Consider the following 56,289-nt stretch of genomic DNA (forward strand, 5'->3'; position numbering starts at 1 on the left):
GACTGCAACCCTGCTTCGCCCTGCTCTTCACGCTCGACCGCCAGCCCAAGGTTTTCACCCCAGGCACGGCGCTCAAGTTCGGCCAGCTCAGCAGCGGGAAGCACTTTGTCCTTACGCAGCTCAGGCAACAAGCGAATCACCGACGGCCAATCGCCCCGCTGCTGATGCAGACGCTGCAATTGGCGCAACACCTGCGCGTTATGCGGGTGACGCTCGTACATGGCCTGCAACGTCACCAGCGCACCTTCAGTGTCGCCACGGTCCATTTGCAGTTGCGCATGACTCAGGGCCACAGCCAGTTCCGCCTGTGGCTGGCGTTCCAAAGCACGCTCCAGCAAACCGTCGGACTCTGCATACCGGCCCTGTTCGTTCGCAGCCCGTGCAGCGCCGAGGTAGTACAACAATGGCTGACGCTCGGCTTCAGCCGCGCGGTGCAGGTGGCGTTCGGCGCTGGCCCAGCGGCCCTCGGCGAGGTCCATCTGGCCTTGCTCAATGGCTATCTGCACACGGCGGCTGCGGTTACGCCGCGACCACGGGTTGACCACGCCACCAGAAGTGGTGAGCAAACTGAGCAGCACACGCAGCAGGTAGATCACCAGGACAACGGCAAACACCGCCACCAGCGTGGCCCACAGGCTCGACTCGTAATGCAGCAGATGGGGATAGGTAATCAGCACGTAGCCGGTGTGTTTCGAAATACCCACGCCCAGTGCCAGAGCGATCGCAACCGCCAGCACCAGGATCACATAGAAACGCTTCATCGGCTCTACTCCTTGGTCGCCGGCGTGCCCGCCGACGCCTTGGCTTCATCGGCAGACAGATGACGGCGCTCAAGGTAGGCCTGCACTGCGGCCAGGCTGGTGGCCAGGTCAGGCGTCACCACCGAGACAGCCTTGGGCTCGAGCTCGGCAATGCGCGCCAGCATCGCCTTGCTCTGCGGGTTGTCTTGATTGAAGTTGTCCTGCAGCACGCTGCGCGCCTCACCCAGCGAGCGGCTGTACACCGCCGTTTCGCCGTTAAGCGCGGCCCACTGCGCTTGCTCCAGCGCCAGACTCAACGCCAGGCGCACTTGATTCAGGCCTTGGCCGGCGAGCAACGGACGAATGTTGTCATCGGGGTTGAAGTCGATGCGGAAGTAGCGAGAAATCTGCTCCCACCACTGGCTCAGGCGGTTTTCCGTATCAGTGCTCGCGCGCCCTGCGGACGCAGGTTCGGTGAGCTGATACTCCGGTGCGATAGCCGCAAGCGCTACGACCTGATCACGCAGTGCGGCCAGCTGCAAGTACAAACCGGTGCGGTCGGGCTGCTCGGTACTGCGCAGCGCGGCAAGGCTCTTGGCCAACTGCTCACGTGCGGCATAGGCGCCTGGGTCACTCTGTTCGCGCAAAATTTCGTCAGCACCCTGGACCAATGACTGGGCGCTGTTGATGTCCTGCAAGGCAGAGAGACGCAAGCTGGCCAGGCGAATCAGGTGTTCGGCTTCGGCCAGGCGCCAGTCCTGGCGACTGGCGCCCAACACGGTTTCAAGGCGTTGGCTCAGGCGCTGCTGGTCACCCTGCAATTGGGCGACCAGGCGGCGGCGCTCCTCAAGCTCGTCCGCCGCAGGCAACTGCGCCAGACGCGCCGCCAGTTGTTGCTGGCTTTGCTTGAGGGATTGGGATTGATCATCAAGGGTCTGCACCTGGCCCAGCTGTTGCTGGCTGCTGGCTTGCAGGGCACGGACCTGCCAGATCCCCCAACCGCCAGCGGCGACGCCTGCGGCACCGAGCAACAGGGCCACAACCGCCAGGCCGTTGCCACGGCGTGGCGCGGCGACCTGTGACTCAACCGGCGCATCAAGTGCGGGTTGGGTTTCATCTTTAGGCAAGGCTGTTTCGCTCACGTATCCGTCCTTTGCGTATCAGAGAGTGGGCGCCGCATGCCTTATGAGGCAGCGCTGCGCAACGCCACTAACAAAGCCGCGGCACTCGCGCCGCGACAATCCACAACTTTTTCTGCTCCAGCGGCCCGCGCCATTTCAGACACGCGAGGGCTGGGCACGAACAACGGCAGCTGCGCCACCTTCGGCCAATCGGGGCCGGCCAGGGCTTGCAGGTGTAAAAAACCCTGCCCACTGCTGACCACCAGGCCGTTCAAGCGTTCCAACTGGATGCGTTGCATCAACGCCCCGGCAGCGTAGGCCGGGAGGAAACGTCGATACAACTCCAGATAATCGACACTAGCACCTTGCTCACGCAAACGCTCAGCCAGCAACTCCCGGCCGCCCTCGCCACGCAGAATCAACACCCGGGCACCGGGCACTGCGACAGCCTCGCGAAAGGCGGGCAATGCAAGCAAGGCCTCGCTGTCGTCGCCGGTTTGCGGATAGTGAACGTTGAGGCCGTGATCGGCCAGTACCTGCGCAGTGGCAGCGCCCACGCTGAACCACGGCAACGCTGGCCAGGGCTGCTGCAATTGCTGCACAGCCAGGCGTGCAGCCGGTTTGCTCACCACAATTACCGCGCTGTAGCGGCCCAGGTCAGCAAACACAGCCTGCTGCTCGGGCGTGACAGGCAAGGCTTCGGTATCCAGCAACGGCAAGCTGCAGCTGAAAATTCCGGCTTCGGCCAACAACGCAGCCACGGCCGCCGATTCTTCGGCGGGCCGCGTCAGCAGCACGCGCCAATCGGTCACTGCGGGCCGGCCTCGCCATAGACTTTTTCCAGGATGGCGCCGGCGCCCTTGCCCAGCAGCTCTTCTGCGACCTGGATGCCCAAGGCGGTCGCGTCACGCTGCGGCCCACGCACCTCGGCGGTGAGCAGCGTGCCGCCGTCCGGATCACCGACCAAGCCACGCAGCCAGAGGTTTTCACCTTCAAGCACCGCGTAGCAGGCAATCGGCACCTGGCAGCCACCGTTGAGGTGCTTGTTGAGGGCACGCTCAGCAGTGACACGCACTTCGGTGTCGTGGTGATCGAGAGGTTTGAGCAGGGCATGGATTTCGCTGTCAGCGGTGCGGCACTCAATGCCGACTGCGCCCTGCCCGCCGGCTGGCAAGCTGTCTTCGACGCTGATGGCCGACGTAATGCGATCTTCAAAGCCCAGGCGGATCAAGCCGGCAGCCGCCAGGATGATCGCGTCATATTCGCCGGCATCCAGCTTGGCCAGGCGGGTGTTGACGTTGCCGCGCAAAAAGCGAATCTGCAGGTCCGGGCGACGGGTCAGCAATTGCGCCTGACGACGCAAGCTGGAGGTGCCGACGATGCTGCCCAACGGCAGCTCATCCAGGGACGCGTAGGTGTTGGACACAAAGGCATCACGCGGGTCTTCGCGCTCGCAGATGCAAAAAAGGCCCAGGCCTTCGGGGAAGTCCATGGGCACGTCTTTCATCGAATGCACGGCGATGTCGGCTTGGTTTTCCAGCAGCGCGGTTTCCAGCTCTTTGACGAACAAGCCCTTGCCGCCGATCTTCGACAGCGGCGAGTCGAGCAGCTTGTCGCCGCGACTGACCATGGGCACCAGGGATACTTTGAGGCCTGGATGAGCCTGTTCAAGGCGTGCTTTGACGTATTCGGCCTGCCACAAGGCCAGGGCGCTTTTACGGGTGGCGATGCGGATTTCGCGAGAGGACATGGATCAATCCGTACTGAATAGATACGGCAGATAATAACAGCTCAGGCAAACACGCTTTGATTTGAATCAGCAAGTGCGGGGCCTCCCTGGCCGCGTCGCACCGGGATAAGGGAATGCAGACCTCGCTACAGCCCTTGGGCTAAAGCTGCTGCATCATCTTGCGCACGCCGGCGACATGACGTCGGCTGACGATCAAGGCATCGCCGTTAAGCCCTTTCAGGAACAGCTGAAAGTGCCCCAAAGGCGTACGCTGCAGGCGTTCTATTCGCTCGCGGGCCACCAGTGCATTGCGGTGGATGCGCACGAAGCGGTCGCCAAACTCATCCTCAAGGGCTTTGAGCGGCTCATCGAGCAACACTTCACCGGTCTCGTGACGCAGGGTCACGTACTTGTGGTCGGCAATAAAGTAGACCACCTGGCCCAACGGGATCAGTTCGATGCCCTTGCGGGTCCGCGCGCTGATATGGCTGCGCGGCCCGTTGCCACTTTGGGCGGCCGGCTGGGTCAGCGCAGCGAGTTGCACGCGGTTTGGCCGTTCGGCCTTCTTAAGCGCCTTGAGCAATGCTTCACCCGTCACCGGCTTGACGATAAAGCTGACACCGCTGGCGTCCAGGGTCTCGGTGGAAAACTCTTCTTGTGCGGCGCACAGCACCACGGCAGGTGGCGATTCTCGCTCACTCAAACGGGCGGCGACTTGCAGGCCATCAAGGCCCGGCAAGCGGATATCGAGCAACACCACGTCCGGCTTGAGGCTGTCGATCAGCGTCAATGCCTCTTCGCCGTTGGTGGCGCTCGGTTCAAGGACTGTATAACCCTCGAGTTCACTGACCAGACGGCTCAGTCGCTCGCGGGCTTGGGGTTCGTCATCAACGATCAGGACATTCATATTGCGCTGGATTCCTGCGTGAGTCTCGCACAAGGATAGCGTAGACAGGTGCGGTGACTTGCGTCACAGCGATCCACGCTAAGACTAGCGCGAGCGGCAAAAAGTGCCCCGGCAGCGGCACCCAAATTTACCCGGACCTGTTCAATTGCGCCCAAGACCTGCTGCCTTTGGGCATCGTCGTAGGGTTTGCTGATACACAATCCGAATACCCCCCTTTTTTAATGGATAGTCTGGGCTATGACCGCATCACCCGACTTTGGTGCATTCACGCTCTATCAGTGCAACTGTAGACGCTCGCTGAGACGATATTGCTCAATCGTCAAATATCGTTTCAATTAACGCCTGCCTCCAGTCTCGTCCCGGATGCGTTCGACGGCAAGGCACTTAGCCATCCTTGGCGCAAATAAAAATGCCGATCACCCGCAGCATCGCCTCCACGGGCAACCCTGTTATTATCGGCGGCACACCTCCACGCCTCTTTTAAGCAGATCACGAGCGAATCCATGAGCACCGACAAGACCAACCAGTCCTGGGGCGGCCGCTTCAGTGAACCCGTCGACGCCTTCGTCGCGCGCTTCACCGCCTCCGTCACCTTCGACCAGCGCCTGTACCGCCACGACATCATGGGCTCGATCGCCCACGCCACGATGCTGGCCAAGGTCGGCGTGCTGACCGACGCCGAGCGCGACAGCATCATCGACGGCCTGACCACCATTCGCGGTGAGATCGAAGCCGGCACGTTCGACTGGCGCGTCGACCTGGAAGACGTGCACATGAATATCGAGGCCCGCCTCACCGATCGCATCGGTGTGACCGGCAAGAAACTGCACACCGGTCGCAGCCGTAACGACCAGGTTGCCACCGATATCCGCCTGTGGCTGCGTGACGAGATCGACCTGATCCTGGCCGAAATCACCCGCCTGCAAAAAGGCCTGCTGGAGCAGGCCGAGCGTGAGTCCGGCACCATCATGCCCGGCTTCACCCACTTGCAAACCGCGCAGCCCGTGACCTTCGGCCACCACTTGCTGGCCTGGTTCGAAATGCTCAGCCGCGACTACGAGCGCCTAGTGGACTGCCGCAAGCGCGCCAACCGCATGCCGTTGGGCAGCGCTGCCCTGGCCGGCACCACTTACCCGATCGACCGCGAATACACCGCGCAGCTGTTGGGCTTCGACGCCGTGGGCGGCAACTCCCTGGACGGCGTGTCGGACCGCGACTTCGCCATCGAATTCTGCGCCGCCGCCAGCATTGCGATGATGCACCTGTCGCGCTTCTCCGAAGAGCTGGTGCTGTGGACCAGCGCGCAATTCCAGTTCATCGACCTGCCAGACCGCTTCTGCACCGGCAGTTCGATCATGCCGCAAAAGAAAAACCCCGATGTACCGGAGTTGGTGCGTGGCAAGAGCGGCCGTGTGTTCGGCGCGCTGATGGGCCTGCTGACCTTGATGAAAGGCCAACCTCTGGCCTACAACAAGGACAACCAGGAAGACAAAGAGCCGCTGTTCGACGCTGCCGACACCCTGCGCGACTCGTTACGTGCGTTTGCCGACATGATCCCGGCGATCAAGCCCAAGCACGCGATCATGCGTGAAGCGGCGTTGCGTGGTTTCTCCACTGCCACCGACCTGGCGGACTACCTGGTACGCCGTGGCCTGCCGTTCCGTGACTGCCACGAAATCGTCGGCCATGCCGTGAAATACGGCGTGGACACCGGCAAGGACCTGGCGGAAATGAGCCTGGAAGAACTGCGCCAGTTCAGCGACCAGATCGAACAGGACGTGTTCGCCGTGCTGACCCTGGAAGGCTCGGTGAATGCCCGTAACCACGTGGGCGGCACTGCGCCGGCGCAGGTCAAGGCAGCCGTTGTGCGCGGCCAGGCACTGCTCGCCAGCCGCTAAAAGCATCGCAGGCAAGCCAGCTCCCACACTTGAAGGGGTTCACCATTCAGAATGTGGGAGCGGGCTTGCCCGCGATGGCTTCATGCCAGCCGCCAAATATCTACTTCTTGGCCGCAATCATCGCCATAAACGCCGGCATCGCCGCCTCCCTGTCCGCCGCAACCCTCTTGGCGTTGGGCATCTCGTGCAGGCGTTCCAGCAAGGCCTTGGCTTTGGGCAACTGCGCCAGCAAATCCAGGCCAAACAGCTTCTCGCCCACCGCGCAGGCGAGGTTCACGCTGTACATGAAATACAGATCGGCAATCGTGAAGCTTTCTCCCGCCACATACGGCGCGAACTTGCCGTGCCGACCCAAAGAAGCAACCCCCAGCAACAACTCCGCCTTGGCTTTGCCCTTGATCGCGTCCGGCACCGGCATACCAAAGAACGCTTCGGCAAAACACGCGCGGGCGGGCAACTCGATGTACAGCTCGATCTCCCGGCACAACGCCAGCACCTGGGCGCGCTGATATGGGTCGGCGGGCAGCAACGACGGGCCTTCCTGGGTTTGCTCGATGTATTCGAGGATCACGCTGGTTTCGTTGATAAAGCCTTGTTTGACGCCCAACACCGGGATCTTGCCGCGCGGGCTGACGGCCAGGGCTTCAGGGGTTTGGCCTGCGTAAAACGGTACGTCTTCAAACGGCAGGCCTTTCTCCAGCAGCGCCAGTTTGACCATGTTGTAGTAGTTGCTGACCGAAAATCCGTAAAGCTTGAGCATTGCGAATGCCTCCAGGCCGGGTGTGGGGTTGGCTGCATGAGTTATAGATCCACGGCGCCCGCCTGACCAGCAGCATCAACTGCCTGAATGGCGGTAGACTGGCGCCCTTTCCTTGAGGAGCCTGCCATGAGCGAGCCGACCGATATCGACAACGACGAAGAAGAGTTCACCGAAAATACACTGATCGAAGCGATCGAAAACCAGATCGAAAGCGACAACCCGCCTGCCGCCAAGGCTACGTTCAACAAGCTGACCCTGGTGGGCTACGAACGTGAAGAGATCCTGCAACTGATGGCCCACGTGCTTGCGGTGGAGATCGACGCGCTGCTGGAAGAGGACCGTGCTTTCAATACCGAATGGTATGAAACTGCACTGCGTGCTCTGCCGGAATTGCCGCCCGAAAAGCAATAAATCCAACAAGCGGTAACACACTGGACAGTTCGGCAAAGTGCGTTCACCTTATGGCCTGCTAGCCTCTAATAAATTTTAGAAAGTCTGGAGTCCTTATGTCGTATACCCCTGAGTTGGTTGCCGAACTGGAAATCCTTGTACTCTTCCCCTTGGACAGCACCAAGGAAGGTCTGAAAGTCCACCAGACCGCCGCGCCTACTGCCATCGCCGCTGCCAAACGCCTGCATGCCAAAGGTCTTATCGACCAGCCGGATGGAGGCTACCTGACCAGCCTCGGCCGCGACGCTGCAGAACAAGCGCAAACCCTGCTGACTATCTTGACTACCGCCACTACCAAAGAAGCTGCCTGACACCTTACTTTCGCCCATGGAGTCCGCCTGCTGCGGATTCCGAGGGCGTTGCTGTGGGCGGCACATAATTCTGACGCCAAAAAGCCGCACACCCTCTAAACCTCCTACGCTTGAGGCTGTAAACTCCTACACGGCCGCCCACGTCGGGCTCTGCGAGCCAACGACTCAGACATGACCCGCACCCATGAAATCCGCCCCGACCTGGACGAAGGCATCGACCGCAAGGTGCTGGCCCAGTTGCGTGCGCGCTTCATGGCCCTCAACGCAGGCCGCATGGCCCGAGCCGTCGAAGGGCTGACGCCGCGCCAACAGAGCGTGCTGACCCTGCTGCCGTTGTTTTTCCACGTCAACCACCCACTGTTGCCCGGCTATGTCTCCGGCAGCACACCGGCAGGGTTGTCGAATTTCGAACCCGACGCTCAGGCTCTGACGGAAGCCCAGCGCCTGACCCGCTCGTTCTCCTACAAACCGCGCCATGGCAACCCGCCGCAGCCGATCCACGGCCTGTTCCTGATGGGCAGCCTTGGCACCCTGGCCCAGGCGGACCAGAGCGACATGGACGTGTGGGTCTGCCACGCTGCGGACCTTGGCGAGAACGAACTGGCCGAGCTGCGCAAAAAGTGCCAGTTGCTGGAAGCCTGGGCGCTGACCATGGGCGCCGAGGCGCATTTCTTCCTGATCGAACCGACGCGCTTTGTGTTAGGCGAGCGCGACACTCAACTGAGCTCCGACGACTGCGGCACTACCCAGCATTACCTGTTGCTGGATGAGTTCTACCGCACCGCCATCTGGCTTGCCGGGCGCACGCCCATCTGGTGGCTGGTGCCGGTCTATGAAGAAACCCGCTACGCCGAATTCACCCACGCGCTGATCTCCAAGCGTTTTATCCGCGCCGATGAAACCCTCGACCTCGGCCACCTGGCGCACATCCCGCCGGGCGAATTCATCGGCGCTGGGCTGTGGCAACTGTTCAAGGGCATCGAGTCGCCGTACAAATCGGTGCTCAAGCTGCTGCTGACCGAGGTCTACGCCAGCGAACACCCGAACGTGCACTGCCTGAGCCTGCGCTTCAAACGTGCGGTGTTTGCCAACCAGATGGACCTGGATGAGCTGGACCCGTACATCGTGGTTTACCGCCGCATCGAGGAATACCTCAAGGCGCGCAATGAGCCCGAACGCCTGGAGCTGGTACGCCGTGCGCTGTACCTGAAGGTTAATCGCAAGCTCAGCGCCGGCCAGCGCAGCACCAGCTGGCAGCGGCTGTTGCTGGAGCGCCTGGCCCTTGAATGGGGTTGGGACCAGCGCCAACTGGCCTTGCTGGACAGCCGCAGCCAGTGGAAAGTACGCCAGGTGGCTTCCGAGCGCCGCGCACTGGTCAACGAGCTCAATTACAGCTATCGCTTTCTCACCCAGTTCGCCCGCACCGAGCAGACCGTCAGCCTGATCAACAAGCGCGACCTCAATGTGCTGGGTCGGCGCCTGTATGCCGCATTTGAGCGCAAGGCCGGCAAGGTTGAGTTCATCAACCCCGGCATTGCCCCGGACCTGGCCGAAGACACCCTCACCCTGGTGCAATCGCCCAACCGCAAAGAGCCCGGCCAGCATCATTGGGGCTTGTACAACGGTAACCTCACGGCGCTGGAATGGGAGCACTTCGCGCCGATCAAGCGCAGCCGCGACCTGTTGGAAATGCTCACCTGGTGCCATCGCAACGGCGTGATCGACAGCAGCACGCGGCTGGCCCTGCATCCAGGCGTCAGCGACATGACTGAATTCGAGCTGTTCAACCTGCTGGGCAGCCTGCAACAGACCATCGCCCTGCCCCTGGCCAGTGTCGATGAGGACCGCCTGTTGCGCTCTGCGGTGCCGGAAGAGGTGCTGTTGCTGATCAACGTCGGCGTCGATCCGCTCAAGCATCACCGCGACTTGAATATCCTCATGACCACCGAGCGCACTGACTCCCTGAGTTATGCCGGTGTGCGTGACAACCTGGTGCTGACCCTGGATCAGGTCACGCTCAATAGTTGGAACGAGGTACTGGTCAGCCGCTACGACGGCCCCCATGCACTGCTCGACTGCCTGCGCGACTACCTCAACCAACTGCCGCCGAACCACCTGCCACGCCTGCGAGTGCGCTGCTTCTGCCACAACCGTGCGCAATTCATTGCCCAGCGGGTGGAAGAAATCTTCGATACCGTGCAGAACCTGCTGCTTGGCCAGTCCAATCACCGCTATCTGTTGCAGGTGCAGCAGCACTATCACGTGATGGAACTGACGCCGGGCCAGGCCACTCACGTGCCACTGCCCACCCAGGACGCACTGATCGCCTACCTCAGCGAAGAGCTGGCCAGCTACAGCCCGCTGCACCTGGACGCCATGGCGCTGGAAGACCACGACCTGGCCCTGCTGCTGCCCATGGGCCTGGCCGATTGCGTGCAGGTGTTCTACCGGGTCAATGAAGGCTTCGCCGAGCTGTATGTGTTGGATGAGTTCAACGCGCTGTGGCAGCAACGCTTGCCGTTTCATGATGAACAGAGCCTGTTGGTGCCGCTGCAGCGCTTCCTGCAGTCGATCATCTACCGTCGCGAAGCCCTGGCACCGCTGGATACCCAGCAACCGCTGGGTGAAGTGCAGACTTTGTATTACCAACTGTTGCCGTCAGGCAGTCATCGCGCCCGCGGCATCGAGCCTCGGCCGGTGCCGCAGAACCCGGCCAACAAGCCGTTTTATGACGTGCAGGCGATTATCGGCAAAGCCGCACCCGGCCAGGTCGGCATCACGCTGTACTGCAATCAACGGGAGTTTTCCGAGCTGGAGTTCGGCGACCAACTGTTTGCCGTGGTCGCCCAGGAAATCGTCGGGCAACGCCAGGAGACCGAGCGTTACCGCTGCTACATCACCGACCTGGACCTGTCCGGCCTGCTCGGTGATGTGCAAAGCCCGAGCAACTTGTATTTGCGTTACAAGGCCGAGCTGGAGTTGTCGCTGAATGCGGCGCTGAGCCAGATTTAAAGCAGCTCTTGTTAGATGGAAAATGCGCCGCCATCTTTGGGCTGGCCTTCGACGCTGAGCAATTCAAGCTTGAGGGTTTTGCCGCCCGGGGCCGGCCAGTCGATGTGCTGACCCACTTGCAGGCCCAACAAGGCGCTGCCTACCGGTGCCAGGATCGAAATTTTACCTTCGTCGGCGTTGGCATCCTTGGGATAAACCAGGGTCAGGTGGTAGTCCTTGCCGCTGCCTTGCTCACGGCAATGTACGCTGGAGTTCATGGTCACGACACTTGCAGGCACTTCATCGTGGCCAACCACTTCTTCGGCACGGTCGAGCTCGGCTTGCAGCGCGACAACACCCGGTTGAGTCTCGTCCATACGGTCGATCAGTTGCTCAAGACGCTGCACGTCAAGACGGGTAAGAATGATGGAAGGTGCGGTCATGATTCAGGCAGACTCCTTTTTTCTGCACAAAAAAGCAAAACCCCGCCAGAAAAAGGCGGGGTTCTCACGGGCCTCGATGAGTTGAGGCGTACCCGGACACTACCACAGCGTCACAAATAAACAAGACGGCCTCAGGCGCGCGCCCTGCGCTGTTCGGCCTCGGCGCAGATCACGCGGCGCCGGGCATCGTCGGCGGAGCGCCATTCACGGATGTCTTCCACGTGCCGGTAGCAGCCGAGGCAGACTTTGTGCTCGTCCAGACGACACAAACTGATACAAGGTGACGGCACCGCCGGGCTGACATTGCTGAACAGCGGCTTGGGCGGTCGTACAGGTGCAGGCTGGGTCACGATCAGATCTCGTCGAAGTCCAGCTCAACGCCGGCTTGTTCCTGGACGAGGCGTGCGAGCATTTCGCTTAACAGCTCATCGCTGGTATCGCACTGCCAGTTGTTGTCTTCTTCGTTGTAGTCGAAGTGAAAACCACCCGAACGCGCCGCCAGCCACAGCTGACGCAACGGTTCCTGACGGCTGAAGATCAGTTGGGTGCCGTTTTCAAACTTCACGGTCAGCACGCCAGCCGAGTTTTCCAGGTCCACGTCCAGGCCGCTGTCGTCGAAAATATCTTCCAGCGCCTGCTGGGTCGAATCCACCAGGTCGTGAAAACGGGCTTCGGTCAAACTCATTGTGGGAACCTCGAAAAGTGTCTGGTCACGCTCAAGCGGCGCACGATACGGACGCGCCATGATGATTGCAAAGGATACCGATTTCATTACCCGCAGCCGCGTGAAATATCCTCATTTAGCGTAGGCCGAATCGCGGCATGCTCGGCAAACCCCCGCCGGACGGGTATTACGGCACATAGGCAAGCTGGCGGGTGGTCGGTATACTCGGGCGCAATTAATGCATATTCAAGGATTTCGCCATGAAGCGCCTGATCTCTTCCCTTGCTGCGCTCGTCGCGGTCGCTTGCCTCGTTAGTGCCTGTGGTCAAAAAGGCCCGCTGTACCTGCCCGATGACAGCAAAGACCCGAACGACCAGGCACAGTCGTCGCAAAAAGCTGCAAAAGCGCATAAGCACGACACTTACTAAGGGAACCTCATGGACGCTTTTAACTACCGGGACGGCGAGCTGTTCGCGGAAGGCGTGGCGCTGTCCGCGATTGCCGAGCAGTTCGGCACCCCGACCTATGTGTACTCGCGTGCGCACATCGAAGCCCAATACCGCTCGTTCACCGACCCACTGGAAGGCGTTCCACACAGGGTGTGCTACGCGGTCAAGGCCAACTCCAACCTGGGTGTACTGAATGTCCTGGCGCGTCTTGGCGCTGGTTTTGACATCGTTTCCCGTGGCGAGCTGGAACGTGTTCTGGCTGCCGGCGGCCAGGCCGACAAGATCGTCTTCTCCGGCGTTGGCAAAAGCCGTGAAGACATGCGCCGTGCCCTCGAAGTCGGCGTGCATTGCTTCAACGTCGAATCCACCGACGAGCTGGAGCGCCTGCAAGTGGTCGCCGCCGAGATGGGAGTTCGCGCGCCGATCTCCCTGCGCGTCAACCCGGACGTAGATGCCGGCACGCACCCGTATATTTCCACCGGTCTCAAAGAGAACAAGTTCGGCATCGCCATTGCCGACGCCGAGGACGTGTACATCCGTGCCGCACAGCTGCCGAACCTGGAAGTGCTGGGTGTCGACTGCCATATCGGCTCGCAACTGACCACCCTGCCGCCGTTCCTCGATGCGCTCGACCGCCTGCTGGCACTGACCGAACGCCTTGGCGAGTGTGGTATTTACCTGCAACACATCGACCTTGGCGGCGGCGTGGGTGTGCGTTATCGCGATGAAGAACCGCCGCTGATCGCCGATTACATCAAGGCTGTGCGCGAGCGCACCGAAGGCCGCGGCCTGACCCTGATGTTCGAGCCGGGCCGTTATATCGTTGCCAACGCCAGCGTGCTGCTGACCCAGGTCGAGTACCTCAAGCACACCGAACACAAGGATTTCGCCATTGTCGATGCGGCAATGAACGACCTGATCCGCCCGGCGCTGTACCAGGCCTGGATGGACGTCACTGCCGTAACCCCACGCGAGGGCGAAGGCCGCGCCTACGATATCGTCGGCCCGATCTGCGAGACCGGCGACTTCCTGGCCAAGGATCGTCAGTTGACCCTGGAAGAAGGTGACCTGCTAGCCGTACATTCGGCCGGTGCCTACGGGTTTGTCATGAGTTCCAACTACAACACCCGCGGCCGTGCCGCCGAGGTGCTGGTGGACGGTGATCAAGCGTTTGAAGTGCGTCGCCGCGAGACGGTAGCCGAGTTGTATGCTGGCGAAAGCCTGCTGCCGGAGTAAGCCATGCTGCTGCGTTTTACCAAGATGCACGGGCTGGGTAATGATTTCATGGTCCTTGACCTGGTCAGCCAGCACGCGCATATCCTGCCCAAGCACGCCAAACAGTGGGGCGACCGCCACACCGGCATCGGTTTCGACCAATTGCTGATCGTCGAAGCGCCGAGCAACCCGGAGGTGGATTTCCGTTACCGGATCTTCAACTCCGACGGCTCCGAAGTGGAACAGTGCGGCAACGGTGCGCGCTGCTTTGCGCGCTTTGTGCTGGACAAGCGCCTGACCGCCAAGCGCCAGATTCGCGTCGAAACCAAGAGCGGCGTGATCGAGCTGGATATTCGCAGCGACGGCCAGATCAGCGTCAACATGGGCGCGCCACGCCTGGTGCCGGCGGATATTCCGTTTCAGGCCACCGAGCAGGCCGCCAGTTACGCGCTGGATGTAGAAGGCAAAATCGTCGACATCGCTGCCGTCTCCATGGGCAACCCCCATGCCGTACTGCGGGTCAACGACATCAATAACGCCCCGGTGCATGAGCTGGGGCCGAAGATCGAGCATCACCCGCGCTTTCCGGCACGGGTCAATGTGGGCTTTTTGCAGGTGATCGACCGTACCCGCGCGCAGCTGCGTGTGTGGGAACGCGGCGCCGGCGAAACCCAGGCGTGCGGCACCGGTGCTTGCGCCGCAGCCGTCGCCGCGATCAGCCAGGGGTGGATGGATTCGCCCCTATTGATCGACCTGCCGGGTGGGCGTTTGTCCATCGAATGGGCAGGCCCAGGCCACCCGGTGCTGATGACCGGGCCGGCCTCGCGTGTATACGAAGGACAGGTCCGTCTATGAGTGAGCCAAGCTAATGACCGATAAGCCTCAAGTACCCGCCCAAGCAACCCCAAGCGAAAGTCTGGAGGCCGCCGCTGTCGCGGCGTACCTTGAGGCTAATCCGGACTTCTTCGTCGAGCACGAAGAACTGCTGCCTGCGCTGCGCATCCCCCATCAGCGTGGCGATACCGTGTCGCTGGTAGAGCGGCAGATGAAGATCCTGCGCGAGCGCAATATCGAGATGCGCCATCGGCTTTCCCACCTGATGGATGTAGCCCGCGACAACGATCGCTTGTTCGACAAGACCCGCCGCCTGATCCTGACCCTGATGGACGCCAACAGCCTGGAAGAAACGGTGATCGCCGTGGAAGACAGCCTGCGCCAGGACTTCCAGGTGCCGTTTGTCAGCCTGATTTTGTTCAGCGACAACCCGATGCCGGTGGGTCGCTGGGTCAGCGGCAGCGATGCGCAAACTGCAATCGGCGGCCTGCTTTCGGAAGGCAAGACCATCAGCGGCACCTTGCGTGAACACGAGTTGGACTTCCTGTTTGGCGCCGAACAGCGCAAACAGATCGGTTCCACCGCCGTAGTCGCCCTCAGCCATCAAGGCCTGCACGGCGTGTTGGCGATTGCCAGCCGCGACCCTGCGCATTACAAAAGCTCGGTGGGCACACTGTTTTTGACCTACATCGCCGAAGTGCTGGGCCGCGTCCTGCCGCGCTTCACCACCGCCCTGCGCGCGGTGCGCTAGCCATGGAACGGCAACTGGACGCTTATTGCGCTCACCTGCGCAACGAGCGCCAGGTGTCGCCCCATACCCTGGAAGCCTATCGACGGGACTTGAACAAGGTCCTGGCGTACTGCGAAAAACAACAGATCAGCAGCTGGAAGGTGCTGGATATCCAGAGCCTGCGCAGCCTGATCGCGCGCCTGCACCAGGCGGGCCAGTCTTCGCGCAGCCTGTCGCGCCTGCTCTCGGCGGTACGCGGCCTCTATCACTACCTCAACCGCGAAGGCCTGTGCGACCACGACCCGGCCAATGGCCTGTCGCCGCCCAAGGGCGAGCGACGCCTGCCCAAGACCCTCGACACCGACCGCGCCCTGCAACTGCTGGACGGCGCTGTTGAGGACGACTTCCTGGCCCACCGTGACCAGGCGATTCTGGAGCTGTTCTATTCCTCGGGCCTGCGCCTGTCGGAGCTGACCGGCCTGAATCTGGACCAGTTGGACCTGGCGGATGGCCTCGTGCAAGTGCTCGGCAAGGGCAGCAAGACCCGTGTGCTGCCGGTGGGCAGGAAGGCCCGCGAAGCCTTGCAGCTGTGGTTGCCACTGCGCCTGTTGACCAACCCGGCGGACGATGCGGTGTTTGTCAGCCAGCAAGGCCGACGCCTGGGGCCACGGGCGATTCAGGTGCGGGTCAAGGCTGCCGGCGAGCGCGAACTGGGGCAAAACCTGCACCCGCATATGCTGCGACATTCTTTTGCCAGCCATATGCTGGAGTCGTCCCAGGACCTGCGCGCCGTGCAGGAGCTGCTCGGCCACTCCGATATCAAAACCACGCAGATCTATACCCACCTCGACTTCCAGCACCTGGCGACGGTGTACGACAGCGCCCATCCACGGGCCAAACGCATCAAGGGCGGCGACTCATGAGTATCAAGCTGATCACCTTCGACCTGGACGACACGCTCTGGGACAACGTACCCGTCATCATCAACGCCGAGGCGTCGATGCGCGAATGGCTGGCGGTTAATGCCTCCAAGGTGGGCGACTTGCCCCTGGAGCATTTCGCCAGCCTTCGCCAACAGGTGTTGGAGCGCCATCCAGAGCTTAAATATCGCATCAGCATCCTGCGCCATAAGGTTCTGATGCATGCGTTTGAAGAGGCGGGTTACCCACAGCCTGAAGCCACGCAAATGGCGGATGTGTGCTACGAGGCGTTTATTCACGCCCGTCACCAGCTCACCCCGTTCCCGGAAGCGGAGCCCATGCTACAGGCGCTGCGCCAGCACTTCCTGCTGGGCGTGATCACCAACGGCAATGCCGATGTGCAGCGCGTGGGCCTGGCGGATTACTTCCACTTTGCCCTGCGCGCCGAGGACATCGGCATCGCCAAGCCGGATGCGCGGCTGTTTCAGGAAGCCTTGCAACGCGGTGGTGTAGACGCCAGCCAAGCGGTGCATATTGGCGATCACCCCGGTGATGACATCGCCGGGGCGCAGCAGGCCGGGCTTCGCGCGGTGTGGTTCAACCCGACGGGCAAGGCGTGGGAAGCGGATAAGCAGCCGGATGCCGAGATTCGCAGCCTGACGGAATTGCCGGAGCTTCTGCGCAGTTGGCAGTCACGCTGAAGATCAAAATGTGGGAGCGGGCTTGCCTGCGATAGCGGTGGGTCAGCCAACACAGGGCTGGCTGAAAGACCGCTATCGCAGCGATGCGGCGACCCGACAAGCCAGCTCCCACAGAGGGCATGCAATGAATTTTAAGAATTTGTTTCAGGCATGAAAAAGCCCGCAGCGACGGCGGGCTTTTTCTCACAAGCGGCTGCTGACCTCAGATAGGACGGCTGCCGTACTTGTTATCCGGCTTCTTCGGTGGGTCTGCCACCACGTTGGCCTCGACTTCCTGCACTTTGCCGCCTTTAGCGAGGAATTCTTCCATCGCACGGGCCAGCGCATCGCGCTCTTTGTTCTTGGCTTCAACGCTCGGCAGTTCGTCTACCGAGACAGCGGCCTTGGCTTTGCCTTTGGCTGCCGGGGCGGGTGCATCATCGCCACCGTCGTCGTCAGCAACGTCTTCAGCTGCCGCTTCAAGGCCTTCTTCGGCCTCGTCGTCGTCACCTACTTCAAGGTCGTCGTTTTCCAGATCATCGTCGCTCATGTTCTACCTCATGACTTGCGAAAAGCAGATTAGTTATAGCCCAGCTTCATCCTCTGTCGAGGTCGCCGGAAAAAAATCAACATCCACTGGGTTTCCAGTGGCTTATGCCCCGTCACCGTGCAACGTAGCGAGGACTTTACGAGCACCGCCATGATCTCGGTGCTCGCCCAGATAAACACCTTGCCAAGTCCCTATCGCCAAGCGGCCGGCCTTGACCGGCAAACTCAACTGGCAGCCCAGCAGACTGGCCTTGAAGTGCGCCGGCAGATCATCCGGACCTTCGTCGTTATGTTCGAACCCTGCACGCCCTTGCGGCACCAGCGAGTTGAAAAAACGTTCGAAGTCACGGCGAACCGCCGGGTCGGCATTCTCGTTGATGGTCAACGAGGCCGAGGTGTGCTGCAGCCACAGATGCAACAGGCCTACCCGACACGCCTTCAATTCAGGCAGGCCGGCAAGCAACTCATCCGTTACCAGGTGAAAGCCCCGGGGCTTGGCCCGCAGGGTAATCAGGGTCTGTTGCCACATACAGTTCTCCGCCCATCGGCGCGCATTCTAGCGCGGTCTGGGAAAAAACAAAGTGTCGAATACGCCTACATGCATGTAAGACTTTCGCACCCTCAAAAGTGCCGTGTGGATCCCATCACAAACTCGGCAAAAAACCCATCCGCCTTTAGCCACAGACAAACACCAGACAAAAAAATGCCCGGCAAGCCGGGCATCTTTTTTTCGCGTACTTACAAGTTGTAGCCGCGTTCGTTGTGTTGCGCCAGGTCGAGGCCCACCGCCTCTTCTTCTTCGGTCACCCGCAGGCCCATCACCATGTCCAGCACTTTGAGGATGATGAAGGTCACGATGGCCGTGTAGATCACGGTAAAGCCCACGCCTTTGCACTGGATCCAGACTTGCGCCGCGATGTCAGTGGTGGCCGCGTTGAAGCCGCCCAGCGAAGGTGCAGCAAACACGCCGGTGAGGATCGCGCCGAGGATACCGCCGATACCGTGTACGCCGAAGGCGTCCAGGGAGTCGTCGTAGCCCAGTTTGCGTTTCAGAGTAGTGGCGCAGAAGAAGCACACCACGCCCGCCGCCAGGCCGATGACCAGCGCGCCCATCGGGCCAACGGTGCCGGCAGCCGGGGTGATTGCAACCAGGCCGGCGACTACGCCCGAGGCAATGCCCAGTGCGCTTGGCTTACCGTGGGTGACCCACTCGGCGAACATCCAGCCCAGTGCCGCAGCCGCGGTAGCAATTTGAGTCACCAGCATCGCCATGCCGGCAGTGCCGTTGGCCGCCGCAGCGGAACCGGCGTTGAAGCCGAACCAGCCCACCCACAGCATGGCTGCACCGATCAGGGTGTAACCCAGGTTGTGCGGCGCCATTGGCGTGGTCGGGAAGCCTTTGCGCTTGCCGAGTACCAGGCACGCCACCAGGCCGGCCACACCGGCGTTAATGTGCACCACGGTGCCGCCGGCGAAGTCCAGCACGCCCCAGTCACCCATCAACGAACCCGGGCCGCCCCACACCATGTGGGCAATCGGCGCGTAGACCAGGGTGAACCAGACGCCCATGAAGATCAGCATCGCGGAGAACTTCATACGCTCGGCGAACGCACCGACGATCAGCGCAGGGGTGATGATCGCGAAGGTCATCTGGAAGGTGACGAACACCGCCTCAGGGAACAGCGCCGCAGGGCCGGTGATGCTCGCCGGGGTTACGCCCGACAGGAACAGTTTGGACAGGCCGCCCACGAACGAGTTGAGGTTGACGACGCCTGCTTCCATACCGGTGGTGTCGAACGCCATGCTGTAGCCGTAAACGAACCACAAGATGGTGATCAAACCGGTGATGGCGAAGCACTGCATCATCACGGAAAGAATGTTTTTGGAGCGAACCATGCCGCCGTAGAACAGCGCCAGGCCCGGAATGGTCATGAACAGTACCAGCGCGGTGGATGTGAGCATCCACGCCGTGTCGCCGGAATTGAGGACTGGAGCAGGGGCTGGGTCCGCCGCCAATGCCAGGGCCGGCATTACGAGGGACAACAGGGCTCCTAGCCCTGCGAATTTACGCAGAGTCATATTGTTTTCTCCTGGGGCGTTGGGGGTTTGGCGGCTTAGATTGCGTCGGTATCGGTTTCGCCGGTACGGATGCGAATAGCCTGTTCCAGATTGACCACAAAGATCTTGCCGTCACCGATCTTGCCGGTGTTGGCCGCCTTGGTTATCGCCTCGATAACCCGGTCAAGATCCTTGTCGTCAATGGCGACATCAATCTTCACCTTTGGCAGGAAATCGACCACGTATTCCGCGCCGCGATACAGCTCGGTGTGACCCTTCTGCCGACCGAAGCCTTTGACCTCAGTAACGGTAATGCCCTGCACGCCGATCTCGGACAGTGACTCGCGTACATCGTCCAACTTGAACGGCTTGATGATGGCAGTGACTAGCTTCATGAAAACTCTCTCCCGAATTGGTGGACTTGCCCCAGGAAAACAAACCCGTCTCAAGTCTAAGCGCAGTGCCTGGCTTTGTAACGCGTCGTCGCCTCGGCATTTGCCGTTGCGACGCCAGCGAACCACTGGTGACGAAACCTGTACCCCTGATCCGTCGGCGCACTGCATTCGTCACAGCGACTGCATCAGTGCATGGGTCATGATCGTCTAAGCAGAAACCTTGCCAGCTCCGTAAAAATCACTGAAATCAGTCCTTTGCCCACTTATGCCCACCTGCGGGGCGTTTTGGCGGCGCCAATGCGCACAAAAACAGTGCGCAGCCGCCCGGCCCTCTGCGCGAAAAGCGTGCGCTCGCGGCCGTGAAAAAGACTATAGACGCTGCGTGATACACTGCCGGCCAACAGTTTTCCGGAATATTTCCCATGCTCGCGCCCAAAGACCTCCTCGACGCCCTGAGCGGCCACGCCTCTCGCCTGTTCAGCGGCGAAACCCCGCTGCCCCGCAACGAGATCGAAAGCCAGTTCAAGGCCCTGCTGCAAAGCGGCTTCAGCAAGCTCGACCTGGTGAGCCGAGAAGAATTTGACAGCCAGATGGTCGTGCTGGCCCGCACCCGTGCGCGGCTGGAGAGTCTGGAAGCGAAGGTGGCGGAGCTGGAAGCGCGGTTGACGCCACCGGCGGCTGAATAAACCCGGCCCCTGTGGGAGCTGGCTTGCCTGCGATAGCGGTGTTGGATTCACTGGCGCTATCGCAGGCAAGCCAGCTCCCACAGGTGTTTTGCGTCGCTCTTTGGATACGTTCAGTAAAACCTCCCGCCCTCCAAAGCATCACACCTCGTCTACCCTTGAAAAACCCGCAGGAAGCGGCCTCCCACTCAAGGAACGAGCATGTCCCTCGCCATCGTCCACAGCCGCGCCCAAATTGGCGTAGAAGCCCCCGCCGTCACCGTCGAAGTGCATATGGCCAATGGTCTTCCCTCGCTGACCTTGGTGGGCCTGCCCGAAACCGCCGTCAAGGAAAGCAAGGACCGCGTGCGCAGCGCCATCCTCAACTGCGCCCTGCAATACCCGGCCCGTCGTATCACCCTAAACCTTGCTCCCGCCGACCTGCCCAAAGATGGCGGGCGGTTTGATTTGGCGATTGCCTTGGGCATCCTGGCCGCCAGCGTGCAGGTGCCGGCGTTGATGCTCGATGACGTGGAATGCTTGGGGGAACTGGCCCTGTCGGGTGAGGTGCGAGCGGTCAAAGGTGTGCTGCCGGCCGCGCTGGCTGCACGCAAGGCCGGGCGCACCGTGATAGTGCCTCGGGCAAATGCCGAGGAGGCGTGCCTGGCGTCGGGGTTGAAGGTGATTGCAGTGGACCACTTGCTGCAAGTGGTGGCGCACCTGAATGGGGTTGTGCCGATTGAGCCGTATAAATCCGATGGCTTGCTGTACTTGAACAAGCCTTACCCGGACTTGAGTGAGGTGCAAGGCCAGCTGGCCGCCAAGCGCGCGCTGCTGATTGCGGCGGCGGGCGCGCACAACCTGCTGTTCAGCGGCCCACCCGGCACCGGCAAGACCTTGCTCGCCAGCCGCCTGCCCGGTTTGCTGCCGCCCTTGAGTGAGCAGGAAGCCCTGGAAGTGGCGGCCATTCAGTCGGTGGTCAGCCTGGCGCCGTTGAGCCATTGGCCGCACCGTCCGTTTCGCCAGCCGCACCATTCGGCGTCCGGGCCGGCACTGGTGGGCGGCGGGTCAAAACCGCAGCCGGGGGAAATCACCCTAGCCCATCATGGCGTGCTGTTTCTCGATGAGCTGCCGGAGTTTGATCGCAAGGTATTGGAAGTGCTTCGCGAACCGCTCGAATCCGGGCATATCGTGATCTCCCGCGCTCGCGACCGGGTGAGTTTTCCGGCACGGTTTCAATTGGTGGCCGCCATGAACCCCTGCCCTTGCGGCTACCTGGGCGAACCCAGCGGGCGCTGTCGGTGTACGCCGGAGCAAATCCAGCGCTACCGCAACAAGCTCTCGGGGCCGTTGCTGGATCGGATCGACTTGCACCTCACCGTTGCCCGGGAAGCCACCGCGCTGAACCCGCTCCAACAGGATGGCGACAACACCGCAACAGCCTCGGCGGAAGTCGCCGAGGCCCGTGAACGCCAGCAAAAACGCCAAGGCTGCGCCAATGCCTTCCTCGACCTGCCTGGGCTGCGCAAGCACTGCCAACTGGCAAAAGCCGATGAAGGCTGGCTGGAAAGCGCCTGCGAACGACTGACCTTGTCCCTGCGCGCGGCCCACCGCTTGCTCAAGGTGGCGCGCACCCTGGCGGACCTTGAGCGGGTTGAACATATTGCCCGGCATCATTTGCAGGAGGCCTTGCAGTACCGGCCTGCCGCAATGGGTTAAGCCTTATGCGGGAAAACCCAACAGCAGCTGCGCCACTTCCAGGACCTCATCGAGCACCGCCTCGGCCGACTCCGCAGACGGCTTGAGCATCAGGTCATCGGCATACCCCATCGCCAACGCGAAAATTTGCCGGGCCGCGCGTTGTGGCGAGTCGCAGCGGAAAATACCCTCAGCCACGCCTCGCTCAATCACCTCGGCGAGCATGCCTTGCCATTGCGCATTGATCACCAGATACGCCTGGGCCATTTGCGGCTCGTGCATGGCTTCGTCCCAGGCATCCAGCCACAACGCCCAGCCGGCATCAGCGGTGCTCGGCAGGCAGTCACTCAAAAAACCCACCAGCGCCTCAAGCGGCGGCGCATCTGCCAGGGGCTCGCGCACTTCATCCAATTGCTCATTGGCAAAGCGCACGAAGGCTTCGCGGCGCAGTTCGTTCCAGTCGCTGAAGTAGTGATAGACGTGGCTGCGCGACAAGCCGGCATGCTCGGCCAGATCGCGGGTGGACACGTCGGCAAAACCCTTGCTGCGAAACAGCTCCAGGGCGGCGGCGATGATCTGGTCTTTACGGTCGATACGCGACATGGGCAATTCCTTCGGGCGCCGGTAGATAAGCGGCGCTTGCTTTTTGAGCGATCGCTCAAGGATACTTGAGCAGTCGCTCAATAATAGCGTCTATCACTCCTTTGGTGCACCCATGTCATCCGTGACCCCGCAAATCCTGATTGAAGAAAGCAAGAAAATCGGCCAGCAATCCGCCGGCCAAACGCTCAAGGCGATTGCCAAGGCTTACCCCGGCAAGCTGTTTTGCACGCTGTCACTGGTGGCGCTGGAGAACGCGCTGCTGCTGGCCTACCCGCTGTTTGCCGGGTTTGCGGTGGACTCAATTATCCGTGGCGATGCCACCAGCGCGCTGTTCTATGCACTGGTGGTGATGGCGTTCTGGGTGGTCGGCGCAGCACGGCGGGCGCTGGACACGCGCACCTTTACGCGGATCTACGCCGACCTTGCGGTGCCGGTGATTCTCAACCAGCGCCAGCAGAACCACAGCACCTCGAAGTCCGCCGCCCGCGTGGTGCTTGCGCGCGAATTCGTCGACTTCTTTGAAAAACACGTGCCGATTATCGCCACGGCGCTGGTCTCGATTATTGGCGCGGCGGTGATGCTGATCGTGATTGAGCCGTGGGTCGGCCTGGCGTGCCTGGCCGCCCTGCTGCTGTGCGTAACGCTGCTGCCACGCTTTGCCCAGCGCAACCAGGAACTGCATGAGCGCCTGAATGATCGCCTGGAGAAAGAAATCGGCCTGGTGGAAAAAGTCGGCGCACCGACCTTGCGTCGCCACTACCACGTGCTGTCACGCCTGCGCATCTGGCTGTCTGACCGCGAGGCCGCCGCGTACCTGTTTCTCGGCACGCTGGCAGCCCTGCTGTTTGTGGTCGCAATCAGCCAGTTGGCCCTGTCGCCAGCGGTCAAGGCCGGCCACATCTACGCGGTCATGACCTACCTGTGGACCTTCGTCACCAGCATGGACGAGGCGCCCGGGATGGTCGACCAACTGGCGCGTCTCAAGGATATCGGCAAGCGCGTGGACCCAGGCCTGGGCGAGCATTAAGCCTTAACGAAAACGGTCGACCTCATGCCGCAGGCCGGCCGCCAGGGTTTCCAGTTCCTTGGCAGTAACGGCCAGGTTCGACACCACTTCGCGCTGTTCGCTGTTAGCCAATGCGATGCTTTGCAGGTTGCTGCTCAGCACGTTGGCTGTGCTGCTCTGCTCCTGGGTCGCGGTGGTGATCGCGGCAAACTGCTGGCCGGCTGAACGGCTTTGCTCGTCGATGCGTGCCAGGGCCGAGGCCACGTCGGCGTTGCGCGACAGGCCTTCCTGCATCAACACGTTACCGTGTTCCATGGTGCTGATGGCGTTGCCGGTTTCCTGCTGGATGCTCTGGATCATCACCGAGATTTCGTCGGTGGCCTGGCGCGTGCGCGAGGCCAGGTTGCGCACTTCGTCTGCAACCACCGCAAAGCCCCGGCCTTGCTCACCGGCCCGCGCCGCCTCGATGGCGGCGTTGAGCGCCAGCAGGTTGGTTTGTTCGGCAATCGAGGTGATCACGCCGACGATCCCGCCAATTTCCTGGGAGCGCTGGCCCAAGGTATTGATCACCGTGGCCGTGCTGTTGAGGGCGGTAGCGATATGCTCCAGCGACGACGACGCCTCTTGCATCGAGGTGCGGCCAATCCGCGTTTGCTGGGCGTTTTCCTGGGCCAGTCGCTCGGTATTGCCCATGTTGTCGGCGATGTTCAGCGAGGTGGCGCTGAACTCTTCCACTGCGCCAGCCATGCTGGTGATTTCGCCGGACTGCTGCTCCATGCCCTCATAGGCCCCACCCGACAGGCCGGACAACGCCTGCGCCCGGCTGTTGACCTCTTCGGCCGCTTTACGGATGTGCGAGACCATGGTCGAAAGCGCCTCACCCATCTGGTTGAAGCTGCTCGCCAACTGGCCGATTTCGTCATGGCTGGACACGTTCAAGCGTGCGCTCAAATCGCCAGCACCCAAGGCTTCGGCCTGGCGCACCAAGTCGCTCAAAGGCTGCAATTTGCTGCGCAGCAACCACACCGCCGCACCCACCGCCAGCAACATCGCCAGCACGCTGCCGATCACCAGGCGAATACCGACCGCCCAGGTGACTGCACGTATTTCGGACTTCGGCATGCTCGCCACTACCGACCACGGGCCGCCGTCGAACGGCACCGCAACGCTGTAGAAGTCTTCGTCCTTGTCGCTCCAGAAGCGGCCTTTGCCTGGGTTTTTGGCCAGATCAAGCATCACCGGGACCGCCTGATCCAACGCTTGCACGCCCGCCGGTGGCACCAGCCAGTGTTTCTGTTCGTCCAGCAAGGCGAGCGAGCCGGTCTGGCCGATACGGAAGCGTTTGAGGTTGTCGAACTGGGCCTTTTGCTCGTCGGTGTAATCAAAACCGATAAACAACACGGCGATCACCTTGCCGGCGGCATCGCGCACGGGGCTGTACTGGGTCATGTAGGAGCGATCAAACAACACCGCCCGCCCAATGTAATTCTGCCCGGCCAAAAGGCGCTGGTAAGCCGGATGCTGGTGATCCAGCACAGTGCCGATGGCGCGATTGCCATCTTGTTTGGTCAGGGAGGTACTGATGCGGATGAAGTCTTCGCCACTGCGCACAAACACCGTGGCCACGCCGCCGGACATCTGCTTGAACTCGTCCACCTCCGCGAAGTTGTTGTTCAACACCTCATCGCCCAACAGCAGACTCGGGGTGTGCACACCGGCCACGGTGACTTGCTGGTCCGGGCGCACACTCAGCCCGGCGCCAAAGCGCTTTTCAAACAGCCCGCTCAATCGCTGAGTGCTTTCGCGCAAGGTGCTGTGGAAGGTGTTGAGTTGGTCGGCCAGCAAGCGCGCCTCGCTGGCCAGGTGTTCCTCGCGGGTGTCGAGGTTGGCCGAGTCGAGGGAACGCAGGGCGAAAACCGTACTGCCGCTGATGACGACCGCCAATATGACGGCCAAGGCGAGGCCTAACTGAGAGGCGATCCGAGCGCGAGGTTGAGACATGACAGCTCCTGGCCGAGGCCAGGATCATCCTGATCTCTTAGCGCAGCTCGGCAAATTATCGTGTGGGAAACGCTGGAAAATGGGGGTTCCAACACACCTTCTTCGGCAAGCGCGGGCAATACTTGAGCGATTCACAGGGGTATCGCGCAAACGATTGCCCCGAAGAGCTAGACAAGGCGTTCAACCTGGGGCAATTCCATGGCCTTGACTTCGCCTTGAAGAAACTCCGCCAATCGCCGCAAGCGCTCGCCACCGGGGCGGGTTTTAGGCCATACCAAATAGTAATTTTCCCCACTGGCCACCGCCGTCGGCCACGGCAGGCTCAAGCGGCCCTGGGCCACATCTTCGGCCACCATCAGCAAATCGCCCATGGACACGCCGTAACCCCGCGCGGCGGCGATCATGCCCAACTCCAAGGTATCGAACACTTGCCCGCCCTTGAGCGACACCTGGGACGACAACCCCATGCGCTCCAGCCAATTGCGCCAGTCTCGGCGGTCGGGTGTGGGGTGCAGCAGTTCGGCGCTCGCCAGGCGAGCGACATCCCAGGGGCCGTCATTGAGCAGATTGGGCGCGCCCACCGGGATCAGCAATTCGGGGAACAGGTAGCAGGCCTCCCAATCCGCCGGAAAATGCCCGTAACTCAGCAATACAGCGCAGTCGAAAGGTTCCTGGTTGAAGTCCACTTCATCCACGCTCATCCATGCACTGGTCAGTTGCACCTCATTGCCCGGTTGCAAGGCGCGAAAGCGACTGAGCCGCGCCAGCAACCAGCGCATGGTCAGGGTCGACGGCGCCTTCATGCGCAGGATGTCGTCTTCGGCGTTCAGGGTGTGACAGGCGCGCTCCAGCGCCGCGAAGCCTTCGCGCACGCCGGGCAACAGCAGGCGTGCCGCTTCGGTGAGCTGCAGGTTGCGACCACTGCGCTGGAACAGGCGGCAGGCGAAGTGCTCTTCGAGCGTGCGGATATGCCGGCTGACCGCACTTTGCGTGATGGAAAGCTCATCCGCCGCACGCGTGAATGAGTTGTGCCGGGAGGCAGCTTCAAATGCGCGCAAGGCATACAGCGGAGGCAGACGGCGTGGCATGGAAGAACCTCCTCAGAGCAATGCCCAACCCTAGCATGAGTTTTAATCATGCGAGTGATCGCTTTTATCCTTTTGTGTAATGCGTCAGGAGCGCCGAGAATCAACCCTTTCCCCAACCCTCTGACTTTTTGAGCGTGATGATCATGCAACATCCGGTGCGTACTGAACTCTGGGCCATTCTGCGGCTGTCAGGGCCGTTGATTGCCTCACAGTTGGCGCACATGCTGATGGTGCTGACCGACACGCTGATGATGGCCCGCCTGAGCCCCGAGGCGCTGGCCGGTGGCGGCCTGGGCGCGGCGAGCTATTCGTTCGTGGCGATCTTCTGTATTGGCGTGATTGCCGCCGTCGGCACGCTGGTCGCCATCCGCCATGGCGCCGGTGACATCGAAGGCGCCACTCGCCTGACCCAGGCCGGGTTGTGGCTGGCGTGGCTGATGGCACTGGTGGCCGGCTTGCTGCTGTGGAACCTCAAGCCGGTGCTGCTGATGTTCGGCCAAACCGAAACCAACGTGCAGGCGGCGGGGCAATTCCTGACCATCCTGCCGTTCGCCCTGCCCGGCTACCTGAGCTTCATGGCCTTGCGCGGTTTCACCAGCGCCATCGGCAAGGCGACGCCGGTGATGGTGATCAGCCTGGGCGGCACGGTGCTCAACTACTTGCTCAACCATGCCTTGATCGAGGGCATGTTCGGTCTGCCGAAGCTCGGCTTGATGGGCATCGGCCTGGTCACGGCGATCGTCGCCAACTGCATGGCCCTGGCGCTGATGTGGTACATCCGCAGCAACCGCGCCTACGCGGCCTACCCGCTCGGCACGGGCCTGTTGCGCCTCAACACTCAGTACCTGCGTGAGCTGTGGCGCCTGGGCCTGCCGATTGGTGGCACCTATGCAGTGGAGGTCGGCCTGTTTGCCTTCGCGGCGCTGTGCATGGGCACCATGGGCAGTACGCAGTTGGCAGCGCATCAGATTGCCCTGCAAATCGTCTCGGTGGCGTTCATGGTGCCAGCGGGGATGTCGTATGCGATCACCATGCGCATCGGTCAGCATTACGGTGCTGGGCAATTGCTGCAGGCACGCATGGCCGGGCGGGTCGGCATCGGTTTTGGCGCGTTGGTGATGTTGGGATTTGCCGTTGTGCTGTGGCTGTTTTCCGATGCGCTGATCGGGCTGTTTCTGGACCATAACGACCCCGCTTTCCACGACGTCATCGTGCTGGCGGTCAGCCTGTTGGCCGTGGCGGCGTGGTTTGAGTTGTTCGACGGCGTGCAGACCATTGCCATGGGCTGTATTCGTGGGCTGAAGGATGCCAAGACCACCTTTCTGGTCGGGCTCGGGTGTTACTGGCTGATCGGCGCGCCGTCGGCGTGGTTGATGGCGTTCACGCTGGGTTGGGGGCCGACCGGTGTTTGGTGGGGTTTAGCGCTGGGCTTGGCCTGCGCGGCAGTCAGCCTGACCTGGGCGTTTGAGGCGAAGATGAAGCGGATGATTCGGCAGGAACCTGAAGTACGTACGCAATTCCCGGCCATGCAACCAGACTAGAGAATGTACTCAGTCAATGTGGGAGCTGGCTTGCCTGCGATGGCGGTGTGTCAGGTGCCAAATTGGCTGGCTGGCCTACCGCTATCGCAGGCAAGCCAGCTCCCACATATTTTGATTGGGTTTACATCCTTCAGCCCAACAGCGCCTGCTGGCTCTTGCCGAACGTCAAATACTCCACCAACTCCGGCAACGGCAACGGCTTGCTGATCAGGTAACCCTGGGCCTGATCACACCCAAACAACCGCAACAACGCCAGCTGTTCGGGCGTTTCCACGCCCTCGGCGACCACTTCCAGGTTGAGGTTGTGGGCCAGGTTGATCATGGCATGCACCAGCTTGCGGTTTTCTTCACGCTCTTCCATGCCGCCGACGAAGCTCTTGTCGATCTTCAACAAGGCAATCGGCAAGCTGTTGAGGTGCACGAACGAGGAAAACCCGGTGCCGAAATCATCCAGGGAAAACCGCACACCCAGGCGGCCAAGGGCGTCCATGGTCTGCTTGACCAGGTCACTGCGGCGCATCACGGCGGTTTCGGTCAGCTCGAACTCCAACCACTGCGCCTCCACGCCACGCTCGGTAATCAACCGGCTCAATGTGGAAAGCAGCTGGCTGTCCTGGAACTGGCGAAACGACAGGTTGACCGCCATGTGCAGCGCCGGCAGGCCGCGTTCGCGCAGGTCTTGCATATCGCGCAAGGCCCGCGAGATCACCCAGTACCCCAATGGCACAATCAAGCCGCTCTGTTCGGCCAAGGGCACGAATTCACTCGGCGGCAACAGGCCACGCTCGCCGTGGCGCCAGCGCACCAGGGCTTCCAGGCCGACGATATGCCCGTCGTCCAGATCCAGGCGCGGCTGGTAATGCAGCTCCAGTTCGTCGCGGCGCAACGCGCGGCGCAGTTCACTTTCCAGGTCGGCCAGGCTGCGGGCGTTGCGGTTGATGCGTTCGTTGAAGATGTGAAAGGTGCAGCCCTGGGTGCTCTTGGCCTGCTGCATGGCGATGTGCGCGTGCCACATCAGCGGGTCGGCCCCGGCGCGGGCACGGGCATGTGCCACGCCCAGGCTGCAGCCGATCAGCAGGCTTTCGCCGTCCACCCAATACGGCTCGGCCATGGCTTCGGTAATGCGCTCGGCCATCCACTCGGCGCGCTGGGGCGCACGGCGGGTGTCGATCAGCAGGGCGAATTCGTCGCTGCCCAGGCGCGCCAGTTGGTCACCGGCTTCGAGCTGGCTCTTGAGCCGCGAGACCACTTGCAGGATCAAGCGGTCGCCAGCCTGATGGCCCAAGGCATCGTTGGCGTGACGGAAGTTGTCGAGGTCCAGATGGCCGAGGGCCAGGCCACGGCCTTCGTTTTCGGCCAGGCGCGCCGCGAGCAAGGTCTGGAAACCCTGGCGGTTGGCGATACCGGTCAGCGGGTCCTGTTCGGCCAGGCGCTGCAGGGTGTTCTCCAGCACGCCACGCTCGCGAACGTGGCGCAGGCAGCGGCGCAATGTATCGGTATCCAATGCATCAAGGACCAGCCAATCGCTCACACCCAGCGGTGAAACCAGCGGCTCCTGCTCCAGCAGCAATATGCACGGCAGGCTGCAACGGCCTGGGCCGGGTTGCAGGCTGGGTGTGGTCAATAAGACGGCACTGTGGTCGTCATCGAACAGACGACTCACCGAGTCCCAGTTGGGCGCGCTGACCAGCACTGCCCCATCGCCCATCGGCGCCAGGCACTCGCGCAACAACGCTGCCCACGCTGGCTCATCGGCCAGTAGCAGCAAACGCAAGGGTTCGACAGGCGTAGACAAGCTAGCTCCCTAGACTCTGCAAAATTTTTTGGCGGCGGGCATTATGACGCGCGGCCTGATAATCACCAATGATAAGGGTTATCAAATACGCTAACGGTATACATTCGCTTCAGTTACCCGTCACATCCTGCGGCAAAGTATCAAAACCGGCAAATTTAGATCGAGTGGTACGTCACACCGTCGTTCTAAAGCAGCAGAATCTTGCCAGCCTGTTAAAATGCCCGCCCTTTTGAACAACGACTCCCTGATTTCTGTATGTCCCGACTCAATCCCCGGCAGCAAGAAGCCGTGAACTACGTCGGCGGCCCTCTATTGGTGCTCGCCGGTGCCGGTTCCGGCAAGACCAGCGTGATCACCCGCAAGATCGCGCACCTGATCCAGAGCTGCGGCATCCGTGCGCAGTACATCGTCGCCATGACCTTTACCAACAAGGCGGCGCGCGAGATGAAAGAGCGTGTCGGCACCCTGCTCAAGGGTGGCGAAGGCCGTGGCCTCACGGTGTGTACCTTCCACAACCTGGGTTTGAACATTATCCGCAAGGAGCATGCGCGGTTGGGCTACAAGCCGGGCTTCTCGATCTTTGACGAGACCGACGTCAAAGCCCTGATGACCGACATCATGCAAAAGGAATACGCAGGCGACGACGGCGTGGATGAGATCAAGAACATGATCGGCGCCTGGAAAAACGACCTGATCCTGCCCGCCGAAGCCCTGGAAGCCGCGCGCAACCCCAAGGAGCAGACCGCCGCCATTGTCTACACCCACTACCAGCGCACGCTCAAGGCGTTTAACGCGGTGGACTTCGACGACCTGATCCTGCAGCCGGTCAAGCTGTTCCAGGAACACGCCGACATCCTCGAAAAGTGGCAGAACAAGGTGCGCTACCTGCTGGTGGACGAATACCAGGACACCAACGCCAGCCAATACCTGCTGGTGAAGTTGCTGATCGGCAAGCGCAACCAGTTCACCGTAGTGGGCGACGATGACCAGTCGATCTACGCCTGGCGTGGCGCGCGCCCGGAAAACCTGATGCTGCTCAAGGTCGACTACCCGTCCTTGAAAGTGGTGATGCTGGAGCAGAACTACCGCTCCACCAGCCGTATCCTGCGCTGCGCGAACGTGCTGATCTCCAACAACCCCCACGAGTTTGAAAAACAACTGTGGAGTGAGATGGGGCATGGCGACGAGATCCGCGTGATCCGTTGCCGCAACGAAGACGCCGAAGCCGAACGCGTCGCCGTCGAGTTGCTGACCTTGCACCTGCGTACCGACCGGCCCTACAGCGATTTTGCGATTCTGTATCGCGGCAACTACCAGGCCAAGCTGATCGAGCTGAAGCTTCAGCACCATCAGATCCCTTATCGTCTGTCGGGCGGCAACAGCTTTTTCGGACGCCAGGAAGTGAAAGACCTGATGGCCTACTTCCGGCTGATCGTGAACCCGGATGACGACAACGCCTTCCTGCGCGTGATCAACGTGCCGCGCCGGGAAATCGGCTCCACGACCCTGGAAAAACTCGGCAACTACGCCACCGAACGCAAGATCTCGATGTACGCCGCCACCGACGAAATCGGCCTGGGCGAGCACCTGGACACACGCTTCACGGATCGCCTGTCGCGCTTCAAGCGCTTCATGGACAAGGTGCGCGAGCAGTGCGCTGGCGAAGACCCGATCAGCGCCCTGCGCAGCATGGTCATGGACATCGACTATGAAAACTGGCTGCGCACCAACAGTTCCAGCGACAAGGCTGCGGACTACCGCATGGGCAACGTCTGGTTCCTGATCGAAGCGTTGAAAAATACGCTGGAGAAGGACGAAGAAGGCGAGATGACCGTCGAAGACGCCATCGGCAAGCTGGTGCTGCGCGACATGCTTGAGCGCCAGCAGGAAGAAGAAGACGGCGCCGAAGGTGTGCAGATGATGACCTTGCACGCGTCCAAAGGCCTGGAATTCCCTTACGTGTTCATCATGGGCATGGAAGAGGAAATCCTCCCGCACCGCTCCAGCATTGAAGCTGACACCATCGAAGAAGAACGGCGCCTGGCCTACGTGGGCATTACCCGCGCACGTCAGACACTGGCGTTCACCTTCGCCGCCAAGCGCAAGCAATACGGCGAGATCATCGATTGTGCGCCCAGCCGGTTCCTGGATGAACTGCCGCCGGACGATCTGGCCTGGGAAGGCAATGACGACACCCCGACCGAAGTGAAGGCCGTTCGCGGCAACACCGCCTTGGCGGACATACGCGCGATGTTAAAGCGCTAGAATCGACTACTTTTTAATCTACTTTCGGCGCACACCGCGCCATTAGAGGAAGCTTTCCGTGGAAGCACTGCACAAGAAAATTCGCGAAGAAGGCATCGTGCTTTCCGATCAGGTCCTCAAGGTTGACGCCTTTTTGAACCACCAGATCGACCCGGCGCTGATGAAACTGATCGGCGACGAATTCGCCGCGCTGTTCAAGGATTCGGGCATCACCAAGATCGTCACCATCGAAGCCTCGGGCATCGCCCCGGCGATCATGACCGGCCTGAACCTTGGCGTGCCGGTGATTTTCGCGCGCAAGCAACAGTCCCTGACGCTGACCGAAAACCTGCTGTCGGCGACGGTGTATTCCTTCACCAAGAAAACCGAAAGCACCGTGGCCATCTCCCCGCGCCACCTGACCAGCAGTGACCGTGTACTGGTGATCGATGACTTTTTGGCCAACGGCAAAGCGTCCCAGGCGCTGATTTCGATCATCAAGCAAGCCGGCGCGACCGTGGCCGGGCTGGGGATTGTGATCGAGAAGTCGTTCCAGGGTGGCCGTGCGGAGCTGGATGCGCAGGGTTATCGGGTTGAGTCGCTGGCGCGGGTGAAGTCGTTGGCGGGTGGCGTGGTTACGTTCATCGAGTAATTTGCAGCACTGCAAATCACCTGTGAACAGCGATCAAAATGTGGGAGCGGGCTTGCTCGCGAATGCGGTGTAACAGTCAATAAATGAGTCGACTGATACACCGCTTTCGCGAGCAAGCCCGCTCCCACAGTTGGTTTTGTGTTGGGGCGGTTAGTGCGCGGTGGCTTGGAGGCCGGCGAGTAGCAAGCGCTGATAGAGGTCTTCTTTCAACCCATCCGGCTGATCCAGCCGCATGCGCTTCAGATGCTCGGGAAACGCCTCCGGCTCCGGTGCATCCAATGCCGCCCGGCCCAATTCCAGAATCTCCGTCAGCTTGAATTTGCTCTTGAGCCAATTCAGTGCGCGCAACAGATCCCGTTCCTCATCGGTAAAATCCGTGCCTAACGGATACTCGGGGAACAAGCGGCGATGCCGCGCCTGAATGCCCTTGAGCCGCTCCGGCGTATTGTCGGTAAACCGTGGGGCCAGTTCGAAGTCTTTGGGCAGCTTGCCCGCCTTTTGCGCCTGTTCGATCAGGTCGTTCTGGAAGCGCGAGTCGGTGACCTTGAGCAATGCCTCGATCACCTTGGCATCCGTCTGACCGCGCAAGTCGGCGATTCCGTATTCAGTGATGACGATATCTCGCAGGTGCCGTGGGATGGTGCAGTGCCCGTACTCCCAGACGATATTGGAACTGACCTCACCCGCAGATTCGCGCCAACTGCGCAGAATCAGGATCGAACGCGCGCCTTCCAGCGCATGGCCTTGCGCTACAAAGTTGTACTGCCCGCCCACGCCGCTGAGTACGCGGCCGTCTTCAAGCTGGTCGGCCACGCCTGCACCGAGCAGCGTCACCATGATCGCGCTGTTGATAAAGCGCGCATCCAGGCGTTGCAGACGCTTGAGTTCTTCCTGGCCGTACAGCTCGTTGATGTAGCTGATGCCGGTCATGTTGAATTCAAGGCGTTTGGCATGAGTCATTTCCTGCAAACGCTGGTAAAAGCTGCGCGGCCCGAGGAAGAAACCGCCGTGAATGGAAACGCCGTCGGGCTGCGCGGCGTCATCCAGGGTGCCTGCGTTGGCCTGCTGCTGGGTCGCCACATCCGGGTAGACCTTGCGCCGGATAATCCCGGCATCGGCCAGCACCAGCAGGCCGTTGACGAACATTTCGCTGCAGCCATACAGGCCACGCGCAAAGGGCGCGACCCCGCCTTCGTAGCTGATCAAAGGCGACCACTGGTACACATCCAGGTCCGTCAGCAACAACCGATAGGCTTCGTTATCGGCCTGGCGCGCCAGCAAGGCGGCGGTCAGCGCATCGCCCATCGAGCCAATGCCAATCTGCAACGTGCCGCCATCGCGCACCAAGGTACTGGCATGCAAGCCGATAAAGTGGTCCTGGAAACCCACTGGCATATTCGGTGTGGAGAACAGCGTAGTGCTGTCCTTCTCGTCGATCAGGTAGTCGAAGGCATCCATGCCCAGTTCGGCATCGCCGGGCATATAGGGCAAATCGCTGTGGACCTGGCCGACAACTAGGATGGTTTCGCCTGCCTCTCGGCGCTTGGCGATCATCGGCAGCAGGTCGAGGGTGATATCGGGGTTGCAGCTCAGGCTCAGCCGGTCGGGGTGCTCGGCGCTGCTGGCGACCAATTGCGCCACCAGGTTCAAGCCGGCGGCGTTGATATCGCGGGCAGCGTGGCTGTAGTTGCTGCTGACGTAATCCTGTTGGGCCGATGCGCTGTGCAACAGGCTGCCAGGCTGCATGAAGAATTGCTGCACGCGGATGTTTTTCGGCAGGCTGTCCTTGTGCAGGTCAGCGAGAAAATCCAGCTCGGGGTAATCGCCGAAGACGCGCTCGATAAAGGGTTCGAGAAAGCGCTTCTGCAACCCGTCACCCATGGTCGGGCGGCCCAGGGCCAGTGCGGTGTAAATCGTCAGCTCGCGCTCCGGCAGCTTGGCCATACGCCGGTACAGCGCGTTGACGAACAGGTTGGGCTTGCCCAGCCCCAGCGGCATGCCCATGTGGATATGCGCCGGCAAGCGCGCCAGTACGTCGTCAACTGCTTGCTCGATTGAACACAACTGCACCATCCGACCCTCCTGAACATTCCGTGATTAGGGGTTGGACCGAGCTTGCCGGGTCTTTGCTGCAATGAACAGCGTCGAAGTACAAATCGCGGGCACAAAAAAGCCGCTGGTCAGCGGCTTTTTGGCGAAGATCGGCGGATTACAAGCCAGACATCTTCTTGATTGCGCCCTCAAGGTCGTCAAGGCTGCAATCAGAGCAGGTACCCATCGGCGGCATCGCATTCAAGCCATGCTTGGCGACTTGCGCCAGACCTTTGGTACCTTTCTCGGGCGCTTCGACCTTGAGTTCGGCCAGTACGGCGTCTACGTGGCCTAGCCGCTCTTTCCAGGCTGCCGTGTCACCGATCTTCGGTGCGTTCAACAATCCGGTGCCGTGACACGCATTGCAATGCTTGGCGATAACATCATCCGGTGTTTTAGCCGCGCCGCCGCCGCCCACGGCCACCGCAACTTCCATCCCTTTGCATTCCTGGCCCTGGACACACACCTGGCCGACAGGCTCCAGGCGCTTGGCAATTTCATCATTGGTCGCAGCTTGAGCGCTGACAGCCCATAGGGCCAGTACGGTTGCTGGTGCAGCCAGCATTTTCATAATTAGGTTCACGCGTTCACCCTCAATGGTGGCTATTCACGCCTGCGGCCACGGTTTCGCAGGCGGCGAAAGTATAACGGTTAGCCCGTCAGGCCGAAACAACCCTATTAAATAAAGGGAGATTCGGCCTCACGTTTACAACGACGGGTGTGTCTGCAACGCTGGCAGCACGCCTCTTCTGTCAAAAGTTCGCGGGTGTGGCTGCGCTGATTAGTCGCGCCGGCACGTCGAACGGGTTGCGAAAACGATGCGGCTTGGTGCTTTCAAAGTAGTAGCTATCGCCAGCTTCGAGCACAAAAGTTTCAAGGCCGACCACCAACTCCAAACGACCCTCCACCAGAATCCCGGTTTCTTCGCCTTCGTGGGTGAGCATTTCTTCGCCTGTGTCGGCGCCCGGCGGGTAGATCTCGTTGAGAAACGCGATGGCCCGGCTCGGGTGCGCGCGCCCTACGAGTTTCATGGTGACGGCGCCGTCCGAGATGTCGATCAGCTCATTGGCTTTATAGACGATCTGCGTCGGTTTTTCCTGGAGGATCTCCTCGGAAAAGAACTCGACCATGGACATGGGGATGCCGCCCAGCACCTTGCGCAAGGAGCTGATCGAGGGGCTGACACTGTTTTTTTCGATCATCGAAATGGTGCTGTTGGTGACACCCGCGCGCTTGGCGAGCTCACGCTGGGAAAGACCTTTGAGTTTACGGATGGATTGCAGTCGTTCGCCGACGTCCAATGCAGGAGCCTCCTAGGATTCAGGCTTTGTTGTAATTGAGCGTTATCATGGCGACAGCGTTCAGTATTTACAACACTTGGACCTAAATCCCGGCAGGCTCTGCTCGTAGGCGCTGCTTAAGCCCCGCAATAGAGCCTTGGCACGCGGCGCAGGTTGCAGAAAATCTGGTAGGGGATAGTCTCGGCAGCCGCCGCGACGTCACTGGCAAGGATATTTTTGCCCCACAGCTCCACGGTGGAGCCGAGCCCGGCCTGGGGCACGTCGGTAAGGTCAACGCAGAGCATGTCCATGGACACGCGGCCCAGCAACTGGCTGCGCTGGCCTGCCACCAGCACCGGCGTGCCGGTTGGCGCGTGACGCGGGTAGCCATCGGCGTAGCCCATGGCAACCACGCCGATGCGCATCGGTTTTGGCGTGATGAACTTGGCGCCGTAACCGATCGGCTCACCGGCCGGCAGTTCACGCACGCAGATGACTTTCGATTCCAGGGTCATCACCGGCTGCAAACGTGCGGCAATGGCCTGGTCCTCGCCAAACGGCGTGGCGCCATAAAGCATGATGCCCGGGCGCACCCAGTCACTGGACATATTCGGCCAACCCATCACCGACGGCGAATTACGCAGGCTGAGCTCGGCCGACAATCCTTGGCGCGCCGCTTCAAACACTGCCACTTGCTCGTCACTGCGCACGCAATCGAGTTCATCGGCGCGGGCGAAGTGGCTCATCAGTACGATCTTGGCCACTTTGCCGCTGGCCAGCAGGCGCTGGTACGCCTCGTGGTAATCCTTGGGGTGCAGGCCCACGCGGTGCATGCCCGAGTCGAGCTTGAGCCAAATGGTCAGCGGTTTGCTCAGCCGGGCTTGCTCGATGGCTTCCAACTGCCACAACGAATGCACCACGCACCAAAAATCATGTTCGATGATCAGCGGCAGTTCGTCAGCTTCGAAAAAACCTTCCAGCAGCAATACCGGCGCACGAATCCCTGCAGCCCGCAGCTCCAATGCCTCCTCGATGCACGCCACCGCAAACCCATCCGCCTCGGCTTCCAGCGCCTGGGCCACACGTACGGCACCATGGCCATAGGCATCCGCCTTAACCACGGCGAGGGCTTTGGCCCCCGTGACTTCACGGGCAAGCTGGTAGTTATGGCGCAGGGCTTGGAGGTCGATCAGGGCACGGGCAGGACGCATGGCGGCAGGCTTCTAGGCGGTAAAGTGAAGAAAAACCGGCGCCGACTATCAGCCACGGCGCCGGGGGAAAAAGCTATGTTTAAGGCAGCGCAGCCACCACGGACAGCTCTACCAGAATTTCCGGTTCGCACAGCTTGGCCTCAACCGTGGCACGGGCCGGGGCCACGCCTTTGGGCAGCCACTTGTCCCACACCGCGTTCATGCCAGCGAAATCGGCGTCGATGTTTTTGAGGTAGATCGTCACCGACAGCAACTTGGTTTTGTCGGTGCCGGCCAGGTCCAGCAAACGCTCGATATTGGCCAGGGTTTCGCGGGTCTGCTGTTCAATCCCGGCATTCATGTCGTCGCCGACTTGCCCTGCCAGATACACGGTACCGCTGTGAACAACGATCTGGCTCATGCGCTCATTGGTGAGCTGGCGCTGGATTGACATGTTTTGCGGACTCCTGATGGTTGCTGCCGTAACGGGAAATATCGAGACCTTCGGCGCTGATCTGCGGCGTTTTTTTCGCCATCAGGTCAGCCAGCAAACGGCCGGAGCCGCACGCCATGGTCCAGCCAAGGGTGCCGTGGCCGGTGTTCAGGAACAGGTTCTTGAACGGGGTGGCACCGACAATCGGCGTGCCGTCGGGCGTGGTCGGGCGCAGGCCGGTCCAGAAAGTGGCTTCGGACAAATCACCGCCCTGAGGATAAAGGTCGTTGACGATCATCTCCAGGGTTTCACGTCGACGAGGGTTCAGCGACAGGTCAAAACCGGCTATTTCAGCCATGCCGCCGACGCGGATACGGTTGTCGAAACGGGTGATAGCGACCTTGTAGGTCTCATCCAGAATGGTCGAGGTCGGCGCCATCGCCGGGTTGGTGATCGGCACGGTCAGCGAGTAACCCTTGAGCGGGTACACCGGCGCCTTGATCCCCAGCGGCTTGAGCAGCTTGGGCGAGTAACTGCCCAGGGCCAGCACGTAGCGGTCGGCGGTTTCCAGCTTGCCATCGATCCATACGCCATTGACGCGGTCACCGGCGTAGTCGAGGCGCTGGATGTCCTGTTCGAAACTGAACTCCACGCCCAATTGCTTGCACATGTCCACCAGACGCGTGGTGAACATCTGGCAGTCGCCGGTCTGGTCGTTGGGCAGGCGCAGGGCGCCGGCGAGGATATCGGTGACGCTGGCCAGGGCTGGCTCAACGCGGGCAATGCCGGCGCGGTCAAGCAGCTCGAACGGCACACCGGATTCTTTCAATACGGCGATGTCTTTGGCCGCGCCATCCAATTGCGCCTGGGTGCGGAACAACTGGGTAGTGCCAAGGCTGCGGCCTTCATAGGCAATGCCGGTTTCGGCGCGAAGTTCGTCAAGGCAGTCACGGCTGTACTCGGACAGGCGCACCATGCGCTCTTTGTTCACCGCATACCGGCTCTGGGTGCAGTTGCGCAGCATCTGCGCCATCCACAGGTACTGATCGATATCGGCGGTGGCCTTGATCGCCAGTGGCGCGTGGCGTTGCAGCAACCACTTGATGGCCTTGAGCGGCACGCCCGGCGCGGCCCATGGCGAGGCATAACCCGGCGATACCTGGCCTGCGTTGGCGAAACTGGTTTCCATGGCAGCGGCGGGCTGACGGTCGACCACAACCACTTCAAAGCCGGCCCGCGCCAAATAGTAGGCACTGGTCACCCCAATGACGCCGCTACCCAAGACCAGAACGCGCATTTTTATATCCTCATCACGGACTTAGCCGCTGACGTGTGTTATTCGAGCAATGATGGGCGCAGTTTAAAAAACAATGACCAGTGCATTTCACTATATAAATGCCTATATTTGGCGACAATTCTCGGCAAAAACCCTTTTTACAGAGGCGTATCCCCTATGCGTACCAACACCCAGACCAAGCGGGAGCTGGACAAGATCGACCGCAATATCCTGCGCATCCTGCAAACCGATGGGCGCATTTCGTTCACGGAGCTGGGGGAAAAGGTCGGGCTGTCGACCACGCCGTGCACCGAGCGGGTACGCCGCCTGGAGCGTGAAGGGATCATCATGGGCTACAACGCGCGGCTCAACCCGCAGCATTTGAAGGGGAGTTTGCTGGTATTTGTCGAGATCAGCCTCGATTACAAGTCGGGCGACACCTTTGAGGAATTCCGCCGCGCTGTGTTGAAGTTGCCCCATGTGCTGGAGTGTCACCTGGTTTCAGGCGACTTCGACTACCTGGTGAAAGCGCGGATTTCCGAGATGGCCTCGTACCGCAAATTGCTCGGCGATATCTTGCTCAAGCTGCCGCATGTGCGCGAGTCCAAGAGTTACATCGTGATGGAAGAGGTGAAAGAGAGCCTGAACCTGCCGATCCCTGACTGACCAAATGACACAACTCGGTCAAACGTGGGAGCGGGCTTGCTCGCGAATGCGGTGTGTCAGATAAAGCATTTTTTACTGCTCCACCGCATTCGCGAGCAAGCCCGCTCCCACATTTTGATCCGGTACATCTGTCAGACCAGTACTTGCCGGGTGCTCGCCATGTATTCGTGAATTTGCTTCTCAACCCTAGGGTGAATCAACTCCACCGGCCGCCGCCCATTCGGGCACGGCAACGTCTTGGTCGTGCCAAACAACCGGCAGATCAGCGGCCGCTCGTCATACACCGTGCAGCCATTCGGCCCCAGGTGCACGCAGTTCAGCTCGTCCATGGCCGCATCCTGCTCGGCGGCAGTCTTGCGTGGCAGGCGCGACATTTCCTCGGGCGAGGTGGTCACCGGCCCACAGCAGTCGTGGCAGCCGGGGACGCACTCGAACGAAGGAATCTGCCGGCGCAGCGCGCTGATTTTCTGGCTGTTGCAACTCATCGAAACACTTACCGAACGGCGAATAGGCGTGGATTCTGACGCAAAACGCCCTGCGCAGACAGCCTCGTCCGACCGCTGTATCCTGCGTCAAATTTTCCAAACAGGGATGCTCCCCATGACCGCCAGCGCCCGGCACACCGCTTCCTACTACGCCGCCAGCAGCGTTTCACAGCCCGACTACCCGGCGTTGGTGGACGAAGTGCGCGCCGATGTGTGCGTGATTGGCGGCGGCTATTCCGGCCTGAACACAGCGCTGGAGCTGGCCGAACGCGGCTTTAGCGTGGTGCTGCTGGAAGCGCGCAAGCTCGGCTGGGGCGCCAGCGGCCGCAACGGCGGGCAGTTGATTCGCGGCGTCGGCCACGGCCTGGACCAGTTCAGCAACGTCATCGGCAGCGACGGCGTGCGCCAGATGAAGCTGATGGGCCTGGAAGCCGTCGAGATCGTGCGCGAGCGCATCGAGCGCTATCAGATCCCCTGCGACCTGACCTGGGGTTACTGCGACCTCGCCAACAAACCCCGCGACCTGATCGGCCTGGCCGAAGACGCCGAAGAACTGCGCAACCTCGGTTATCGCCATGAAGTACGTCTGCTGCAAGCCAACGAAATGAGCAGCGTGATCGGCTCAGAGCGCTACGTAGGCGGCATGATCGACATGGGCTCAGGCCACTTGCACCCATTGAACCTGGCCCTTGGCGAAGCCGCCGCCGCGCAGCAGCTGGGCGTTAAGCTGTTCGAGCAGTCCGAAGTCACGCGCATCGACTACGGCCCAGAGGTCAACGTGCACACGGCCAATGGCAACGTGCGCGCCAACACCCTGGTGCTGGCCTGCAACGCTTATCTCAATGGCCTGAACCCACAGCTAAGCGGCAAAGTGCTGCCCGCCGGCAGCTACATCATCGCCACCGAACCCTTGAGTGAAGCCCAGGCCGCCAGCCTGTTGCCGCAGAACATGGCGGTGTGCGATCAACGCGTGACCGTGGATTACTTCCGCCTGTCCGCCGACCGCCGCCTGCTGTTCGGCGGTGCCTGCCACTACTCCGGGCGCGATCCCCAGGACATCGGCGCCTATATGCGCCCCAAAATGCTCAAGGTGTTCCCGCAACTGGCCGAGGTAAAAATCGACTACCAATGGGGCGGCATGATTGGTATCGGCGCCAACCGCCTGCCGCAGATCGGCCGGCTGACCGACCAACCCAATGTGTATTACGCCCAGGCGTACGCCGGCCACGGCCTCAACGCCACGCACCTGGCAGGCAAGCTGCTGGCCGAAGCGATCAGCGGCCAACAGCAAGGGCGCTTTGATTTGTTCGCCAAGGTGCCGCACATCACCTTCCCCGGCGGCCAACATCTGCGTTCGCCGCTGTTGGCGTTAGGGATGCTCTGGCACCGCTTCAAAGAGTTGCTCTGATCAGTCGCGCCAGAAGGGTTTTAAACCTTCCTGGCGCGCTTGTTCGGCAGTCAACCCAACGTCACGCAGTTGCTCTGGGGTCAGGTGCAGCAGGGCTTTGCGCGTGTGGCGGCGGTGCCAGAACAGACTCCAGCGGCTGATATCGCGCGGCGCCTTCGCCCGCGCCTGCCCTGCCTGCAATTCCTGACTGTGTAACATCAGCCGCACATCGCTCATGCCGTTCATCTTGTTGCCCCTCATTTGCCTGTTGCCATGAGTGACTAGGATGAGCGCACGGGCAAAACCATTACAGATTCAACCCACCTTTATTAAATCCATACAGATACTGCCCATGAAAGGCTGAATCCTGTATTTTGCGTCTATCTGTACTGGTCCCTTCGGAGCGATCACCATGACCCTTTACGTCAACCTCGCTGAATTACTCGGCACGCGCATCGAGCAGGGCTTCTATCGCCCCGGCGATCGCTTGCCGTCCGTGCGGGCCTTGAGCGTGGAACACGGGGTGAGCCTGAGTACCGTGCAACAAGCCTATCGCTTGCTGGAAGATAACGGCCTGGCGATGCCCAAGCCCAAATCGGGCTATTTTGTGCCGGTCGGGCGTGAGCTGCCGGCGCTGCCGGAAGTCGGCCGCCCCGCACAGCGCCCGGTAGAAATCTCGCAGTGGGACCAGGTACTGGAGCTGATTCGCGCCGTGCCGCGCAAAGACGTCATACAGATGGGCCGTGGCATGCCGGATGTATTGTCGCCGACCCTGAAGCCTCTGCTGCGCAGCCTGGCCCGTGTGAGCCGACGCCAGGACCTGCCGGGTCTGTACTACGATAATATTCTTGGCTGTATGGAGTTGCGTGAGCAGATCGCTCGACTGTCTCTGGATTCCGGTTGCCAGCTGACTGCCGAAGATATCGTCATCACCACCGGCTGCCATGAGGCGCTGTCCGCCAGCATTCACGCGATTTGCGAACCTGGGGATATCGTCGCGGTTGATTCACCCAGCTTCCACGGTGCCATGCAGACCCTCAAAGGTTTAGGCATGAAGGCCCTGGAAATTCCCACAGACCCCATCACCGGCATCAGTCTCGAAGCGCTGGAGCTGGCGCTGGAACAGTGGCCGATCAAGGTCATCCAGCTGACGCCCAACTGCAATAACCCACTGGGCTACATCATGCCCGAGGCACGCAAACGCGCGCTGCTGACCCTGGCCCAGCGTTTTGACGTGGCGATTATTGAAGACGATGTGTATGGCGAATTGGCCTACAGTTACCCACGCCCGCGCACGATCAAATCCTTCGACGAAGATGGCCGTGTGCTGCTGTGCAGCTCGTTCTCGAAAACCCTGGCGCCCGGCCTGCGCATCGGCTGGGTGGCGCCAGGGCGCTATCTTGAGCGGGTGCTGCACATGAAATACATCAGCACCGGTTCCACGGCGACGCAACCGCAGATCGCCATCGCCGAATTCCTCAAAAACGGCCACTTCGAACCGCATTTGCGGCGGATGCGCACCCAATACCAGCGTAACCGCGACTTGATGCTCGATTGGGTCAGCCGTTATTTCCCCGCCGGCACCCGTGCCAGCCGGCCCCAAGGCAGCTTCATGCTATGGATCGAGCTGCCGGAAGGCTTTGATACCTTGAAGCTCAACCGTGTGCTGGTGGAACAAGGCGTACAGGTGGCAGTGGGCAGCATCTTTTCCGCCTCCGGCAAATACCGTAATTGCCTGCGCATGAACTACGCTGCCAAGCCAACGCCGCAGATCGAAGAGGCAGTGCGCAAAGTCGGGGCCGCCGCGATGAAGATGCTCGCTGAGGTGACCGACTGACCTTTCCCCGTAATCTGCCGTCATATCCCACAACCGCCCTGACCTGGAAGCAGCGCCCTTTGAAGATTCGACGGCTTTTACCGTTTTTGCTGCTGGGCGCCCTGACGCTGGCTGGCTGTGCCACGGTCGATGCACCGCGCATCCCCAGTGATGCCCTGCCTGCGGCGCAATCCTCGTTCGGCCGCTCGATCCAGGCCCAGGCGGCGCCATACCAAGGTCGTTCGGGCTTTCGCCTGCTGCCTAACAGCAGCGAAGCCTTCATGGCCCGTGCCGAGCTGATCCGCAATGCCCAGAGCAGCCTCGACCTGCAGTACTACATCGTGCACGACGGCATCAGCACGCGCATGCTCGTGGATGAACTGCTCAAAGCCGCCGACCGTGGCGTGCGCATCCGCATCCTACTGGACGACACCACCAGCGATGGCCTCGATCAGGTTATCGCCACCCTCGCCGCCCACCCGCAGATCCAGATTCGACTGTTCAACCCGCTGCACCTGGGCCGCAGCACCGGCGTGACGCGGGCGATGGGCCGGCTGTTCGACCTGTCGCTGCAACACCGGCGCATGCACAACAAGCTGTGGCTGGCGGACAACAGCGTGGCGATTGTCGGCGGGCGCAACCTGGGCGACGAGTATTTCGATGCCGAGCCCAACCTCAACTTCACCGATATCGACATGCTCAGCGTCGGCCCGGTGGCCGAGCAACTCGGGCACAGCTTTGATCAGTACTGGAACAGCGCACTGAGCAAGCCCATCGACGATTTCGTCTCAAGCACCCCGTCCAAGGGCGACCTGAACGCCGCCCGCGCACGCCTGCAAGACTCACTGGCCGAGTCGCGCCAGCAGAACCACGCCCTGTACAACCGCTTGCGCACCTATCAGACACAACCGCGCATGGACATCTGGCGCCGCGAGCTGATCTGGGCCTGGAACCAGGCGCTGTGGGATGCGCCGAGCAAGGTCTTGGCCAAGGCCGATCCGGATCCACGCTTGCTGCTGACCACCCAACTGGCGCCGGAGCTGGAAGGCGTCAGCCACGAGCTGATGATGATTTCGGCGTATTTCGTGCCGGGGCAACCCGGGCTGGTGTACCTGACTGGCCGCGCCGATGCGGGTGTGTCAGTCAGCCTGCTGACCAATTCCCTCGAAGCCACCGACGTGCCTGCCGTACACGGCGGCTATGCGCCCTACCGCAAGGCGTTGCTGGAGCACGGCGTGAAACTCTACGAGTTGCGCCGCCAACCGGGCGATACGGGCGGTGGTAGTGGCCCGCACCTGTTTCGCCGAGGAGCTTTCCACGGCTCGGACTCCAGCCTGCACAGCAAGGCGATGATCTTTGATCGGCAAAAGTCGTTTATCGGCTCGTTCAACTTCGACCCACGCTCGGTGCTGTGGAACACCGAAGTTGGCGTACTGGTGGACAGCCCTGAGCTGGCGGAACACGTGCGCAACCTGGCGCTGCAAGGCATGGCGCCAGCGTTGAGCTATGAAGCGAAATTGCAGGATGGCCAGGTGGTGTGGGTGACCGAGGATAACGGCCAATTGCACACACTGACACGGGAGCCGGGCAGTTGGTGGCGCAGGTTTAATGCGTGGTTCGCCACCAGTGTTGGCCTGGAACGCATGCTGTAAGAGCGACATGGTTCAACTGTGGGAGCCGGGCTTGCCCGCGATGGCGCAGTGTCAGGCGTCAATTGGGCAAGCTGACACACCGCTATCGCAGGCAAGCCAGCTCCCACAATTGATTGCATTTCAAATGCTCAGGCAGGCTGTGCGGCGCCGAATGCGCCTTGGCGCAGCAGCAACACCACCAGACCCAGCGCCCCGGCTGCCATCAACAGCGGCAGCGCATGCCCGCTGATCCATTGGCTGCCCGCCCCCGCCACCAGCGGCCCGATCAGGCAACCGATGCCCCACAGCTGCGCTACGTGAGCATTGGCGCGCACCAGCGCATCGTCGCGATAACGCTCGCCGATCAGGATCAGCGACAAGGTGAACAACCCACCGGCACTCGCGCCAAAGATCACCCACACCGGCCAGATCAACTGCGTATGCAGCAGCAGCGGAATCGCCAGGCTCGAGGCCAGCAGCAACACCGCGCAACTCAAGAACAAGGTGCGTCGTGGCAGGTAGTCGGCCAAAGCGCCAATGGGCAATTGCAACAGCGCATCACCGACCACCACCGTGCTGACCATCGCCAAGGCAATCTCGGCGGTGAAACCTTGTTGCAGGCAATACACCGGCAGCAGCGTCAGAATCATCGCCTCGAACGCGGCGAACAAGGCCACGGCCCAGGCAATCGCTGGCAATGTCAGGCAGAAACGCCACAGGTCACTGAACGTCACGCTGAAGGACTCGGCGGTTGGTGCGCCGGAACGCCCCAGCAACAGCAGCGGCGCGACCACCAACAAGCCGACGCCCACCCAGAAGCCATAGTCATGGTCAGTGCCCAGCACGCCCAGCAGCAGCGGGCCCGACAATTGGCTCAAGGCATAACTGCAACCGTACAACGCCACCAGACGGCCACGCCATTTCTCGACCACCAACTGGTTGATCCAGCTTTCACCCAGGATAAATACGATGGTCAGGATCACGCCGATCATCAACCGTAGCACCAGCCACACCGGATAGCTGGGCAGTATTGCCAGCAAGCCGATGGAGATGGCACCGGCCCATAGGCACAGGCGCATCAGGTTGGCGGTGCCCAGCCACGAGGCCATCCGGCTGGAGACTTTGGCCCCTAACAGCACACCGAAGGCGGGCATTGCCGCCATCACGCCAATGGCGAAGCTGCCATAGCCCCAGCCTTCGAGGCGCAGGGACACCAGTGGCATGCTGACGCCCAACGCCAGGCCGACGCTGAGGACAGAGGCCAGCACGGCGAAATAAGTCGCCCAACGCATTTCCACGCTCCTGTGGATAACTTGAAGCTCATACAAAACAGTGTGGGAGCGGGCTTGTGTGGGAGCCGGGCTTGCCCGCGATGCAGGCACCTCGGTGTGTCAGTTACACCTTGGTGATGCTATCGCAGGCAAGCCAGCTCCCACACAAACCGGCTCCCACATTTGACCTGCGGTGTTGCTTACAGCTTGATCCAGGTCGATTTCAGCTCGGTGTACTTGTCGAACGCATGCAGCGACTTGTCGCGACCATTACCCGACTGTTTGAAACCACCAAACGGTGCGGTCATGTCGCCGCCGTCGTACTGGTTGACCCACACGCTGCCGGCGCGCAAGGCCTTGGCAGTCAGGTGTGCCTTGGAGATATCGGCGGTCCATACGGCTGCGGCCAGGCCATAAACGGTGTCGTTGGCGATGGCGATCGCTTCTTCGGCGCTGTCGAAAGTGATCACCGACAGTACTGGGCCGAAAATTTCTTCCTGGGCGATCTTCATGGCGTTGGTCACGCCGTCGAAAATCGTCGGTTCCACATAGGTGCCACCGGTTTCTTGCAGGGTGCGCTTGCCGCCGGCCACCAGCTTGGCGCCATCGGCGTGGCCTGCTTCGATGTACGACAGCACGGTGTTCATCTGCTGGGTGTCCACCAGAGCGCCGACGTTAGTCGCCGGGTCCAGCGGGTTGCCTGGCTTCCAGCCCTTGAGCGCCTCGATCACCAGCGGCAGGAATTTATCCTTGATGGAGCGCTCGACCAGCAGGCGCGAGCCGGCGGTGCAGACTTCGCCCTGGTTGAAGGCGATGGCGCCAGCGGCAGATTCGGCTGCGGCTTGCAGGTCTGGCGCATCGGCAAACACGATGTTCGGGCTCTTGCCGCCCGCTTCCAGCCATACGCGCTTCATGTTCGACTCGCCGGAGCGGATCAATAGTTGCTTGGCGATTTTTGTGGAGCCGGTGAACACCAGGGTGTCGACGTCCATATGCAGCGCCAGCGCGTTGCCCACCGTGTGGCCGTAGCCCGGCAGCACGTTCAACACGCCTTTAGGGATGCCGGCTTCAACGGCCAGGGCCGCGATGCGGATGGCAGTCAGTGGAGATTTTTCGGACGGTTTGAGGATCACCGAGTTACCGGTGGACAGCGCAGGGCCGAGTTTCCAGCACGCCATCATCAGCGGGAAGTTCCACGGCACGATGGCGCCCACTACGCCGACCGGCTCGCGGGTCACCAAGCCCAACTGATTGTGCGGGGTGGCGGCGACTTCGTCGTAGATCTTGTCGATGGCCTCGCCGCTCCAGCTCAGGGCGTTGGCGGCGCCAGGCACGTCAATTTCCAGGGAGTCGGTGATCGGCTTGCCCATGTCCAGGGTTTCGAGCAGCGCCAGCTCTTCGGCATTGGCGTTGAGCAGCGCGGCGAAACGGATCATGACGGCTTTGCGCTTGGCCGGCGCCAGGCGCGACCAGACACCGGAATTGAACGTAGCGCGGGCATTCTCGACAGCGCGCTGGGCGTCGGCAGCGTCACAGCTGGCAACGGTGGCCAGCAAGCGGCCATCGACCGGGCTGATGCATTCGAACGTGTCACCGGAAACAGCAGCGGTGTACTCACCATTGATGTAGGCGCGGCCTTCGATCTTCAGATCCTTGGCGCGTTGTTCCCAATCGGCACGGGTCAGGGTGGTCATGCGAGTGTCCTCCTCTTATTGAATACAAGGGCCAGGTGATGTCCCCCGGCAGCCTCAAAGAATTCTTGCCCGGCCAGCCTGCTGTTCGGCTCAAGGCAGCTGCCACCCTAAACCAGCGGCTGGGGGTGTTTCAATATATTTGACATAACAGCGCTAAACGCCCTTGCGATGTTCATTTTAATAAACATAGACTTTGGCCTCTCCAACCGCAGGCCAGACGGGACACGCACATGAGCATCCAGGATATCGTCGACTTCAGCCAAGCCAACACCACCCCGGAACGCTACCGCCCGGCCGCCGAAAAAATCCTCAAGGGCGACCCGGAGCAAACCCTCTACAACCACTACAACAGCCCGTGCGGCCAGATGAGCGCTGGCGTGTGGGAAGGCGAAGTCGGGCAGTGGAAGGTCAATTACAGCGAGCATGAGTATTGCGAGATTGTGCAGGGGGTTTCGGTGCTGCGTGATACCGAGGGCAACGCCAAGACCTTGCGTGCCGGCGACCGCTTCGTGATTCCTGCCGGATTCAGCGGCACCTGGGAAGTGCTGGAGCCGTGCCGCAAGATCTACGTGGTGTTCGAGCAGAAAGCCTGATCAGCGATCGTACCCACGCTCCGCGTGGGAATGCAGCCCAAGGCGCTCCGCGGCTGCTCTTGAACGCGTGACGCGGAGCGTCACAGGAGGCGTTACCACGCAGAGCGTGGGAACGATCATTCCAGGCAAAAAAAAGCCCGTCTCGTGAGAGACGGGCTTTTTTTCACAAGGAAGAAAATCAATTACTTGATTTTGCCTTCTTTGTAGATCACGTGCTTGCGAACGCGCGGGTCGAACATTTTCTTTTCGAGCTTGTCCGGGGTAGTACGCTTGTTCTTGTCGGTAGTGTAGAAGTGACCAGTACCGGCGCTAGAGATCATTCGAATCAATTCACGCATGATAGAGCTCCTTAGATCTTGCCGGCGGCGCGGATTTCGGCCAGCACGACAGTGATGCCGCGCTTGTCGATGATACGCATGCCTTTGGCAGATACACGCAGGCGAACAAAACGTTTCTCTTCTTCAACCCAGAAGCGGTGATGCTGCAGGTTCGGCAGGAAACGACGACGGGTTTTGTTATTTGCGTGGGAAATGTTATTCCCAGTCACCGGACCCTTACCGGTAACTTGACAGACTCTCGACATGCCTCAGCCCTCTAAAACCACATGCCCAACCCGGCATGGGTTGGCCGCTTAATCTCTCAGTCATTTGGCGCCAGGCGCCGCGTTTCTTTAAGGGTCTTACCGGCTACACCTACAGTGAAGGAACCGGGCCCCTAGAAAAGAGCGCTGCTTTATACCAGAAAGACCCCAATGCAACAACAGCCCGTGTGTTTTTACCGGCGTAAATCTTGGCAATAGACGCCCGAACCGTTGCCAGGAGGGGCCGCTGTAACAGCCGACCACTCGTCGCACAGAATGATTTACCGCGTTTGTCGGCACACAAAAGTGCAAGGCCAAACGCGCTGAGGCGCCATCAAAACAGCATTTGCACCAAAAGCACAGGCAAAAATGGGCTAGTCATTTATCAATCAGACCACTACGGTAGGCTTTTTCCAGACTGCACTCGCAGATGGGCCTTCGATCTGCAAAGGAAACCGAATATGCGCCTCGCTGCCCTACCGCTATTGCTCGCCCCTCTATTCATCGCGCCGCTGGCCTCTGCGGCCACCAATCTGAGCGTTTGCACCGAGGCCAGCCCCGAAGGGTTCGATGTGGTGCAGTACAACTCGCTGACCACCACCAATGCCTCGGCCGACGTGCTGATGAACCGCCTGGTGGACTACGACGCCACCGCCGGCAAGCTGGTGCCGAGCCTGGCGGACAGTTGGGAAGTGTCGCCCGATGGCCTGGTGTACACCTTCAAGCTGCACCCGGACGTGAAATTCCATCGCACCGAGTATTTCACCCCGAGCCGCACCCTGACTGCCGAAGACGTGCGCTTCAGTTTTGAACGCATGCTTGACCCGGCCAACCCATGGCACAAGATCGCCCAGAGCGGCTTCCCGCATGCGCAGTCGCTGCAATTGCCCACACTGGTCAAGAAAATCGACGCCCTCGACCCGCTGACCGTGCGTTTTACCCTTGATCACGCCGACTCCACCTTTCTCGCCGCGTTGAGCATGGGTTTTGCCTCGATCTACCCGGCCGAATACGCCGACAAGCTGCTCAAGGCCGGCACACCCGAAAAACTCAACAGCCAGCCCATCGGCACCGGCCCGTTCGTGTTTGTAAGGTTCCAGAAAGACGCCGTGGTTCGCTATAAAGCCAACCCGGATTACTTTGCCGGCAAGCCGGCTGTGGATAACTTGATCTTCGCCATCACCCCGGATGCCAACGTGCGCCTGCAAAAGCTGCACCGCGATGAATGCCAGATCGCCCTGTCGCCAAAGCCACTGGATGTGGGTGAAGCCGAGAAAGATCCCGCGCTCAAAGTAGAAAAAACTCCGGCCTTCATGACCGCATTCGTCGCAATCAACAGTCAGCACCCGCCGCTGGACAAGCCCGAAGTGCGCCAGGCGATCAACCTGGCCTTCGACAAAGGCAGCTACCTCAAGGCCGTATTTGAAGGCACCGCCGAAGCGGCCAATGGCATTTACCCACCCAATACCTGGAGCTACGCCAATGACTTGCCGGGTTATCCACAGGACATCGCCAAGGCCAAGACGCTGCTGGAGCGCGCCGGGCTCAAGAACGGTTTCAAGACCACGATCTGGACTCGCCCCACCGGCAGCCTGCTGAACCCCAACCCCAACCTCGGCGCGCAGCTGTTGCAGGCGGATCTGGCCAAGGTCGGCATCCAGGCCGAGATTCGCGTGATCGAGTGGGGTGAACTGATCCGCCGCGCCAAAGCCGGCGAACATGACCTGTTGTTCATGGGCTGGGCTGGCGACAACGGCGACCCGGATAACTTCCTCACCCCGCAGTTCTCGTGCGCAGCGGTAAAATCCGGCACCAACTTTGCCCGTTATTGCGACCCGGCCCTGGACAAGCTGATCAGCGCCGGCAAGACCACCAGCGAACAAGGTGTGCGCAGCAAGCTCTACCAACAGGCCCAGGCACAGATTCAGCAACAGGCCCTGTGGCTGCCATTGGCGCACCCCACTGCGTTCGCCCTGACACGCAAGAATATCGACGGCTACCAGGTAAGCCCATTTGGGCGCCAGGATTTCTCCAAGGTCAGCGTCAAGCCTTGAGTGCCCGCCCCGCCCCAATGGGCGGGGCTACAACCATCCGTATTCCGCCATCGACAACGGGTCGCCATCCCCCACGATGATGTGATCGAGCACCCGTACATCCACCGATTCCAAAGCCTTTTGCAGTATTTTGGTTAATTTTCGATCAGCCGCACTCGGCTCGACGCTGCCGGACGGATGGTTGTGGCACAGGATCAGTGCCGCCGCGTTATAAGCGAGGGCGCGCTTGACCACTTGTCGCGGATAAACGATAGCCGTGTCGATGGTGCCCTCAAATAGCGCCTCAAAGCCCAGCACTCGATGCTTTGAGTCAAGGAACAGGCAGCCGAATATTTCGTGGGGTTCGTGGCGCAGCAAGGCCTTGAGGTACTCGCGCACGGCCAGCGGGCTTTCCAGCACCGAATCGGCACGCAAGCGTTCGGCCATATGCCGCCTGGACATTTCCAGCACCGCCTGCAACTGCGCAAATTTTGCCGGCCCCAACCCCAACTGCTGGCTGAACAGCGTCTGGCTGGCCTCCAACAGCGGTCGCAGGCCGCCGAATTGCGCCAATAGGTGGCGCGCCAGGTCGACTGCGCTTCTGCCGGAAACCCCGGTACGCAGGAAGATCGCCAACAACTCGGCATCCGAAAGACTCGCCGCGCCCCATTCCAAAAGCTTCTCCCGTGGGCGTTCCGCCACAGGCCAATCGCGAATACTCATCCCACCTCCCTCTGCACGTACGCCACTGTTGCCTGGCGGTCGCTGTGTTATCTTAAGCCCTCTTTTTTGCATGTGATTTCCCCTGGGGAGGGGGCATCGCAGGCGTCACTGAACTGGCATCACTGAACTGGAAAGGCAAACCAATGCAGCGTCTGTATCGGAAACGCATCGTTCTCGGCGTCGGCGGCGGCATTGCCGCCTACAAGAGCGCAGAACTGGTTCGCAGGCTCCTGGACCAGGGCGCCGAAGTGCGCGTGGTCATGACCCGTGGTGGCAGTGAGTTCATCACCCCGCTGACCATGCAGGCCTTGTCTGGCCACCCGGTTCACCTGGATCTGCTGGACCCGGCGGCCGAAGCCGCCATGGGCCACATCGAGCTGGCCAAATGGGCCGACCTGGTGTTGATCGCCCCGGCCACCGCCGACCTGATCGCTCGCCTGGCCCAAGGCATTGCCGATGACCTGCTGACCACGCTGGTACTGGCCACCGACGCCACCGTCGCCATCGCACCGGCCATGAACCAGGCCATGTGGCGCGACCCGGCCACCCAGGCCAACACCCAGCTTCTGCAAAGCCGAGGCCTCAAAGTGTTTGGCCCGGCGTCCGGCAGCCAGGCCTGTGGCGACGTGGGCATGGGCCGCATGCTCGAAGCCACCGACCTCGCGCTGTGCGCCGCCGAGTGCTTTCAACACCTGGCACTCACTGGCAAACATGTGCTGATTACCGCCGGTCCGACCCAGGAAAACATCGACCCGGTGCGTTACATCACCAACCATAGCTCAGGAAAAATGGGCTTTGCCTTGGCGGAAGCTGCGGTCGAGGCAGGCGCACGCGTCACCTTGATCACCGGCCCGGTGCACTTGCCGACCCCCGATCGCGTCACGCGAATCGACGTAGTCAGCGCCCGCGACATGCTGGCGGCCTGCGAAGCGGCCATTCCCTGCGACCTGTTTATCGCCTCGGCAGCGGTTGCGGACTACCGCCCGGAAGTTGTCGCCCCGCAAAAGCTTAAGAAAGACCCTACAAGCGGCGACGGCCTGCTCCTGCAAATGGTGCGCAACCCGGACATCCTGGCCACCATCGCCACGCGCCCGGACCGCCCGTTCAGCGTCGGTTTCGCCGCCGAAACCGAGCACTTGCTGGACTACGCCGCACGCAAGTTGAAAGACAAAAACCTCGATCTGATCGTTGCCAATGATGTCGCCAACCCGAGCATCGGCTTCAACAGCGAGGAAAACGCCTGCAGCGTGATCGACCGCGAGCTGCACGCCACCCTTTTCGCCCAGACCAGCAAGGGCAAGATTGCCCGCCAGCTGATCTCATTTATCGCCCAACGGCTGAATCAGGTTTAATTTACATGCACGCTTTGCAAGCCAAGATCCTCGACCCCCGCATCGGTAACGAATTTCCTCTGCCGGCCTATGCCACGCCGGGCTCCGCCGGCCTGGACCTGCGCGCCATGCTCAAGCAAGACACAGTGCTGGAGCCGGGCCAGACCATCTTCATCCCTACCGGCCTGTCGATCTACATCGGTGACCCAGGCCTGGCAGCATTGATCCTGCCGCGCTCGAGCCTGGGCCACAATCACGGCATCGTGCTGGGCAACCTCGTGGGCCTGATCGATTCGGACTATCAGGGCGAATTGATGTTGTCGTGCTGGAACCGTGGCAACACCGCATTCAAAATCACTGTCGGCCATCGCATCGCCCAGTTGGTGCTGGTACCGGTGGTACAGGCACACTTCGAATTGGTGCAGGAGTTCGACGAAACTCAGCGCGGCGCAGGTGGTTTTGGGCATTCCGGCAGCCACTGACTAAGCTGAACCTTGCCGGACGCACGTGTCCGGCAAGACGCCACCGCATGGCAATTCAGGATGAAGAATGTGCGGATTTATTCAGCGAGATTTCCATAATGAAATCAATGCATTACGCGATCTCCCAAGCAGCGTCAGCACGCCGATGGCATTTTTGCACCACGAACTCTCTGCCGAAAACACCGTCATACCCTTCAGTTTGAGCCTGCCGGTCAGCCACTTTAAGGCCAGCTTTGCCCCCTTCAGATGGAGTTCACCCCCGCGATGAGTACCGCAGCCCGAGTAGCCCCGACATTCCCCGACAGCATCTTCCGCGCCTACGACATTCGTGGCGTGGTGCCCAAGACCCTGACCGCCGAAACCGCGTACTGGATCGGCCGCGCCATCGGCGCCCAGAGCCTGGCCCAGGGCGAGCCTAATGTCTCGGTAGGCCGCGATGGCCGCTTGTCCGGCCCGGAGCTGGTGGAACAACTGATCCAGGGCCTCGCTGACAGCGGTTGCCACGTCAGCGACGTCGGCCTGGTGCCGACACCGGCGCTCTACTACGCAGCCAACGTACTGGCTGGCAAATCCGGGGTAATGCTCACCGGCAGCCATAACCCGTCGGACTACAACGGTTTCAAGATCGTCATCGCCGGTGACACTTTGGCCAACGAACAGATCCAGGCCCTGCACGAGCGCCTCAAGACCAATGATCTGACCAGCGGCAAAGGCAGTGTCACCAAGGTCGACATTCTGCAACGCTACTCTGACCAGATCACCGGCGACGTTAAACTCGCCCGTCGCCTGAAAGTGGTGGTGGACTGCGGCAACGGCGCGGCCGGCGTGATCGCTCCGCAACTGCTCGAAGCCCTCAACTGTGAAGTGATCCCGCTGTTCTGCGACGTCGACGGCAACTTCCCCAACCACCACCCGGACCCTGGCAAGCCGGAAAACCTGGTGGACTTGATCGCCAAGGTCAAGGAAACCGGCGCCGACGTGGGCCTGGCCTTCGATGGTGATGGCGACCGTGTTGGGGTTGTGACCAACACTGGCGAAAACGTGTTCGCCGACCGCCTGCTGATGCTGTTTGCCCGTGATGTGGTGGCGCGCAACGCCAACGCCGAAATCATCTTCGACGTGAAGTGCACCCGACGCCTCACGCCGCTGATCAAGGAATACGGCGGTCGCCCGCTAATGTGGAAGACCGGTCATTCGTTGATCAAAAAGAAAATGAAGGAAACCGGCGCGCTGTTGGCCGGTGAAATGAGTGGCCACGTATTTTTCAAAGAGCGCTGGTTTGGGTTTGACGACGGTATTTACAGCGCCGCCCGCCTGCTGGAGATCCTCAGTAAGGAAAAATCCACGGCGCAGGAGCTGTTTCAGACCTTCCCGAATGATATTTCTACGCCAGAGATCAATATACATGTGACCGAGGAGAGCAAATTCAGCATCATTGACGCACTGCACGATGCGCAATGGGGCGAAGGCGCCAACCTGACCACCATTGATGGTGTGCGAGTCGATTACGCCAAAGGCTGGGGCCTGGTTCGCGCGTCCAACACCACTCCGGTGCTGGTCCTGCGCTTCGAGGCGGATACCGAGGCTGAGTTGCAGCGCATCAAGGACGTGTTCCACGCCCAGTTGAAACGTGTTGCCCCTGATCTCCAATTACCGTTCTGATTTTTTACCGGAGCCCTGAATGACCCTCGAACGCGAAGCCGCTGCCAATACTGCCAAGGTCCTGTCCGAAGCGTTGCCTTACATTCGACGCTACGTCGGCAAGACGCTGGTGATCAAGTACGGCGGCAATGCCATGGAGAACGAAGAGCTGAAAAATGGCTTCGCGCGCAATGTCGTGCTGATGAAAGCAGTGGGCATCAACCCGGTGGTGGTGCATGGTGGTGGGCCGCAAATCGGCGACCTGCTCAAGCGTCTGTCCATCGAGAGTCACTTCATTGATGGCATGCGCGTGACCGATGCACAAACCATGGACGTGGTCGAAATGGTGTTGGGCGGTCAAGTCAACAAAAGCATTGTCAACTTGATCAATAGCCACGGCGGCAGCGCGATTGGCCTGACCGGCAAAGATGCCGAACTGATCAGGGCCAAGAAACTGACCGTAACGCGAATGACACCGGAGATGACCACTCCAGAAATCATCGACATCGGCCAGGTAGGCGAAGTGATCGGCATCAACACCGACTTGCTCAA

General features: G+C 60.9%; 55 protein-coding genes and 1 pseudogene (2 of these 56 running past the window's edge). 26 read left to right on the forward strand and 30 right to left on the reverse strand.

Annotated features, from left to right (window positions below):
• The 5 genes from K0H48_RS26740 to K0H48_RS26760 form a co-directional block, all read right to left on the reverse strand.
• On the reverse strand, nt 1–761 hold the 5' portion of the coding sequence (locus K0H48_RS26740) for a heme biosynthesis protein HemY (protein ID WP_219270008.1). 481 nt of this gene lie to the left of the window's left edge; 761 of the gene's 1,242 nt are visible here — the first part of the coding sequence; it begins with the start codon at nt 759–761; its stop codon lies off the left edge, out of view.
• 5 nt (nt 762–766) lie between these two features.
• The gene (locus tag K0H48_RS26745; RefSeq protein ID WP_219270010.1) at nt 767–1,882 is read right to left on the reverse strand and encodes a uroporphyrinogen-III C-methyltransferase; all 1,116 of its coding nucleotides are present in this window, start codon (nt 1,880–1,882) and stop codon (nt 767–769) included.
• Between the two features lie 41 nt (nt 1,883–1,923).
• Entirely contained in the window at nt 1,924–2,673 is a 750-nt protein-coding gene (locus tag K0H48_RS26750; protein WP_219270011.1) for a uroporphyrinogen-III synthase, read from the reverse strand.
• Entirely contained in the window at nt 2,670–3,611 is a 942-nt protein-coding gene (gene hemC / locus K0H48_RS26755; protein ID WP_200433103.1) for a hydroxymethylbilane synthase, read from the reverse strand. Before hemC ends, K0H48_RS26750 begins: the two co-directional genes overlap by 4 nt.
• A 139-nt stretch (nt 3,612–3,750) precedes the next feature.
• Entirely contained in the window at nt 3,751–4,497 is a 747-nt protein-coding gene (locus K0H48_RS26760) for a LytTR family DNA-binding domain-containing protein (RefSeq protein ID WP_219270012.1), read from the reverse strand.
• Nucleotides 4,498–5,000: 503 nt separating this feature from the next.
• Between K0H48_RS26760 and argH the strand changes: the two genes are divergently transcribed.
• Complete coding sequence (argH, locus tag K0H48_RS26765; RefSeq protein WP_008439335.1) at nt 5,001–6,395, forward strand: argininosuccinate lyase; 1,395 nt, start codon at nt 5,001–5,003, stop codon at nt 6,393–6,395.
• Nucleotides 6,396–6,495: 100 nt separating this feature from the next.
• Here argH and K0H48_RS26770 read toward each other — a convergent pair whose 3' ends face one another.
• Nucleotides 6,496–7,155 carry a glutathione S-transferase family protein gene (locus K0H48_RS26770; RefSeq protein ID WP_219270014.1) on the reverse strand — a complete coding sequence of 220 codons (660 nt, stop codon included), beginning with the start codon at nt 7,153–7,155 and terminating at the stop codon, nt 6,496–6,498.
• Between the two features lie 126 nt (nt 7,156–7,281).
• Here K0H48_RS26770 and K0H48_RS26775 point away from each other — a divergent pair, with 126 nt between their 5' ends.
• From K0H48_RS26775 to K0H48_RS26785, 3 genes are all read left to right on the forward strand, one after another.
• The gene (locus K0H48_RS26775) at nt 7,282–7,566 is read left to right on the forward strand and encodes a hypothetical protein (RefSeq protein ID WP_138813339.1); all 285 of its coding nucleotides are present in this window, start codon (nt 7,282–7,284) and stop codon (nt 7,564–7,566) included.
• A gap of 95 nt (nt 7,567–7,661) precedes the next feature.
• Entirely contained in the window at nt 7,662–7,916 is a 255-nt protein-coding gene (locus K0H48_RS26780; RefSeq protein WP_010207442.1) for a TIGR02647 family protein, read from the forward strand.
• Between the two features lie 171 nt (nt 7,917–8,087).
• Nucleotides 8,088–10,928 (forward strand): class I adenylate cyclase, encoded by a 2,841-nt coding sequence (locus tag K0H48_RS26785; protein ID WP_219270016.1) that lies wholly within the window; start codon nt 8,088–8,090, stop codon nt 10,926–10,928.
• An 11-nt stretch (nt 10,929–10,939) separates the two neighbouring features.
• Here K0H48_RS26785 and rnk read toward each other — a convergent pair whose 3' ends face one another.
• The 3 genes from rnk to cyaY form a co-directional block, all read right to left on the reverse strand.
• Nucleotides 10,940–11,350, reverse strand: coding sequence for a nucleoside diphosphate kinase regulator (gene rnk / locus K0H48_RS26790; protein ID WP_138813336.1), 411 nt, complete (start codon nt 11,348–11,350; stop codon nt 10,940–10,942).
• 131 nt (nt 11,351–11,481) lie between these two features.
• Nucleotides 11,482–11,700 carry a DUF1289 domain-containing protein gene (locus K0H48_RS26795; protein WP_122527519.1) on the reverse strand — a complete coding sequence of 73 codons (219 nt, stop codon included), beginning with the start codon at nt 11,698–11,700 and terminating at the stop codon, nt 11,482–11,484.
• Between the two features lie 2 nt (nt 11,701–11,702).
• On the reverse strand, nt 11,703–12,035 hold the full coding sequence (gene cyaY / locus K0H48_RS26800; RefSeq protein ID WP_219270018.1) for an iron donor protein CyaY: 333 nt from the start codon (nt 12,033–12,035) through the stop codon (nt 11,703–11,705).
• Between the two features lie 239 nt (nt 12,036–12,274).
• Here cyaY and K0H48_RS26805 point away from each other — a divergent pair, with 239 nt between their 5' ends.
• The 6 genes from K0H48_RS26805 to K0H48_RS26830 are packed head-to-tail and all read left to right on the forward strand — an operon-like array spanning nt 12,275 to nt 16,863.
• On the forward strand, nt 12,275–12,442 hold the full coding sequence (locus K0H48_RS26805; RefSeq protein WP_017134995.1) for a lipoprotein: 168 nt from the start codon (nt 12,275–12,277) through the stop codon (nt 12,440–12,442).
• Between the two features lie 9 nt (nt 12,443–12,451).
• On the forward strand, nt 12,452–13,699 hold the full coding sequence (lysA, locus tag K0H48_RS26810; protein WP_219270020.1) for a diaminopimelate decarboxylase: 1,248 nt from the start codon (nt 12,452–12,454) through the stop codon (nt 13,697–13,699).
• Nucleotides 13,700–13,702: 3 nt separating this feature from the next.
• A complete protein-coding gene (dapF, locus tag K0H48_RS26815; protein WP_200433111.1) occupies nt 13,703–14,533 on the forward strand; it encodes a diaminopimelate epimerase in 831 nt (276 codons plus the stop codon).
• A gap of 13 nt (nt 14,534–14,546) precedes the next feature.
• Nucleotides 14,547–15,263, forward strand: a complete 717-nt coding sequence (locus K0H48_RS26820) for a DUF484 family protein (RefSeq protein WP_138813333.1) — start codon at nt 14,547–14,549, stop codon at nt 15,261–15,263.
• A 2-nt stretch (nt 15,264–15,265) separates the two neighbouring features.
• Nucleotides 15,266–16,165 carry a tyrosine recombinase XerC gene (gene xerC, locus K0H48_RS26825; RefSeq protein WP_219270021.1) on the forward strand — a complete coding sequence of 300 codons (900 nt, stop codon included), beginning with the start codon at nt 15,266–15,268 and terminating at the stop codon, nt 16,163–16,165.
• Nucleotides 16,162–16,863 carry an HAD family hydrolase gene (locus K0H48_RS26830; RefSeq protein ID WP_056860806.1) on the forward strand — a complete coding sequence of 234 codons (702 nt, stop codon included), beginning with the start codon at nt 16,162–16,164 and terminating at the stop codon, nt 16,861–16,863. Before xerC ends, K0H48_RS26830 begins: the two co-directional genes overlap by 4 nt.
• A gap of 202 nt (nt 16,864–17,065) precedes the next feature.
• Here the strand turns inward: K0H48_RS26830 and sutA are convergent, their stop codons facing one another.
• The 4 genes from sutA to glnK form a co-directional block, all read right to left on the reverse strand.
• Nucleotides 17,066–17,392 (reverse strand): transcriptional regulator SutA, encoded by a 327-nt coding sequence (gene sutA / locus K0H48_RS26835; protein ID WP_017135899.1) that lies wholly within the window; start codon nt 17,390–17,392, stop codon nt 17,066–17,068.
• A 102-nt stretch (nt 17,393–17,494) separates the two neighbouring features.
• A complete protein-coding gene (locus tag K0H48_RS26840; RefSeq protein WP_056860808.1) occupies nt 17,495–17,920 on the reverse strand; it encodes a secondary thiamine-phosphate synthase enzyme YjbQ in 426 nt (141 codons plus the stop codon).
• Nucleotides 17,921–18,129: 209 nt separating this feature from the next.
• On the reverse strand, nt 18,130–19,470 hold the full coding sequence (locus K0H48_RS26845; RefSeq protein ID WP_138813331.1) for an ammonium transporter: 1,341 nt from the start codon (nt 19,468–19,470) through the stop codon (nt 18,130–18,132).
• A gap of 35 nt (nt 19,471–19,505) precedes the next feature.
• A complete protein-coding gene (gene glnK / locus K0H48_RS26850) occupies nt 19,506–19,844 on the reverse strand; it encodes a P-II family nitrogen regulator (protein WP_002555808.1) in 339 nt (112 codons plus the stop codon).
• Nucleotides 19,845–20,266: 422 nt separating this feature from the next.
• Between glnK and K0H48_RS26855 the strand changes: the two genes are divergently transcribed.
• Both K0H48_RS26855 and K0H48_RS26860 read left to right on the forward strand, forming a co-directional pair.
• Nucleotides 20,267–20,530 carry an accessory factor UbiK family protein gene (locus tag K0H48_RS26855; protein ID WP_058421153.1) on the forward strand — a complete coding sequence of 88 codons (264 nt, stop codon included), beginning with the start codon at nt 20,267–20,269 and terminating at the stop codon, nt 20,528–20,530.
• 198 nt (nt 20,531–20,728) lie between these two features.
• On the forward strand, nt 20,729–22,225 hold the full coding sequence (locus K0H48_RS26860; RefSeq protein WP_219270022.1) for a YifB family Mg chelatase-like AAA ATPase: 1,497 nt from the start codon (nt 20,729–20,731) through the stop codon (nt 22,223–22,225).
• A gap of 3 nt (nt 22,226–22,228) precedes the next feature.
• On the opposite strand, the gene K0H48_RS26865 is transcribed toward K0H48_RS26860, so the two are convergent.
• On the reverse strand, nt 22,229–22,807 hold the full coding sequence (locus K0H48_RS26865) for a TetR/AcrR family transcriptional regulator (protein WP_219270023.1): 579 nt from the start codon (nt 22,805–22,807) through the stop codon (nt 22,229–22,231).
• A 112-nt stretch (nt 22,808–22,919) separates the two neighbouring features.
• Here K0H48_RS26865 and K0H48_RS26870 point away from each other — a divergent pair, with 112 nt between their 5' ends.
• Nucleotides 22,920–23,834, forward strand: a complete 915-nt coding sequence (locus K0H48_RS26870; RefSeq protein ID WP_169988058.1) for an ABC transporter six-transmembrane domain-containing protein — start codon at nt 22,920–22,922, stop codon at nt 23,832–23,834.
• A gap of 3 nt (nt 23,835–23,837) precedes the next feature.
• Here K0H48_RS26870 and K0H48_RS26875 read toward each other — a convergent pair whose 3' ends face one another.
• Together K0H48_RS26875 and K0H48_RS26880 are read right to left on the reverse strand one after the other, a co-directional pair.
• The gene (locus K0H48_RS26875) at nt 23,838–25,814 is read right to left on the reverse strand and encodes a methyl-accepting chemotaxis protein (protein WP_219270024.1); all 1,977 of its coding nucleotides are present in this window, start codon (nt 25,812–25,814) and stop codon (nt 23,838–23,840) included.
• A gap of 167 nt (nt 25,815–25,981) precedes the next feature.
• Nucleotides 25,982–26,902 (reverse strand): LysR substrate-binding domain-containing protein, encoded by a 921-nt coding sequence (locus tag K0H48_RS26880; RefSeq protein WP_219270025.1) that lies wholly within the window; start codon nt 26,900–26,902, stop codon nt 25,982–25,984.
• A gap of 137 nt (nt 26,903–27,039) precedes the next feature.
• On the opposite strand from K0H48_RS26880, the gene K0H48_RS26885 reads away from it, so the two are divergent.
• A complete protein-coding gene (locus K0H48_RS26885) occupies nt 27,040–28,443 on the forward strand; it encodes a NorM family multidrug efflux MATE transporter (RefSeq protein WP_219270027.1) in 1,404 nt (467 codons plus the stop codon).
• A 130-nt stretch (nt 28,444–28,573) separates the two neighbouring features.
• Here the strand turns inward: K0H48_RS26885 and K0H48_RS26890 are convergent, their stop codons facing one another.
• Complete coding sequence (locus K0H48_RS26890; RefSeq protein ID WP_219270029.1) at nt 28,574–30,238, reverse strand: bifunctional diguanylate cyclase/phosphodiesterase; 1,665 nt, start codon at nt 30,236–30,238, stop codon at nt 28,574–28,576.
• 255 nt (nt 30,239–30,493) lie between these two features.
• On the opposite strand from K0H48_RS26890, the gene rep reads away from it, so the two are divergent.
• Both rep and K0H48_RS26900 read left to right on the forward strand, forming a co-directional pair.
• Nucleotides 30,494–32,503, forward strand: a complete 2,010-nt coding sequence (gene rep / locus K0H48_RS26895; protein ID WP_219270030.1) for a DNA helicase Rep — start codon at nt 30,494–30,496, stop codon at nt 32,501–32,503.
• A gap of 58 nt (nt 32,504–32,561) precedes the next feature.
• Complete coding sequence (locus K0H48_RS26900; RefSeq protein ID WP_003195447.1) at nt 32,562–33,134, forward strand: xanthine phosphoribosyltransferase; 573 nt, start codon at nt 32,562–32,564, stop codon at nt 33,132–33,134.
• 150 nt (nt 33,135–33,284) lie between these two features.
• On the opposite strand, the gene K0H48_RS26905 is transcribed toward K0H48_RS26900, so the two are convergent.
• The 6 genes from K0H48_RS26905 to dadA all read right to left on the reverse strand — a co-directional run bounded on the left by K0H48_RS26905 (nt 33,285) and on the right by dadA (nt 39,425).
• The gene (locus tag K0H48_RS26905) at nt 33,285–35,207 is read right to left on the reverse strand and encodes an acetyl-CoA hydrolase/transferase C-terminal domain-containing protein (RefSeq protein WP_219270032.1); all 1,923 of its coding nucleotides are present in this window, start codon (nt 35,205–35,207) and stop codon (nt 33,285–33,287) included.
• A 136-nt stretch (nt 35,208–35,343) separates the two neighbouring features.
• Entirely contained in the window at nt 35,344–35,808 is a 465-nt protein-coding gene (locus K0H48_RS26910) for a c-type cytochrome (RefSeq protein ID WP_219270033.1), read from the reverse strand.
• A gap of 169 nt (nt 35,809–35,977) precedes the next feature.
• The gene (locus tag K0H48_RS26915) at nt 35,978–36,526 is read right to left on the reverse strand and encodes a cupin domain-containing protein (protein WP_017135864.1); all 549 of its coding nucleotides are present in this window, start codon (nt 36,524–36,526) and stop codon (nt 35,978–35,980) included.
• Nucleotides 36,527–36,642: 116 nt separating this feature from the next.
• Nucleotides 36,643–37,716, reverse strand: a complete 1,074-nt coding sequence (gene alr, locus K0H48_RS26920; protein ID WP_219270035.1) for an alanine racemase — start codon at nt 37,714–37,716, stop codon at nt 36,643–36,645.
• Nucleotides 37,717–37,795: 79 nt separating this feature from the next.
• Complete coding sequence (locus K0H48_RS26925) at nt 37,796–38,149, reverse strand: RidA family protein (RefSeq protein WP_219270037.1); 354 nt, start codon at nt 38,147–38,149, stop codon at nt 37,796–37,798.
• Entirely contained in the window at nt 38,121–39,425 is a 1,305-nt protein-coding gene (dadA, locus tag K0H48_RS26930; RefSeq protein ID WP_219270039.1) for a D-amino acid dehydrogenase, read from the reverse strand. The genes K0H48_RS26925 and dadA overlap by 29 nt, the downstream gene beginning before the upstream one ends.
• Nucleotides 39,426–39,581: 156 nt before the next feature.
• Between dadA and K0H48_RS26935 the strand changes: the two genes are divergently transcribed.
• Nucleotides 39,582–40,070 (forward strand): Lrp/AsnC ligand binding domain-containing protein, encoded by a 489-nt coding sequence (locus K0H48_RS26935; RefSeq protein ID WP_003176896.1) that lies wholly within the window; start codon nt 39,582–39,584, stop codon nt 40,068–40,070.
• Between the two features lie 131 nt (nt 40,071–40,201).
• Here K0H48_RS26935 and K0H48_RS26940 read toward each other — a convergent pair whose 3' ends face one another.
• A complete protein-coding gene (locus K0H48_RS26940) occupies nt 40,202–40,555 on the reverse strand; it encodes a YkgJ family cysteine cluster protein (protein ID WP_016975913.1) in 354 nt (117 codons plus the stop codon).
• A gap of 115 nt (nt 40,556–40,670) precedes the next feature.
• Here K0H48_RS26940 and K0H48_RS26945 point away from each other — a divergent pair, with 115 nt between their 5' ends.
• Nucleotides 40,671–41,963: an FAD-binding oxidoreductase gene (locus K0H48_RS26945; RefSeq protein ID WP_219270041.1), complete on the forward strand. Its 1,293-nt coding sequence runs from the start codon at nt 40,671–40,673 to the stop codon at nt 41,961–41,963.
• Here K0H48_RS26945 and K0H48_RS26950 read toward each other — a convergent pair whose 3' ends face one another.
• Nucleotides 41,964–42,188, reverse strand: a complete 225-nt coding sequence (locus tag K0H48_RS26950) for a DUF1127 domain-containing protein (protein WP_219337619.1) — start codon at nt 42,186–42,188, stop codon at nt 41,964–41,966.
• 166 nt (nt 42,189–42,354) lie between these two features.
• On the opposite strand from K0H48_RS26950, the gene K0H48_RS26955 reads away from it, so the two are divergent.
• Together K0H48_RS26955 and K0H48_RS26960 are read left to right on the forward strand one after the other, a co-directional pair.
• Nucleotides 42,355–43,779, forward strand: a complete 1,425-nt coding sequence (locus tag K0H48_RS26955) for a PLP-dependent aminotransferase family protein (RefSeq protein WP_219270043.1) — start codon at nt 42,355–42,357, stop codon at nt 43,777–43,779.
• A gap of 59 nt (nt 43,780–43,838) precedes the next feature.
• Nucleotides 43,839–45,410, forward strand: coding sequence for a phospholipase D family protein (locus K0H48_RS26960; RefSeq protein WP_219270045.1), 1,572 nt, complete (start codon nt 43,839–43,841; stop codon nt 45,408–45,410).
• Between the two features lie 128 nt (nt 45,411–45,538).
• Here the strand turns inward: K0H48_RS26960 and K0H48_RS26965 are convergent, their stop codons facing one another.
• Both K0H48_RS26965 and K0H48_RS26970 read right to left on the reverse strand, forming a co-directional pair.
• A complete protein-coding gene (locus tag K0H48_RS26965; RefSeq protein WP_219270047.1) occupies nt 45,539–46,681 on the reverse strand; it encodes an MFS transporter in 1,143 nt (380 codons plus the stop codon).
• A gap of 179 nt (nt 46,682–46,860) precedes the next feature.
• Nucleotides 46,861–48,354, reverse strand: coding sequence for an aldehyde dehydrogenase (locus tag K0H48_RS26970; RefSeq protein WP_219270049.1), 1,494 nt, complete (start codon nt 48,352–48,354; stop codon nt 46,861–46,863).
• Between the two features lie 230 nt (nt 48,355–48,584).
• On the opposite strand from K0H48_RS26970, the gene K0H48_RS26975 reads away from it, so the two are divergent.
• Nucleotides 48,585–48,947 (forward strand): cupin domain-containing protein, encoded by a 363-nt coding sequence (locus tag K0H48_RS26975; RefSeq protein ID WP_219270051.1) that lies wholly within the window; start codon nt 48,585–48,587, stop codon nt 48,945–48,947.
• 182 nt (nt 48,948–49,129) lie between these two features.
• Here the strand turns inward: K0H48_RS26975 and rpmG are convergent, their stop codons facing one another.
• Entirely contained in the window at nt 49,130–49,285 is a 156-nt protein-coding gene (gene rpmG, locus K0H48_RS26980; RefSeq protein WP_003176906.1) for a 50S ribosomal protein L33, read from the reverse strand.
• Between the two features lie 11 nt (nt 49,286–49,296).
• Nucleotides 49,297–49,530: a 50S ribosomal protein L28 gene (rpmB, locus tag K0H48_RS26985; RefSeq protein ID WP_003176907.1), complete on the reverse strand. Its 234-nt coding sequence runs from the start codon at nt 49,528–49,530 to the stop codon at nt 49,297–49,299.
• 458 nt (nt 49,531–49,988) lie between these two features.
• Between rpmB and K0H48_RS26990 the strand changes: the two genes are divergently transcribed.
• Nucleotides 49,989–51,581: an ABC transporter substrate-binding protein gene (locus K0H48_RS26990; RefSeq protein ID WP_219270053.1), complete on the forward strand. Its 1,593-nt coding sequence runs from the start codon at nt 49,989–49,991 to the stop codon at nt 51,579–51,581.
• Between the two features lie 27 nt (nt 51,582–51,608).
• Here K0H48_RS26990 and radC read toward each other — a convergent pair whose 3' ends face one another.
• Nucleotides 51,609–52,283 (reverse strand): DNA repair protein RadC, encoded by a 675-nt coding sequence (gene radC, locus K0H48_RS26995; protein ID WP_219270054.1) that lies wholly within the window; start codon nt 52,281–52,283, stop codon nt 51,609–51,611.
• A gap of 143 nt (nt 52,284–52,426) precedes the next feature.
• Here radC and coaBC point away from each other — a divergent pair, with 143 nt between their 5' ends.
• The 4 genes and pseudogenes from coaBC to argB form a co-directional block, all read left to right on the forward strand.
• Complete coding sequence (gene coaBC / locus K0H48_RS27000; protein WP_015886530.1) at nt 52,427–53,635, forward strand: bifunctional phosphopantothenoylcysteine decarboxylase/phosphopantothenate--cysteine ligase CoaBC; 1,209 nt, start codon at nt 52,427–52,429, stop codon at nt 53,633–53,635.
• A 5-nt stretch (nt 53,636–53,640) separates the two neighbouring features.
• Nucleotides 53,641–54,096: a dUTP diphosphatase gene (gene dut / locus K0H48_RS27005; protein WP_219270056.1), complete on the forward strand. Its 456-nt coding sequence runs from the start codon at nt 53,641–53,643 to the stop codon at nt 54,094–54,096.
• 240 nt (nt 54,097–54,336) lie between these two features.
• Nucleotides 54,337–55,758 (forward strand): annotated as a pseudogene (locus tag K0H48_RS27010) (phosphomannomutase/phosphoglucomutase); the annotation flags it as partial.
• 19 nt (nt 55,759–55,777) lie between these two features.
• Nucleotides 55,778–56,289, forward strand: the 5' portion of a protein-coding gene (gene argB / locus K0H48_RS27015; RefSeq protein ID WP_138813307.1) for an acetylglutamate kinase. Its footprint extends 394 nt past the window's final position; the window shows 512 of its 906 coding nt (coding positions 1–512); its start codon is at nt 55,778–55,780; its stop codon lies off the right edge, out of view.

Source organism: Pseudomonas sp. Xaverov 259, assembly GCF_019352915.1.
Taxonomy (GTDB): Bacteria; Pseudomonadota; Gammaproteobacteria; order Pseudomonadales; family Pseudomonadaceae; genus Aquipseudomonas.

Excerpts from the sequence above, each read along its gene's own strand:
- K0H48_RS26820 (WP_138813333.1), top strand. The coding sequence starts at position 14,547 with ATGACCGATAAGCCTCAAGTACCCGCCCAAGCAACCCCAAGCGAAAGT.
- K0H48_RS26785 (WP_219270016.1), top strand. The coding sequence starts at position 8,088 with ATGACCCGCACCCATGAAATCCGCCCCGACCTGGACGAAGGCATCGAC.
- K0H48_RS26770 (WP_219270014.1), bottom strand. The coding sequence starts at position 7,155 with ATGCTCAAGCTTTACGGATTTTCGGTCAGCAACTACTACAACATGGTC.
- K0H48_RS26830 (WP_056860806.1), top strand. The coding sequence starts at position 16,162 with ATGAGTATCAAGCTGATCACCTTCGACCTGGACGACACGCTCTGGGAC.
- rpmG (WP_003176906.1), bottom strand. The coding sequence starts at position 49,285 with ATGCGTGAATTGATTCGAATGATCTCTAGCGCCGGTACTGGTCACTTC.
- K0H48_RS26865 (WP_219270023.1), bottom strand. The coding sequence starts at position 22,807 with ATGTCGCGTATCGACCGTAAAGACCAGATCATCGCCGCCGCCCTGGAG.
- K0H48_RS26840 (WP_056860808.1), bottom strand. The coding sequence starts at position 17,920 with ATGTGGCAACAGACCCTGATTACCCTGCGGGCCAAGCCCCGGGGCTTT.
- argH (WP_008439335.1), top strand. The coding sequence starts at position 5,001 with ATGAGCACCGACAAGACCAACCAGTCCTGGGGCGGCCGCTTCAGTGAA.
- dadA (WP_219270039.1), bottom strand. The coding sequence starts at position 39,425 with ATGCGCGTTCTGGTCTTGGGTAGCGGCGTCATTGGGGTGACCAGTGCC.
- hemC (WP_200433103.1), bottom strand. The coding sequence starts at position 3,611 with ATGTCCTCTCGCGAAATCCGCATCGCCACCCGTAAAAGCGCCCTGGCC.
- rpmB (WP_003176907.1), bottom strand. The coding sequence starts at position 49,530 with ATGTCGAGAGTCTGTCAAGTTACCGGTAAGGGTCCGGTGACTGGGAAT.
- K0H48_RS26870 (WP_169988058.1), top strand. The coding sequence starts at position 22,920 with ATGTCATCCGTGACCCCGCAAATCCTGATTGAAGAAAGCAAGAAAATC.
- sutA (WP_017135899.1), bottom strand. The coding sequence starts at position 17,392 with ATGAGCGACGATGATCTGGAAAACGACGACCTTGAAGTAGGTGACGAC.
- rnk (WP_138813336.1), bottom strand. The coding sequence starts at position 11,350 with ATGACCGCACCTTCCATCATTCTTACCCGTCTTGACGTGCAGCGTCTT.
- alr (WP_219270035.1), bottom strand. The coding sequence starts at position 37,716 with ATGCGTCCTGCCCGTGCCCTGATCGACCTCCAAGCCCTGCGCCATAAC.
- K0H48_RS26975 (WP_219270051.1), top strand. The coding sequence starts at position 48,585 with ATGAGCATCCAGGATATCGTCGACTTCAGCCAAGCCAACACCACCCCG.
- dut (WP_219270056.1), top strand. The coding sequence starts at position 53,641 with ATGCACGCTTTGCAAGCCAAGATCCTCGACCCCCGCATCGGTAACGAA.
- K0H48_RS26955 (WP_219270043.1), top strand. The coding sequence starts at position 42,355 with ATGACCCTTTACGTCAACCTCGCTGAATTACTCGGCACGCGCATCGAG.
- K0H48_RS26925 (WP_219270037.1), bottom strand. The coding sequence starts at position 38,149 with ATGTCAATCCAGCGCCAGCTCACCAATGAGCGCATGAGCCAGATCGTT.
- cyaY (WP_219270018.1), bottom strand. The coding sequence starts at position 12,035 with ATGAGTTTGACCGAAGCCCGTTTTCACGACCTGGTGGATTCGACCCAG.
- K0H48_RS26940 (WP_016975913.1), bottom strand. The coding sequence starts at position 40,555 with ATGAGTTGCAACAGCCAGAAAATCAGCGCGCTGCGCCGGCAGATTCCT.
- K0H48_RS26805 (WP_017134995.1), top strand. The coding sequence starts at position 12,275 with ATGAAGCGCCTGATCTCTTCCCTTGCTGCGCTCGTCGCGGTCGCTTGC.
- lysA (WP_219270020.1), top strand. The coding sequence starts at position 12,452 with ATGGACGCTTTTAACTACCGGGACGGCGAGCTGTTCGCGGAAGGCGTG.
- K0H48_RS26775 (WP_138813339.1), top strand. The coding sequence starts at position 7,282 with ATGAGCGAGCCGACCGATATCGACAACGACGAAGAAGAGTTCACCGAA.
- K0H48_RS26780 (WP_010207442.1), top strand. The coding sequence starts at position 7,662 with ATGTCGTATACCCCTGAGTTGGTTGCCGAACTGGAAATCCTTGTACTC.
- rep (WP_219270030.1), top strand. The coding sequence starts at position 30,494 with ATGTCCCGACTCAATCCCCGGCAGCAAGAAGCCGTGAACTACGTCGGC.
- K0H48_RS26945 (WP_219270041.1), top strand. The coding sequence starts at position 40,671 with ATGACCGCCAGCGCCCGGCACACCGCTTCCTACTACGCCGCCAGCAGC.
- K0H48_RS26965 (WP_219270047.1), bottom strand. The coding sequence starts at position 46,681 with ATGCGTTGGGCGACTTATTTCGCCGTGCTGGCCTCTGTCCTCAGCGTC.
- K0H48_RS26760 (WP_219270012.1), bottom strand. The coding sequence starts at position 4,497 with ATGAATGTCCTGATCGTTGATGACGAACCCCAAGCCCGCGAGCGACTG.
- K0H48_RS26845 (WP_138813331.1), bottom strand. The coding sequence starts at position 19,470 with ATGACTCTGCGTAAATTCGCAGGGCTAGGAGCCCTGTTGTCCCTCGTA.
- K0H48_RS26970 (WP_219270049.1), bottom strand. The coding sequence starts at position 48,354 with ATGACCACCCTGACCCGTGCCGATTGGGAACAACGCGCCAAGGATCTG.
- K0H48_RS26885 (WP_219270027.1), top strand. The coding sequence starts at position 27,040 with ATGATCATGCAACATCCGGTGCGTACTGAACTCTGGGCCATTCTGCGG.
- K0H48_RS26905 (WP_219270032.1), bottom strand. The coding sequence starts at position 35,207 with ATGGTGCAGTTGTGTTCAATCGAGCAAGCAGTTGACGACGTACTGGCG.
- K0H48_RS26950 (WP_219337619.1), bottom strand. The coding sequence starts at position 42,188 with ATGAACGGCATGAGCGATGTGCGGCTGATGTTACACAGTCAGGAATTG.
- glnK (WP_002555808.1), bottom strand. The coding sequence starts at position 19,844 with ATGAAGCTAGTCACTGCCATCATCAAGCCGTTCAAGTTGGACGATGTA.
- dapF (WP_200433111.1), top strand. The coding sequence starts at position 13,703 with ATGCTGCTGCGTTTTACCAAGATGCACGGGCTGGGTAATGATTTCATG.
- K0H48_RS26880 (WP_219270025.1), bottom strand. The coding sequence starts at position 26,902 with ATGCCACGCCGTCTGCCTCCGCTGTATGCCTTGCGCGCATTTGAAGCT.
- K0H48_RS26855 (WP_058421153.1), top strand. The coding sequence starts at position 20,267 with ATGCTCGCGCCCAAAGACCTCCTCGACGCCCTGAGCGGCCACGCCTCT.
- xerC (WP_219270021.1), top strand. The coding sequence starts at position 15,266 with ATGGAACGGCAACTGGACGCTTATTGCGCTCACCTGCGCAACGAGCGC.
- K0H48_RS26860 (WP_219270022.1), top strand. The coding sequence starts at position 20,729 with ATGTCCCTCGCCATCGTCCACAGCCGCGCCCAAATTGGCGTAGAAGCC.
- radC (WP_219270054.1), bottom strand. The coding sequence starts at position 52,283 with ATGAGTATTCGCGATTGGCCTGTGGCGGAACGCCCACGGGAGAAGCTT.
- K0H48_RS26990 (WP_219270053.1), top strand. The coding sequence starts at position 49,989 with ATGCGCCTCGCTGCCCTACCGCTATTGCTCGCCCCTCTATTCATCGCG.
- K0H48_RS26875 (WP_219270024.1), bottom strand. The coding sequence starts at position 25,814 with ATGTCTCAACCTCGCGCTCGGATCGCCTCTCAGTTAGGCCTCGCCTTG.
- K0H48_RS26935 (WP_003176896.1), top strand. The coding sequence starts at position 39,582 with ATGCGTACCAACACCCAGACCAAGCGGGAGCTGGACAAGATCGACCGC.
- coaBC (WP_015886530.1), top strand. The coding sequence starts at position 52,427 with ATGCAGCGTCTGTATCGGAAACGCATCGTTCTCGGCGTCGGCGGCGGC.